This is a genomic window from Methylotuvimicrobium sp. (genome assembly GCF_050611805.1).
GTDB lineage: Bacteria > Pseudomonadota > Gammaproteobacteria > Methylococcales > Methylomonadaceae > Methylotuvimicrobium.
In genome coordinates this window covers 1-48,920 of record NZ_JBNGHF010000036.1, presented here as the reverse complement: position 1 = coordinate 48,920, position 48,920 = coordinate 1, and the positions used below count along the sequence as shown (strand labels likewise).

Annotated in this window: 38 protein-coding genes and 1 riboswitch; of the genes, 22 read left to right on the top strand and 16 right to left on the bottom strand. The window is 46.7% G+C overall.

Translation table 11 applies throughout. The features are described from left to right. The first annotated feature begins 125 nt into the window (after positions 1–125). The 3 genes from fliJ to ACRJJO_RS15920 all read left to right on the top strand — a co-directional run bounded on the left by fliJ (position 126) and on the right by ACRJJO_RS15920 (position 2,482). Positions 126–578, top strand: a complete 453-nt coding sequence (fliJ, locus tag ACRJJO_RS15930) for a flagellar export protein FliJ (protein ID WP_431066658.1) — start codon at positions 126–128, stop codon at positions 576–578. Between the two features lie 27 nt (positions 579–605). Continuing rightward, positions 606–1,943 (top strand): flagellar hook-length control protein FliK, encoded by a 1,338-nt coding sequence (locus ACRJJO_RS15925; protein ID WP_431066657.1) that lies wholly within the window; start codon positions 606–608, stop codon positions 1,941–1,943. A 338-nt stretch (positions 1,944–2,281) separates the two neighbouring features. Next, positions 2,282–2,482 (top strand): hypothetical protein, encoded by a 201-nt coding sequence (locus ACRJJO_RS15920; protein ID WP_431066656.1) that lies wholly within the window; start codon positions 2,282–2,284, stop codon positions 2,480–2,482. A 263-nt stretch (positions 2,483–2,745) separates the two neighbouring features. Here ACRJJO_RS15920 and ACRJJO_RS15915 read toward each other — a convergent pair whose 3' ends face one another. Together ACRJJO_RS15915 and ACRJJO_RS15910 are read right to left on the bottom strand one after the other, a co-directional pair. Then, positions 2,746–4,407 (bottom strand): ABC1 kinase family protein, encoded by a 1,662-nt coding sequence (locus ACRJJO_RS15915; protein ID WP_431066655.1) that lies wholly within the window; start codon positions 4,405–4,407, stop codon positions 2,746–2,748. 369 nt (positions 4,408–4,776) lie between these two features. Beyond that, positions 4,777–5,130 carry a cupin domain-containing protein gene (locus ACRJJO_RS15910; protein WP_431066654.1) on the bottom strand — a complete coding sequence of 118 codons (354 nt, stop codon included), beginning with the start codon at positions 5,128–5,130 and terminating at the stop codon, positions 4,777–4,779. A gap of 504 nt (positions 5,131–5,634) precedes the next feature. Here ACRJJO_RS15910 and ACRJJO_RS15905 point away from each other — a divergent pair. Together ACRJJO_RS15905 and msrP are read left to right on the top strand one after the other, a co-directional pair. After that, positions 5,635–6,273 (top strand): HvfX family Cu-binding RiPP maturation protein, encoded by a 639-nt coding sequence (locus ACRJJO_RS15905; RefSeq protein ID WP_431066653.1) that lies wholly within the window; start codon positions 5,635–5,637, stop codon positions 6,271–6,273. 4 nt (positions 6,274–6,277) lie between these two features. Further along, complete coding sequence (msrP, locus tag ACRJJO_RS15900) at positions 6,278–7,222, top strand: protein-methionine-sulfoxide reductase catalytic subunit MsrP (RefSeq protein ID WP_431066652.1); 945 nt, start codon at positions 6,278–6,280, stop codon at positions 7,220–7,222. A 115-nt stretch (positions 7,223–7,337) separates the two neighbouring features. On the opposite strand, the gene ACRJJO_RS15895 is transcribed toward msrP, so the two are convergent. Beyond that, a complete protein-coding gene (locus tag ACRJJO_RS15895; protein ID WP_431066651.1) occupies positions 7,338–7,856 on the bottom strand; it encodes a cytochrome P460 family protein in 519 nt (172 codons plus the stop codon). 95 nt (positions 7,857–7,951) lie between these two features. Next, complete coding sequence (locus ACRJJO_RS15890; protein ID WP_431066650.1) at positions 7,952–9,727, bottom strand: bacteriohemerythrin; 1,776 nt, start codon at positions 9,725–9,727, stop codon at positions 7,952–7,954. 852 nt (positions 9,728–10,579) lie between these two features. On the opposite strand from ACRJJO_RS15890, the gene ACRJJO_RS15885 reads away from it, so the two are divergent. The 5 genes from ACRJJO_RS15885 (at position 10,580) to ACRJJO_RS15865 (ending at position 17,970) form a co-directional block, all read left to right on the top strand. Then, positions 10,580–11,248: a GTP-binding protein gene (locus tag ACRJJO_RS15885; RefSeq protein ID WP_431066649.1), complete on the top strand. Its 669-nt coding sequence runs from the start codon at positions 10,580–10,582 to the stop codon at positions 11,246–11,248. Between the two features lie 4 nt (positions 11,249–11,252). Further along, positions 11,253–12,494 carry a sensor histidine kinase gene (locus tag ACRJJO_RS15880; protein WP_431066648.1) on the top strand — a complete coding sequence of 414 codons (1,242 nt, stop codon included), beginning with the start codon at positions 11,253–11,255 and terminating at the stop codon, positions 12,492–12,494. An 18-nt stretch (positions 12,495–12,512) separates the two neighbouring features. Further along, positions 12,513–14,759, top strand: coding sequence for an ATPase, T2SS/T4P/T4SS family (locus tag ACRJJO_RS15875; RefSeq protein WP_431066647.1), 2,247 nt, complete (start codon positions 12,513–12,515; stop codon positions 14,757–14,759). A gap of 234 nt (positions 14,760–14,993) precedes the next feature. Further along, positions 14,994–15,836, top strand: a complete 843-nt coding sequence (locus ACRJJO_RS15870; RefSeq protein WP_431066646.1) for a response regulator — start codon at positions 14,994–14,996, stop codon at positions 15,834–15,836. 307 nt (positions 15,837–16,143) lie between these two features. Beyond that, positions 16,144–17,970, top strand: coding sequence for an ATP-binding protein (locus ACRJJO_RS15865; protein WP_431066645.1), 1,827 nt, complete (start codon positions 16,144–16,146; stop codon positions 17,968–17,970). 770 nt (positions 17,971–18,740) lie between these two features. On the opposite strand, the gene ACRJJO_RS15860 is transcribed toward ACRJJO_RS15865, so the two are convergent. Genes ACRJJO_RS15860 through ACRJJO_RS15850 form a run of 3 tightly spaced genes read right to left on the bottom strand, consistent with a single transcriptional unit; the run spans position 18,741 to position 21,284 of the window. Beyond that, a complete protein-coding gene (locus ACRJJO_RS15860; protein WP_431066644.1) occupies positions 18,741–19,847 on the bottom strand; it encodes a protein-glutamate methylesterase/protein-glutamine glutaminase in 1,107 nt (368 codons plus the stop codon). A 50-nt stretch (positions 19,848–19,897) separates the two neighbouring features. Beyond that, positions 19,898–20,494 (bottom strand): chemotaxis protein CheD, encoded by a 597-nt coding sequence (locus ACRJJO_RS15855; RefSeq protein WP_431066643.1) that lies wholly within the window; start codon positions 20,492–20,494, stop codon positions 19,898–19,900. After that, positions 20,475–21,284, bottom strand: coding sequence for a CheR family methyltransferase (locus ACRJJO_RS15850; protein ID WP_431066659.1), 810 nt, complete (start codon positions 21,282–21,284; stop codon positions 20,475–20,477). Before ACRJJO_RS15850 ends, ACRJJO_RS15855 begins: the two co-directional genes overlap by 20 nt. Positions 21,285–21,424: 140 nt before the next feature. Between ACRJJO_RS15850 and ACRJJO_RS15845 the strand changes: the two genes are divergently transcribed. The 6 genes from ACRJJO_RS15845 to ACRJJO_RS15820 all read left to right on the top strand — a co-directional run bounded on the left by ACRJJO_RS15845 (position 21,425) and on the right by ACRJJO_RS15820 (position 28,326). After that, on the top strand, positions 21,425–22,636 hold the full coding sequence (locus ACRJJO_RS15845; RefSeq protein WP_431066642.1) for a methyl-accepting chemotaxis protein: 1,212 nt from the start codon (positions 21,425–21,427) through the stop codon (positions 22,634–22,636). A gap of 19 nt (positions 22,637–22,655) precedes the next feature. Then, entirely contained in the window at positions 22,656–23,024 is a 369-nt protein-coding gene (locus ACRJJO_RS15840; RefSeq protein WP_014149557.1) for a response regulator, read from the top strand. A gap of 101 nt (positions 23,025–23,125) precedes the next feature. After that, complete coding sequence (locus tag ACRJJO_RS15835) at positions 23,126–23,455, top strand: STAS domain-containing protein (protein ID WP_431066641.1); 330 nt, start codon at positions 23,126–23,128, stop codon at positions 23,453–23,455. Then, entirely contained in the window at positions 23,452–25,659 is a 2,208-nt protein-coding gene (locus ACRJJO_RS15830; RefSeq protein WP_431066640.1) for a chemotaxis protein CheA, read from the top strand. Before ACRJJO_RS15835 ends, ACRJJO_RS15830 begins: the two co-directional genes overlap by 4 nt. Before the next feature lie 42 nt (positions 25,660–25,701). Beyond that, positions 25,702–26,268, top strand: a complete 567-nt coding sequence (locus tag ACRJJO_RS15825) for a chemotaxis protein CheW (protein ID WP_431066639.1) — start codon at positions 25,702–25,704, stop codon at positions 26,266–26,268. A 24-nt stretch (positions 26,269–26,292) separates the two neighbouring features. Next, on the top strand, positions 26,293–28,326 hold the full coding sequence (locus ACRJJO_RS15820; RefSeq protein ID WP_431066638.1) for a methyl-accepting chemotaxis protein: 2,034 nt from the start codon (positions 26,293–26,295) through the stop codon (positions 28,324–28,326). Between the two features lie 1,051 nt (positions 28,327–29,377). Here the strand turns inward: ACRJJO_RS15820 and ACRJJO_RS15815 are convergent. Then, positions 29,378–30,514, bottom strand: a complete 1,137-nt coding sequence (locus tag ACRJJO_RS15815; RefSeq protein WP_431066637.1) for a GNAT family N-acetyltransferase — start codon at positions 30,512–30,514, stop codon at positions 29,378–29,380. 106 nt (positions 30,515–30,620) lie between these two features. Between ACRJJO_RS15815 and ACRJJO_RS15810 the strand changes: the two genes are divergently transcribed. Further along, positions 30,621–31,235, top strand: coding sequence for a hypothetical protein (locus tag ACRJJO_RS15810; RefSeq protein WP_431066636.1), 615 nt, complete (start codon positions 30,621–30,623; stop codon positions 31,233–31,235). 247 nt (positions 31,236–31,482) lie between these two features. Here ACRJJO_RS15810 and ACRJJO_RS15805 read toward each other — a convergent pair whose 3' ends face one another. Beyond that, a complete protein-coding gene (locus tag ACRJJO_RS15805; RefSeq protein WP_431066635.1) occupies positions 31,483–32,544 on the bottom strand; it encodes a glycosyltransferase family 10 domain-containing protein in 1,062 nt (353 codons plus the stop codon). 199 nt (positions 32,545–32,743) lie between these two features. Here ACRJJO_RS15805 and ACRJJO_RS15800 point away from each other — a divergent pair, with 199 nt between their 5' ends. Then, the gene (locus tag ACRJJO_RS15800; RefSeq protein ID WP_431066634.1) at positions 32,744–33,724 is read left to right on the top strand and encodes a mitochondrial fission ELM1 family protein; all 981 of its coding nucleotides are present in this window, start codon (positions 32,744–32,746) and stop codon (positions 33,722–33,724) included. Positions 33,725–34,098: 374 nt separating this feature from the next. Here ACRJJO_RS15800 and ACRJJO_RS15795 read toward each other — a convergent pair whose 3' ends face one another. The 7 genes from ACRJJO_RS15795 to ACRJJO_RS15765 all read right to left on the bottom strand — a co-directional run bounded on the left by ACRJJO_RS15795 (position 34,099) and on the right by ACRJJO_RS15765 (position 43,806). Continuing rightward, positions 34,099–34,770, bottom strand: coding sequence for a hypothetical protein (locus ACRJJO_RS15795; RefSeq protein ID WP_431066633.1), 672 nt, complete (start codon positions 34,768–34,770; stop codon positions 34,099–34,101). 2,037 nt (positions 34,771–36,807) lie between these two features. Then, complete coding sequence (locus tag ACRJJO_RS15790; protein ID WP_431066632.1) at positions 36,808–37,947, bottom strand: glycosyltransferase family 4 protein; 1,140 nt, start codon at positions 37,945–37,947, stop codon at positions 36,808–36,810. 129 nt (positions 37,948–38,076) lie between these two features. After that, entirely contained in the window at positions 38,077–38,937 is an 861-nt protein-coding gene (locus ACRJJO_RS15785; protein WP_431066631.1) for a hypothetical protein, read from the bottom strand. Between the two features lie 594 nt (positions 38,938–39,531). After that, positions 39,532–40,452 (bottom strand): hypothetical protein, encoded by a 921-nt coding sequence (locus tag ACRJJO_RS15780; protein WP_431066630.1) that lies wholly within the window; start codon positions 40,450–40,452, stop codon positions 39,532–39,534. A gap of 487 nt (positions 40,453–40,939) precedes the next feature. Continuing rightward, the gene (locus ACRJJO_RS15775) at positions 40,940–41,794 is read right to left on the bottom strand and encodes a hypothetical protein (protein WP_431066629.1); all 855 of its coding nucleotides are present in this window, start codon (positions 41,792–41,794) and stop codon (positions 40,940–40,942) included. Between the two features lie 221 nt (positions 41,795–42,015). Further along, positions 42,016–42,858, bottom strand: coding sequence for a hypothetical protein (locus ACRJJO_RS15770; protein ID WP_431066628.1), 843 nt, complete (start codon positions 42,856–42,858; stop codon positions 42,016–42,018). Positions 42,859–43,053: 195 nt separating this feature from the next. Then, positions 43,054–43,806 (bottom strand): hypothetical protein, encoded by a 753-nt coding sequence (locus ACRJJO_RS15765; protein WP_431066627.1) that lies wholly within the window; start codon positions 43,804–43,806, stop codon positions 43,054–43,056. Between the two features lie 25 nt (positions 43,807–43,831). Next, a riboswitch (cyclic di-GMP riboswitch) is annotated at positions 43,832–43,921 on the bottom strand. Positions 43,922–44,908: 987 nt separating this feature from the next. Between ACRJJO_RS15765 and gspE the strand changes: the two genes are divergently transcribed. The 4 genes from gspE to ACRJJO_RS15745 are packed head-to-tail and all read left to right on the top strand — an operon-like array spanning position 44,909 to position 48,773. Next, positions 44,909–46,621 (top strand): type II secretion system ATPase GspE, encoded by a 1,713-nt coding sequence (gspE, locus tag ACRJJO_RS15760; RefSeq protein WP_431066626.1) that lies wholly within the window; start codon positions 44,909–44,911, stop codon positions 46,619–46,621. Further along, positions 46,621–47,838: a type II secretion system F family protein gene (locus tag ACRJJO_RS15755; RefSeq protein WP_431066625.1), complete on the top strand. Its 1,218-nt coding sequence runs from the start codon at positions 46,621–46,623 to the stop codon at positions 47,836–47,838. The genes gspE and ACRJJO_RS15755 overlap by 1 nt, the downstream gene beginning before the upstream one ends. Before the next feature lie 8 nt (positions 47,839–47,846). Further along, entirely contained in the window at positions 47,847–48,272 is a 426-nt protein-coding gene (gene gspG / locus ACRJJO_RS15750) for a type II secretion system major pseudopilin GspG (RefSeq protein WP_431066624.1), read from the top strand. A 48-nt stretch (positions 48,273–48,320) separates the two neighbouring features. Beyond that, a complete protein-coding gene (locus ACRJJO_RS15745; RefSeq protein ID WP_431066623.1) occupies positions 48,321–48,773 on the top strand; it encodes a GspH/FimT family pseudopilin in 453 nt (150 codons plus the stop codon). Positions 48,774–48,920 lie beyond the last annotated feature (147 nt).

Below are 48,920 nucleotides of genomic sequence, written 5' to 3'. Positions count from 1 at the left end.
CTAACCGCTAACCGCTAACCGCTAACCGCTAACCGCTAACCGCTAACCGCTAACCACTCCCTTTATCAGGATAGTTGTTCAAGTTATTTGATGCGCGATTCTTAGCTACGGTAGTTATCAATAAAATGAAAAAATCCGAACGCCTGAAAACGATTGTCGAGTTAAATGTTGCCCAGGAAAAAAAAGCCTTGGAAACATTCGGGCAAGTGCAAAAAAAACAAGTTCAATTGCAAATGCAGCTCGATCATTTGATTAATTATCGTCAGGAATACCAGGAAAAATTCGACGCTTTCTGTAAAACCGGCGCTAGGGTCGGGCAATTGCTGGAGTTTAAGTCTTTTTTGGATAAACTCGATCAAGCGATTAACGGACAGGAGCAAGCGCTGCAGTCATTGGATACGGAACTAAGTCGGGTGCGCGGAAATTGGATAGGACTGCATAATCGAACTAAGAGCCTGTCGAAATTATTTGACGCGGCGCAAGCCGATGAAGTTAAGCAGTTAGATAGACGCGAGCAGAACGAACAGGATGATAGAGTCGCTTCAGGGCGGCGCGGCGGCACGAAAAATGCTGGATAAATCCGTAACAGTTAAGAGGAAAAGTATATGAGCGCTTTAAATTTATTGACGATGTTATCCGGTTCGATCGGCAAAGAAAATTTAAGCCGGCTTTTTCAGGGAGAAGATAAAACATCCGGTGACTTTGCCGAAACCTTGATGGCTCAGATCGGTTTGCTCGCACAACCCGAATCTCAGGAAAATTTAACGTTGCCAATAACTGATTTTGCGGAAATATCCGAACAATTAACGCAGTTGACAAGTTTTGATTCCGAACAAATGAGTTCGACTATGCAAGAAATTGCCGGTTTGTTGGGCAATAAATTGCCGTCCTCGGAGCATTTTGATCAAGAAATCGATCTAGAGAAAACGATGCAGAAGTTAAGCGAGGTACTCGCTCATATTGAGGCCGCGACCGAGTCGTTGACTAATTCGACTGGTATGTCCGGCAATGTCGAACGCGCCGTAACGGATGAAGCGAAGTTGCTCGATCATTCTGCTGAGGAAACCCCAGCTGCCATTCCGTTAACGACAATGCCTCTGAATATTATCGAAAACCCGGATAAGACGATACTGGCGGTCGATGCGAATACTAAGCTGCCGCTTGAGGATCAGAACGATACCGGGATTACCGATGGTGAGGGAAATATTCCTAAATTAATCAAAAATATATTACAAAACGGAGAGGAGCTGAGCAATGGCAAGTCGCTGATCGAAGAACAGCGTATTGCTGGGGAAAGCAAAGTATCGGCTGACGGAAAGGCTGTTGACCCGCATGCCAAGACCGATTCCAAAACCGCAAGTATTGAAAAAAAATTAGCGCCTTCTACGGCTGTTGAGAAACCGGTTCCGAAAATGGCGTTGGATATGGCTCAATTACACCGGCAAATTGCCGGTCAAACAAAAATCGAAGCACCGGCAATGAGCAAGCCGATGGCGCATCCCGAATGGGGCCAGGAGCTAGGCGAACGGATTGTTTGGATGAATAATCGGGCCATGCCGTTTGCCGAACTTAAACTAAATCCTCAGCATCTCGGGCCTATTTCAATTCGTATCGATATGAATCAAGATCAAACTACAATCGCATTTTCCGCTCAACAAGCTGCGGTAAAAGAAGCCATAGAAGCCGCGATCCCGAAGTTACGTGAAATGATGGGGGTTCAACAGTTGAATGTAGCTGAGATTAGCGTGACTCAAGCTTCGCTTAACGAACAAACTAAGTTACCGGGATTTGGTCAAACCGCTCAACATCAAAACGAAGGTGGACAAAAAAATAGCCGTGGAACCAGGCCTTTTGAAAACTCGGGCAGTGCGGCTAATGCTAGCGAAGATGTTGATAATGCAAATGCGGTAACCAGTTCAGGAATATTGAGTATTTTTGCATGATGGGAGTGTAATTTGTTAATCCTAAAGAGCACGGCGGCGTGTCTTTTAGTATGCCATGCTTCGACTTGGCTCGGCGCGAACGGTTATCTGTTTTTTTCCTAGAAATGATTCTGCCGTATCATGCTCCAGTTTTATTTGTAAAAGCTGTGGGAAATGGTCGTGGTTTTTAATTTATAATTCAACGCCTTATGTCAGTAGGCATTGCATTTGATAAGGCTGGATTAAGGAAATGAATAAATTTTCGATTTTTGCTTTCGATTGCTCGGAAATTATTTAAGAAATCGGGTAATGTTCTCTTCGGAGATAAAAAATTTATTCAATTTCAAGAGGATATTTATATGGATTCTCAGCTTCTAACACAACAGCGCGCACAATTTATTGACCGAGTGCATCAGGAATTTTTAGTTATGACAGGCTACGGTGCACATGTTCATGTCAATACACATGGCATTTTGATGTTATTCAATCAATTTTTAAACCAACAAAGACCGGAGAGAGAATTTATCAGAGCAGCGATTAGTTCTCTTAAGCGGACATAATTTCCAGTCTTATTCTTCGCGCGGTCAGGGCTACTTTTCGATGCTTACAAGGAAACCGTTGGTAGACTAGCACTCAGTCAATCTTGTCTTGACGGGTAAAGGTAAATCCGTTCGTCCTGAGCCTGTTGAAGGATGAATTGATTTACGCTGAGTTAAATAATTTTTATCCGAAATTGTAAAAATGACTGAGTATTAGTCATGTATTGGCAGTCGACGCTTACAGCGTAATCGGCACGGTTTCTGTGATTAGATAGGCTCAAGCTTTAACCGCTACGCCAAATAGAAAAGAGTAACCAAATTCCGCCCAATAATGCGCCGACGAAAGCGGTCAAACCGATCAACGATGAGGCACCACCTTCAACGGTCGAGACAATAGAGCTGCCGATAATCATTGCCGCAGTAACTAAGCTGACGGAAATTCGATTGACCACACGGTCGAGCTCCTTGCCCAGCCATTCCGGTCGCGTGATGTCCAATCGAACGCTCAACGCACCTCGTCGCAAATCCTCCATAATTCGGTGCATATCTTCCGGTAACTCGCTTAGCATTTCAACGAGTCCGGCCGCCGATTTAAAACCGCGACGCGCCATGGCTTCGGGATTGTACCGGAGTAGAAACGCCCTTTTGAGTAGCGGTGTTGCCGTCACGACCAAATTAAATGACGGATCGAGTTGTCGTCCCAAACTTTCCAATGTAATGAATGTTTTAATTAATAATGTCAGATCGGCCGGCAAATTGAGCTGATGGTCGCGTAGTAAATTCGTTAAATTAAATAGCAACTCTCCTATGTGCAGGTCTTTCAATGGGATATCGTGGTATTGGTCGATAAAATTGTCGATTTCCAGCGTCAATGCGTCTTTATTTGCCATCGACTTATCGGCCCATTTCAAAAGAATTTTGACGACGATATCCGGATCGCGCTCCACTAAACCGTGCAACAGATTGACGACTTGATTCCTCCGTTCGTCGGTGAGTCTGCCGACCATGCCGAAATCGATAAACGCGATGCGATTGCCGGAAAGAAAGAAGCAATTCCCGGGGTGAGGGTCGGCATGAAAAAAACCGTCTTCTAGAATCATTTTAAGCACCGCATCGGCACCGGTTTTAGCCAGTTTTTTCCGGTCTAAATTTGAGTCATCGATGCGATCGATATCATGACCCGAAATGCCGTCGATGTATTCCTGAACATTCACGCGCTCAGAAGTCCATTGCCAATATACTTTGGGAATAATGATAGTGCGGCTTTTTTTAAAGTTGACGCGCATGCGTTCGCTATTGCGCCCTTCGATAGCCAAATCCAACTCTCGACGCATTGATAATGTGAATTGGCGTACGATTTCCTGTGGATTATAACGACGCAGATCCTTGATTTCCCGGGCTGCAACCTCGGTCATTTGGTTGAGTAGGCGCAAATCCGCTTCGACGGTAGGCCGTATGCCGGGACGGCGGATTTTGACAATAACCTGAGTGCCATCCTCCAGCGAAGCTTTATGAACTTGGCCAATCGAAGCGGCTGCTATCGGCGTTTTGTCGAAAGTTGCAAAGACTTCGTGCGGCGGGGCCCCCAGGTCTTCCTCTAGCTGTGCCAAGATTTTATCGATCGGTGCCGGACGGGCTTGGTCCTGCAGTTTTTCGAACTCGGCAATCCAGGTAGGGCTGAACAAGTCGGGGCGAGTTGCGAAAATCTGGCCCAGTTTCACGAAAGTAGGGCCCATTTCTTCCAGAACTCGACGAATGCGTTCCGGTGGTTCCATACTGGTCAATTCGTCGATTTCATGCCAGTGCAAAACATGGCCGGCGCGCTCAACAAGACCAACAATGCCGAGTCGGCGGACAATATCGCCGAAACCATAGCGGATCAAAATCGAAGTGATTTCATGAACGCGTCCGAAATCTCTAGCGACGGAAAAGGTTTCCAATATCATTATGTTGGTATGCTGACGGTTAGGTGGCGGAAATGAATGTCAATATGGGAGAGGGATATCTCGGTAAGTCAATGGTTCATAATTTATATAGTTAGCAGTTAGCAGATCGTTAACTTTGGGTTGAAATTCATGTCTGCGTCAAGTTCATATATACCCGTAGTAGATCAAAATTCGGTGCCGGGATGTCCGCCAAAGGACGCCGTGAATACGTCCATGTAGACTCTATGCTAGCTCCATGCTGACCCCTCACCTAACGCTAGGTGAGGGCTCGGATACCCCGGCGCCTCCTCCGGCACTGCCGAAATTTGAAGTGCGAAAGGTATACAAAGAACATGAATAATCGGGAGATTCATATTTGTTATAAAAGTTTCATAAGCCATCGGTCGTAACTTTATCGGCCATATGAATAGCCAGCCAAATCGTGTCACTGTTTCGATCGGTCCATTCTACCCGATGTAAGGTATGTGCCGGGATTAATAAATAATCTCCGGGATTTAAAACAATATCTTCGGGGCGGTTTTTATAACGTAGTTTCGCTTGCCCTTGAAGGAGCAGTACCCACTCGTCCCAGTCTTGATCGTACCAATGGCCGGCTTTTGTCGATTGATTCCTAGAGACAATCCGCTCAATGCGGACATGATCGGTTTTTAGCACGGTTTCGAAGAGTTCTTCGGGTAATCGACTTGGAATGTTTGCGAAAATATTGGAATAGCTTATGGACATCGTTAATATGAATCCAGTCAAAAAGCGATAAATATAGCAAAGGTGAAAGGTGAAAGATGAAAGATTCGCTGTTTCCCAAGCTCCTGCTTGGGAAACACTTGCGCGAAGCTCTAGCTTCGCGGTGCAAAAGTTATTGTGGAGGCGGGGTAAGCAACTCCGATTTAAACGATCAAGTCTATAACTTTTCCTGATTAGCAAGTTTCTTCAGCTAAAGCCCAAAAACCAGCATATCCCTAGCAGGACGGGGTTTGCGACCCCGTCCCGCAGAAGTGGCTACGACTGACCACTGCTCGGACAGTTGGCTTCGGCAAGCTGAAGCATCTTGCTAATCAGGTAACTTTTTACCGAATGCCTCGAGGCCTCTCCATACGGTAATGCCAAACTTTGGAGTGCGAAAGGTGTATATTCTAGCCGTCGATACATTTTAGATGGAAGACTGAACGCTAATAATTGTTGCTGATTTGAAGTTACAATGATCGTCAACCAACACAGAGAGGTAGTATCATGAATTTAAAAGATATTGATTGGCAAGCGGGATTTGATAAGGGTGTTGTCGGAATGCGATGGGCTTTAAGGGGCCTGGATAAGCTTAAGTGTCTCGACTTTATAGCGCCTTTGTTGTTACGTCTTTATCTCGTTCCGGTACTCTGGATGGCCGGGTCGAAAAAATTCGCCAATTTTTCCGATACGGCGGCATGGTTTGGTGATGATCAGTGGGGATTGGGCTTGCCATTACCTTATTTGCTGGTATTCCTAGTAGCATTGATCGAAGTATTGGGATCGGTTTTTTTGTTGATCGGATTCGGAGTCAGATTGATTTCATTACCGTTGATGATCGTAATGGCGGTGGCGGGAGTTTTGGTGCATCTCAAGAACGGCTGGCTCGCGATTGCGACCGGTTCCGGATTATTGGCAACCGACCGTACGATCGGTGCGGTAGAGCGACTGGAACAGGCCAAATCGATCTTACAGCAATACGGCAATTACGACTGGCTGACTGAAAACGGGGCCTTCGTCGTATTGAATAACGGAGTCGAATTTGCCGCAACTTACTTTATTATGTTGTTAGTATTGTTTTTTATCGGCGCCGGACGTTATGTCAGCATCGATTATTGGCTGGCGGCAAAATACTCAGAGGAATAGCTATATGTTGATTAAATCCAAAGCGGTCGTCTCGGAAAACGACGTGACCGACCGGACAGTTTTCGAAGCCCGCAGAAGCATTATTAAAGCCGCACTGACGTTACCTTTGGCGGGAGCGCTACCGAGTATTTCGGAAGCCAAAAACAAAATATATACCGAGGTTCCGGTCGGCCCCTATTCGGCGGATCTAGAGCCGAACAAATTTGAAGATGTCGCCAACTATACTAATTACTATGAATTTTCGACCAATAAGACCGACTCGACAGTCCTGGCGCGGCCCTTGGTAACAAGGCCTTGGTCGGTCGCCGTCGAAGGCGAAGTCGAAGCGCCCGGCGTCTACGATTTGGAGGATATTCTCAAGGCCAATCCCTTGGAACAGCGTATTTACCGATTCAGATGTGTCGAGGCTTGGTCCATGGTTGTGCCGTGGATCGGCTTTCCGTTGGGGGCAATGCTGAAACAGTTCAAACCGACCTCGAAAGCTAAATATGTCGAATTTACGACATTATATAAACCGTCGATCATGGTCGGTCAGAAAAGTAGCGTATTGGAATGGCCTTATGTCGAGGGTTTGCGTATCGACGAAGCAATGCATCCCCTAGCGTTCATCGCAACCGGAATGTACGACGACGTTTTGCCGAATCAAAACGGCGCTCCGTTACGTCTGGTCGTCCCGTGGAAATACGGATTTAAGAGCATCAAGGCAATCGTCAAGATTCGCTTTCAAGAAGACATGCCAAAAACGGCCTGGAATAAAAGCGCACCGCATGAATATGGTTTTTTTGCCAACGTCAATCCAGACGTGTCGCACCCGCGTTGGAGTCAAAGCCGCGAACGCGTTCTCGGCGCAAGTATTTTTACACCAAAACGCAAAACCGAGTTATTCAACGGGTATGGTGAAGCCGTCGCGTCTTTATATGCGGGTATGGATTTGACGAAGAATTTTTAACCCTAAATTCGAGATGAAGGATTGCAAGCGGCATTACTGCTGCCAGCATCCTCGTTAGGTACTTTTCGTTCCTTGATGTTTTCCGTTAATAGGGCGGGCGTAGCTCTCAATGGAATCAAGGCATCTCGGCCGGGCGGGTAAACACGTAATCGGTTTTTTCGGCCTTGGCATGACAACCGGCGCATTCCTGCGCGAAATTGGCGTTATCACCGTAAGGTTTCAGTTCCTTGCCGACCCAGCGCGCATAGCCCCAGCCTTGAGTCGATAGGTATTTTTTGCTGTCTTTAATCATGAATTCGAAATGTTGCACATCGCCTGGAACGGTTGCGGCTTCCCACAACGGGTGCTGTCTGTCTTTCCAGACCAGTTTTGCCAGTATCGCGCCTTCCGGCCACGGATTGATATTGCCGCTGCGGGCGGCTTTGACTGCGATGCTATTGCCGAGAATTCCCCGCAGCGAATGGTTATCGGTCCGGTGCGCGACACCGATGAATTGCCAGTTTTGGTAATTTTTCGGCATTTCGATGCCGTTCGGCGTGGTTGCCGGTTGTTTAGTTTCGGCATAAGCGCTGAAAGATATCGACAGGCTGATGGCGATCGTTGAACACAGTCGTAATGGTAATGTGTATTTCATGGATTATTCCTCTTCACGTTGGTTGATATTTGATGATCTTAAAAAGCATTTCACCATGATGATCATGAAGAATAAGAAGCAAGTTCAGTAACTTCTTATTTGTTGGTAGTAAGCGGTAAGCTTATTCTAAATTTGCTGCCTTTGTTTACATGGGATTCTACCTCAATCTTACCGTTGTGGTTTTGGATGATTTTATAGGATAGCGATAAACCCAATCCGGTTCCTTGCCCAACCGGCTTCGTCGTAAAAAACGGGTCGAAAAGTTTAGAACGGATTTTTTCAGGAATACCTTTGCCGGTGTCTTCGATTTCAATCCAAATGCGGTCTTTTTCGGTCCCGGTTCTGATATAAATAGTACCGAATGTTTCGATGGCGTGAGCGGCGTTGACCAATAAGTTCATGAAGACCTGATTTAACTGTGCGCCAATGCATAGATAAGGTTCTAATCCGGTATATTCCTTGACGATTTTCGCTTTGTATTTGAGTTCGTTTTGAATGATATTCAAAGTAGCGTCGATGCCAGCCTCAATGTTGAATAGTTCCATTTCCTGCTTGTCGATCCGGGAGAAATCTCTAAGATCCTGAACAATCTTACGCGCGCGCGTCGCTCCTTCGATCGATTCATCGACCAGATCCGACAAGTCGGTTTTTAGATAATCGATATCGATTTTTTCCTTTAGCCGATGGTAAGCAAGAACTTCGAGGTTATCGGCGGGCAGTTCCTGGGCAAGCCTTTCGGCCGCCTCTGAAAACTTCAGGATATCGTTCAGATATTGTTTCAGGCTATTTAGGTTGGAAAAGATATAACCTAACGGATTGTTGATTTCATGAGCGACACCGGCGGCTAGTTGCCCGATAGAGGCCATTTTTTCGGATTGAATCAGATGGGCTTGGGTTTCTTTTAGGCGTGCATTCAGTCGGACTTGTTCGTTTTTTTCCGCTTCCAAGGTTTTGTTGGCATTGAGCAACTGCTGCGTCCGTTCCTCGACTTGTTCCATCAATAACTGATTGATGCGGGCGATTGTGATTTCGGCATTCTTTTGATTAGTAATATCCATGCCGCAGCCCATGAGTCCGGCAAAACTGCCGTTTCTTCTGATTCGCGGGACGCCTGTTTCCAGAATCCAGACAATACTTTCATCTTCTCGACGCAAGCGGTACTGAATCTTGAATTTTTTTAAGTCGGACGCGGCATGAGCATAGGTATCCGCAACTTTATCCCGATCGTCGGGATGAATCATGTCTAACCATTGAGAATGGTTGCCGGAGCCTAAGGGGATATTGAATTTTTTATAACGGTAACGATTGCAGAAGACGGGAATGTTTTTGGCATTGGAAATCCATATCAATGCCGGTAAATTATCGGCCATCTCCTTGAAGCGGTCTTCGCTTTCCCGTAAGGCCGAATAGAGATTGCTTTGCATGATAATGCCGGCTTGGTCGATCTTGGCCGCATCGGCAATCGGCTTGCCGAGCATGCAATCGGCCATTTTTTTATCGGTGCCTAGTATGTGCCGGTATAGCCAATCGAATAGAAAATCGAGTAAGTGATGCAGTAGAAAAGATGCGTTATCCGGCTTTTGATTGCGCGCTTCGACGATTGTTTCGACAAATTGTCGATGTTCGTTTTTGTGCGATATGAACAATGCTTCCTCGAAGTCCGATTGTTGCATCAATTTCTCTTCTTCATCGAAATGATAGCGTGTGTAATCGATCAAATCGTCGAGAAGTTCGGTGATTGTATCGGGGGCATGGCCTAAGGCTACGGCTTCGTCGAGACGATTGATCAGCTCTAAAAGTCGGCGGTGCTGATCGTCTACGCTGGCTATGCCTAATTTAAGACTATCGTTCCAAGTTAAAATAGAATCCATATTATTCGAATCGGTTAAGGATTTCGTGATAAATAAAGCCCTGGAGCTGTGAGTTTTGTTGAGACGGCGGCGACGGGTGCCCGGAGCCGAATTTTGATCTACATAAGGGTATCCGTTGAATAATCCCTTTTGATCGAAAAAAATCCGTCTTAGAACAAAAGGTATGGGATGTGTCTATCGAGGACCGCCGTGAACCATCCATGGGGGCTTGACGGCAGCGCTCGAACGCCAAGGATGGCGTGAATGCAGATTTTGCATGGAGCAAAAATCTGCCCTGCTGCCGACATCCTCGCTAGCCACACCTCATACCTTCATAAAGTTAGCCATTTTTTGAGTATAAAGGGAGTAGTTACGGATTAGAGTTCTGTCGGTTTAACAGCGCTATACGTATAATTTTGGCTATGTTCGCGTTAGCAGTTGAAACAGTTCTCTTTCCTACTAAATAAACTATTTAGGAAATAGCCAATGATTGCTTTCCCAAACACTGAGCGTGGAAGAGTGTACGATTACTCGCTCGACAGGACGCCGTAAATACCTCCATGTAGGCTTGACGGCGGCTTTTCCCTGCCGCCGACACCTGTCAATCGAGCAACCGTACCCTCCTTTCAACCATTAGAGCGATATTGAAAAAAGGAAAGTTTTTCAGAGTTGTATCCTTGGGTTTCAAGTTGGCTTTAAGTTCAAAAGTATCAACTATTAACGCGAACATAGCCATAAATTTCGTAGTATAGCCTAAAGTTGAATTGTTTCGTTCGTTTGGCGTAGACTGGCGTAAGTGTATGGGCAGCAATTCGTTTTGCGAATGGCGGCTATACTGGATGTTTTATTCATCGGTCGATTTTCCCTAAGGTCATGGCTCAATACGACGAAAGCAGTCAAAAACTGACGATCAAGCTGGTTTATTACGGCCCGGCCCTCAGCGGCAAGACGACTAATTTAATGCGTCTGCACGATATTTTAACGCCCGATATGAAAGGCGAGTTGATGATCATGGAAACCGCCGACGACCGAACCTTGTTTTTTGATTTATTGCCGTTGGGTTTTCGCGCACCGTCCGGATTATTGATCAAATTCAAGATTTACACGGTGCCGGGACAGGTGATACACGACAGTACGCGCAAGGCCGTGTTGTCCCGGGCCGACGGCGTCGTGTTCGTTGCCGATTCGCAACGGACGCAAAGCGTCAATAACGGCGAGTCGTTTGAAAATTTAGCCGCAAACGCCGCGCGCGTCGGGCTCGATTTTCAGCAATTGCCGTTGGTCGTGCAGTTCAACAAGCGCGACTTGCCGGCAATTCTGAGCGAACAGGAAATAATGGCGCGGTGGGAAAAGGCGCCGTGGCCGGTTTTGTTTAGTTCTGCATTGACCGGCGAGGGCATCATCGAGACCTTCAAGGCTTTGTTGGCGGCCGTTTATCGAACTTGCGATCGGCTGTACCGCTTGCAATCGGATCATGGTCTCGATTGCGATAGCTTTATCGCGCAAACGTTGGGCGGTTCATTATCATCGGCAAGAGGTTGAGACGATGTACGACTTTCAATCGGGGGGCGATTTCGAACGCGATTTGAACCTTGACGAACTCTTGACAGGTATCGACAAGAGCCGCTTGATTTCGGCATTGAATGTCTTATTGGACACTACGGTCGGCGTCGTGGACGATACAGGGGCAAGTGTAATCGGCGACAACAGCTCGAAGACGGTTGATCGGGTGCCCTTGCATGGCGAGCTGGAGCCTGTCGGCTTTTTGCAGACACGAACCGCCGTTCCATCCGAACGCTTGAGTGCCGCGGCCGATTTGATGCAGCTGATTTTGTGCTGCAATGCTCGCTATTTGTTGGCATCCGATATTCATCTACAAACCCAGCGCGACGATTTCGAGGAATTACAGCGCAGAAACGTGGCTTTGCAAGCGTCCGAAGCGCGCTACAAAAAACTTTCCGAAAGTTTGGAAATACGCGTCAAGGAGCAGGTTAAAACGATCGAAAAGGCGCATTTGAAGCTTTATAGAAATGAAAAGCAGGCTTCGGTAGGTCGGTTGGCGGCCGGTGTGGCGCATGAGATCAACAATCCGTTAGGCTTCATTCGTAGCAATGTCGCTACCGCCGCATCCTATCTGGAATCGTTTTACGAATTCAATGCTTTGATCGATAACGGGGCTTCATCGAAGGAATTATGCAAAGTCTGGGAAGAACGGGAATTGTCGTTATTGCTCGACGATTTCAAGGATTTGATGAAAGAAAGCCTCGAAGGGCTCGATCGTATCGCTAAGATCGTTATTGCATTGAAGGGTTTTTCGCGTATCGATCAAACCGAAACCGAACGAGCCGATATCGATACGATCGTTCGGCAAATCTGCCAGGTTGCCGAATCGCAATGGCAACAAAAAGCGAAACTCGTTTTGGAGCTGTCTTCGGAAAACCCGATTCAATGTCAATCCGCGCAATTAGGCCAAGTCGTATACGGGCTGCTGGGTAATGCGGTAGATGCGATCGAAACAAACGGCATTATTCGTATCCGCACCGCTGTTCGAAACGGGGTTGTCGTGCTCGAAGTTCAAGATAATGGACGCGGCATTCCGGAGGCGGTTTTGGCGCATGTGTTCGAACCGTTTTTCACGACTAAAGAGGTAGGGCAGGGGACGGGGCTGGGCTTGACCGTTTGTCACGATATAGTCAAAGAGCACGGCGGCACGATCGAAATCGTGAGCCAGGTAAGTAAGGGGACTCGGGTAACGGTTAACTTACCTGTGCAGAATGCTATTCAGTAATCTAATTGAGTCTTAATAATGTCGTTTTATGCCTCATTGTTTACCGGTGGCCAAAATACTGACGCCACGGACGAGCAAAACGATACGCAGCAAGCATCCAAGTCGTACGGTATCTTACTGGTCGACGACGAACCCAACGTACTTAGTGCGTTACGGCGCGTGTTCCGTCAGGAGAACTACCGCGTCGAAGTCGCCATGTCCGGCGACGAAGCTTTACACACGCTCGCGAACGGTCAATTTCAACTCGTTATTTCCGACTATAAAATGCCGGGGATGAACGGCGCCGAATTGCTACGGCGCGTCAAAATGCTTCATCCCGACATTATTCGAATCATGTTGACCGGCGAGGCCGATACCGGCGCGGTACTCGGTGCGATTAACGAAGGCGCGGTCTATAAGTTCATTCTCAAACCCTGGAATAACGACGATTTGCGTATTACGGTCGGCTTGGCGCTGGAACAGTACGACCTGATCGAAAAAAATAAAAAGCTCCAGCACGACAATGTCAATAAAACCAAGGAGATTAAGCGGCTCAGCAAACTGGCCGTGTCCGATAGCGCCCGAATCGCGATCATGCTGCATAAAAAACAATTGCTCAGCGATCGGCAGCTTCAAGAGTTATACAAAATCAAGCAGACTCGAAAGGATTCGATGCTCAAATTGATATTGGAGCGCGAATGGGTGGCCGAGAAAACGATTCGCAGCATTTTACGTAAGGAACTGCTCATCGAAGAAGTCTCGCTGCCGGAGTTTCAGGTCAATCCCGAAGCGGTCGAGCTGTTGCCTCGTTCGGTGTGCGAACAACATTGCGTATTGCCGTTGAAAGTCGATCAACGCCAATTGTTACTGGTCATGGCCGACCCGCTCGATATGGGCTTGCAGGCGGAATTACGGTTCATGACCGGCTTGACGATTGAAACCGTGATGGCCGATATCGCCGCGATCAAGAAAAAAATCAATGCCGTTTACGGCGACGAGCCTAGCTTCGGCGAAATCGAAACCATAGTTTCCGCTCTGGACCCGTTCGAGACGATCGAAGTCGTCATCGATCACGAAGACGATATTTCGCTTGAACAATTGCTGCAGGAAACGTCCGAACCGCCGGCAATACGATTGGTCAATTCGATCATCATCGAAGCGATACGCCTGAGAGCCAGCGATATTCATATTCAACCGCGAACGAAAAGCATCGTCGTTCGTTACCGAATCGACGGTATATTGTTCGATAAGATATACATCCCGAACCAACTGCACAATCAACTCGTTTCGCGCATCAAGGTCATGGCTGAAATGGATATAACCGAGCGGCGCAGGCCTCAGGACGGACGGATTACTGTCAAAACGCCGATGCGTATCGTCGACCTTAGAATTTCGACTCTGCCGGTCATCAACGGCGAAAAGGTCGTGATGCGAATTCTGGACAGGAATGCACAGATTCAAAGTATCGATAACCTTGACGTTGCGGAATCGGAACGAGAAAAGTTGCTGCACCTGATCAACAAACCGCAAGGTATCGTCCTCGCGACCGGGCCGACCGGCAGCGGCAAGACGACTACGCTTTATGCCTTACTGCAGCACGGCGTGACACCGACCAAAAACTATCTCACGATCGAAGAGCCGGTCGAATATTTTCTCGATTCGGCCGGCCAGGTCAATGTGCGCGAAAAGATCGGATTGACTTTTCCGATGATATTGCGCGCGATTTTACGGCAAGACCCCGATGTGATTCTGTTAGGTGAAATCCGCGATTTCGAAACCGCCGAAGTGGCGTTTCAGGCGGCCCTAACCGGGCACTTGGTGTTTTCTACGCTGCATACCAATTCCGCATTGGCAACGGTGGCAAGATTGATCGATTTAGGCTTGAAGCCGTTCATCGTCGCCAGCGGGCTTGAAGGTGTAATTTCTCAGCGCTTGGTGCGCAAGATTTGCACGCATTGCCGGGAAGTCTGCGCGCCCGATCCCGAAACGATGCGCATGCTCGGTCCGTTATTCAATACAAACGCGATCGAAGTATACCGGGGCAAAGGGTGCGAAAACTGCGGCAATACCGGCTATCAGGGCCGAGTGTGCTTGATGGAGATTTTGGCGCTCAACGAAGCCATGCGCGATCTGATAACCGCACAGGCCAGTTTCGGCGACCTGAGAACTTTGGCGGTTGAAAACGGCTATCGAACGCTGCTCGACGATGCGTTCGATAAGGCCGTTGCGGGTACGACGACTTGTGAGGAAATATTGCGCGTTCTGGGTCCGCAGAGTTGTTTCTGAGTCGCGCCTCGAAATAAAGGGCTACGATTACGATAATCATCAACCTAGAAAAACATTTCACTATGAAGATCATGAAGAATAACAAGTCAATTCAATAGCCCGCCATGCTTATGCAAAACAATTTTGCTCTCCTGAAAAGCTGCGAAAAGTTAATGAATATCCTATTGAAATACTCTAATAACTTCATGTACCTCAAGGTTAAATTGCCGAATTTAGGTTTATAGGAATTTATTTATGACTGACTTCGAGCCACCATCGGAGCGAGTGCTCTTACTCGTCGACGACGAAATCAATATCGTCAAAGCTTTGAAACGGTCCTTGCGTAGAGATGGCTATCAAATTTTGACAGCCAATAGCGGTGCTGAAGGACTGGAATTATTGGGTCGACAACGCGTAGGCGTTATCGTTTCCGACCAGCGCATGCCGCACATGACCGGCGCCGAGTTTTTAAGCGATGTCAAAGTACTGTACCCCGATACGATGCGCATCATGTTGTCCGGCTACACCGATTTGGAGTCGGTGACCAATGCGATAAATGAAGGAGCGATTTATAAATTTTTAACCAAGCCGTGGGAAGACGATTTGTTGCGGGACAATATCCGTATTGCGTTCGAACATTATGAAATGGCATTAGACAATCGGCGTCTGACCGCCGAGTTGCAACATGCCAACGAGGAACTCCAGCAATTCAACCGGGAATTGGAGAGCCAGGTCAAAGAAAAGACACGAGAAATTATACGCAATGTCAATCTGCTGCCGGTCTCGCAAGAGATCCTCGAGCATTTGCCGGTAGCTGTGGTCGGTATCGATGAACAAGGCATGATCGCCGTCGCGAACCGCGAATCCAACAGATTGCTTCGTGGTTCGTCCCTAGGCGGACTTGTCGGTTTGCAAGCAAGCGAGGTAATGCCGTCGGAAGTCATGGGCTGGGTAGGTCAATGTTTCGGCGGTGCTTTACTGGATAATAATGCCGCACGGATCTTAACTCTAGGAGGCGTCGAGACGACCGTTTCGGTGCGGGCGATGGGCTATTCCAGCGGCGCCAGAGGTGCCATTGTTGTGTTAACCAAGGCTTAATTTATGACCTCCAATGATTTCGGTTACCAGTCCGAAGATTGAGCCGATCTCGCCGGAAGAGCATTGCTACAAACCACGCTTGGTATGAAAACGCCTGCAAATTACAAGGGCGTAGGGTACGCTGCGCGTACCAAAGCCGTGCCCGGGCGGTTCGAATAGACAGCGAAGTTTGTAAGTGATCAAGAATGCATATTGGTTAAATAGCCCCCCACAGGGATATTTTGTTAAACCATTAAAATCAATAAATTCTTGTCAAAAGATGTAAAGAATTGAGGTATAAGAGGCTAAAGCAAGTTTTGGAGACGCTATGCTGTTCAATGAAAATAAGCAATTGCAATGGATTAACGAATTGTATCAATTGGGTCAATCCGATTCATTACAAGAAAATCCCGTTCAATTTTACCGAGATATTCTTCGCTTTATTTTGGAAGGGCTCGATGCCGATACCGGTTCGTTGATCATGCTTGACAATGAACGCTATGTCATCAAATCCGGAGTCGGATTGCCCGAAGCATGTATCGGACGGCCGATATCGGATCATAGTGCCGTCATTCGTTGGGTGTTGGATAACCGGCGCGCATTATTGCTCAAAGGTAAAATCGATCAAGATCCCCGCTTTAAGAATCATGGTCCGAGATCCGATTCGCGTATTCCGGCGGCGGCCCTCTGTTGGCCTCTGATTTTGGGACAACGCTCGATCGGTACGATTTGCGTAAATAAATTAAATGAACCATCGGCATATACCGAAGCGGATCTGGAAAGTGGCCAATTAATGGCCAATGCGATCGCGCTGGCGATTGACAATATGCTGCTGAACATCGACCGACGCAAGCACATTCAAGAACTGGCCGGTACTAACCGCCAGTTGCAGATTATCCGGCGACGCTATGAAGAGTCGGAAAAACGTTTGCTTGACATCCTAAATTCATTGGACAGTGTGGTTTGGTCGATGGAGCCCGGAACATTGAAACTCCTCTATTTGAACGATGCGGCCGAGGACATTTCCGGCAGACCGGTCCGGGATTTTTTCGAAAGTCCGGATTTATGGTTGTCCATCGTTGATCCTAAGGACAGACAAAACGTCGAAAACCGGTTAGCCGATTTACCCGCGACCGGTTCCCATAAGCTCGCTTACCGCATCATACGTCCCGACGGCGAACAGCGCTGGTTGTATCAATCGATGCGTTATGTTCGCGATGAAAACGGAGAGCCGCTCCGTATCGACGGTATCACGGCCGATATTACCGGGCATAAAAAGGCCGAGGACTTGCTAAAACAGCGTAATACGGAATTACAGCAAGCATTGACACAACTTCAAGAGCTGCAGCAGCAATTGATGCAATCGGAAAAAATGTCGTCAATCGGTCAGTTGGCGGCCGGCGTCGCTCATGAAATCAACAACCCGATCGGCTACATCAATTCCAATCTGACAGCTTTGAAAAACTATATAGAGGATTTACTCGAGCTGGTGGAAATGTATGAAAATCTCGATTCGGTTTGCAGCGATGCGGAACGGCTCGGTCCGTTACAGGCATTTAAACGGCAGATCGACTTGCCTTTCTTGAAAGAAGACGTGCTCGACTTGTTGAACGAATCGCGGGAAGGTGCGGATCGGGTCAAAAAAATCGTGCAGGATCTCAAGGATTTTTCTCATGTCGGCGGAGACGATGACTGGCAATGGGCGGATTTACAGGCTTGTTTGGATAGTACGTTGAATATCGTGCATAACGAGACCAAATACAAAGCGGACATTATAAAGGAATACGGCAATCTTCCTCGGGTCTGGTGTTTGCCGCATCAACTGAATCAGGTGTTCATGAATTTATTGGTTAACGCCGCGCATGCCATTGAAGACAAAGGCACCATCACGATTCGTAGCGGGACCGAAGACGGCGGACGGGTATGGATCGAGATTACGGATACCGGCAAAGGCATTGCGCAGGAGCACATTACTAAAATTTTCGATCCGTTTTTTACGACCAAACCGGTCGGAAAAGGAACCGGTTTAGGGCTTTCGGTTTCGTACAACATCATCAAAAAACATGACGGAGAAATTCGATTGGACAGCCGAGTAGGCGGAGGTACGACGTTTCGGATCGTGTTACCGGTTAAACATAATGAGCCGGGCAAATGAATGCCTGCCTACATTAGCCCTTTCCCGAGTTGCTATGAACCTAAAATGAGCAGTTGGCATGTGTTGTAGATCGTTTGTGCTGAGCCAAGTGGAAGCAGCATGAAGGGTTTACAATACTTTCGCTGTAAGTATTTTCAACCCTCTCTCTTAAAAACATGGGCTAGGGGAGTTTTTTTAAATAAACTCCCTTTTACAAAGGGGGGCAAAGTTCCTGATTGTTTTAAATGCATAGGTCTGAATAATTATTTTTCATCAACAGGCTCAGGGTGAACGATAGTTTGAGGCTGTCAACTGCTCTTTGTAGAATTAAGGCATGTAGCCCGTATGCAGCGTAGCGGAATACGGGAATGGCATGGCTCCGAACTTCCCTGATTGCGCTACGCTCCATCTGGGCTACGCTGCTTAGACTCGCAGGAAACGGTCGGTAGCGTTTTAGCAGCGAGGGCTGTGCTTAGCTTAATGCATATGGGTATTCAGCCCTTCCCGGAAAACAGTGGAGGAGATCTGAATACTTGCACTTCATGTGCTTCATGGTAAAACTGCCGAATTTCGGTTGAAAACTCCCACCACTACCGGGACACTTAAAAATTCAAAGTGAATTGTAGGGTACGCTGCGCGTACCTAATGTCGGCGCAGAGTACACATGAGGTCACGTTAATCTAAAAGCGAGCCACCTGCGGTACGCACAGCGTACCCTACATCGCTTGGCGTAGTATTAATTTCAACTGTTAACGCGAACATAGCTTAAATTAAGGCTGATTTGCCGAGCCTCATTCGGTCGTATTCGAAGCTTTGCCCAAAGGCGTTCCGGTTGAAGAATTAACGATGAGTTCAGGTATCGAATGTAAAGACAGAGTTTTGGAGACGCCGCCGAGTTTCACTGCTTCCTTGGGCATGCCGTATACGATGCAGGAGGCCTCGTCTTGCGCGACGGTGAACGCGCCGGCATCGAACATTTCTTTCATACCCTTCGCGCCGTCGTCTCCCATGCCGGTCATGATGATACCGACGGCGTTCGGGCCGGCTGATTGGGCGCAGGAGCGGAATAAAACGTCCACGGACGGCCGGTGCCTGCTGACCAACGGCCCGTCCTTGACTTCGACACGATATTGCGCGCCGCTACGGCGCATTAGCATGTGTTTGCCCCCCGGGGCGATCAGAACTTGTCCGGGAATGACCCGGTCGTTGGTTTCGGCTTCCTTGACGGAGACTTGGCAAAGGCCGTCAAGTCGCTTTGCGAAGGCAGCGGTAAATGCCTCGGGCATGTGCTGTACAACTACCAGTCCCGGCGAGGTTCGAGGGAGCTTGGTTAGTACAAACTCCAAGGCCTGAGTTCCACCCGTCGAAGTACCAATGGCAATCACCCTATCGGTCGTTTCCGATAGGGGCTTTAAATGCGAAGGGGCGATGACCGCATCGGCATTTTGTTTCGGTTTGGGCTCGGTACTTGACGGCATGCTTTTTATTTTACCAACCCGGGCATGGGCCGCGGCTTTCACTGCATCGATAATCAGCGTGTTGGATTCTTCAAGGAAGTGGCGTAGGTTGACCTTGGGCTTAGTGATGATGTCGACCGCTCCGGCACTCATCGCCTGCATGGTCACTTCGGCGCCTTTTTCGGTTAAGGTCGAGCAAATAACGACCGGAGTTGGGTGTTCGTGCATGATTTTCTTGAGAAAGGTTACGCCGTCCATACGCGGCATTTCGATATCCAACACGATCACGTCCGGCCATTCCTTTTCCATTTTTTGCAGGGCAAAAATCGGGTCAGGCGCCGATCCGATAACTCTGATGCCGGCAGTGCCTTCGAACAATTGTGTAAGGACCTGTCTAACAACCGCCGAGTCGTCTACGATGAAAACTTTGATGATATTCATGCTTTGTATTTTATATTTATAAGTGGTTAGGCAAAAACCAGTTGGTTGCCTTACCAAAACTCCACGTCGGATTTGAGTTTTTCTTGTGCATCGATGCGTTTTTTCCAAAAAGAGCGCTCTTGTTTTTCTAGCTGATGTGTGAGCGCGGTTTCGATGGTTTTGACGTATACCGAAAAATCCCTACTGACGAAATGAATGCTACGGCCTACTGTGCCTCCGAAGCTCGCCGCCAGTATCGGTATTTTTTCTTGTGCCAAGAATGTTTTGATGAATTCGATATTGACTTCACCGACGGAGAGTTTGTCAGTTTTGTCGCTACGTAAGTGTAGTACATTGCCGCCGCCGAAACATTTGGCTTTGATTTGCGATTTTTTTGCCCCCTTTTTCATCATATCGTTGATTAGCAGCTCCATGGCATAAAGTCCGTAACGGCCTTCCTCGGTTTCGATAATCGGACGGCTTCGGGAATGATGCTGATAGGCGAGTAAAAAGTGATTCATCCCCGCTATTTTGTTGACCGGATCGAAGAGACATGCAGCGACGCAAGAACCCAGCAAGGTCGATATTAACTCGCCGCTGGTACTGACATAGTACTCGCCGGGTTCGATAATCACGCGGCGAGTTTCTTTATAAGGTTGAACGATCATTTTTTCTGAAAATCGATGGTTTGATCATTTCTAGATCGCTGGTTATCCGATGCAGGCTTTCGGAGTGGCTGATGAAAAAATAGCCGCCCGGTTTCAGTGCTTTGATTATGCGCTCGACAACCGCTTTTTTGGTATTTTGATCGAAATAAATCAAAACATTGCGTAAAAAAATCACGTCGAAGTGTTTGATAAGCTTGTTAGGTAGCGATTGCATCAAGTTGATTTGTTCGAAGTGCGTTCGGTCGATCAACGACACGTCGACCCGGAAAAAACCTTCTTGCGAGCGCACGCCCCGTAAACAGTATTTTTTTAGTAAGGCGGGGTCCATTTGTTCCAAGCGGGCCATCGGGTAGATGCCATTTCGAGCAGTGTCGAGTACTCGTGTGCTCAAATCGGAACCCAGTATATCCCATTTCTTTCGACCCAATGTTTCCGCCAAAATCATCGCCAACGAGTAAGCCTCTTCCCCTGATGAGCAAGCCGCGCTCCAGGCGTTAAAGTGTTCTCCTTGCCAGGATTTTAAAAGAGTTGTTCGCAAAAATTCGAAGTGTTTGGGTTCGCGAAAAAAATAGGTTTCATTGGTGGTTAAAAAATTAACCATGATTTGAAATTCATCGGCAAATTCGGGTTTGCTCAGTAATCGAAAATATTCCCCGTAGTTACTCAGTCCATGAAAATGTAGGCGTTTGGCGAGCCTTCCGGCAACCATGACTTTTTTTTCAGGTGCTAAATAGATGCCGGCGTGTTCGTAAATCAAGCGCTGAAAGCAATCGAATTCTTTTTTAGTAATGGGTGAAATGCTAATCGTTGTATCCTTGATTCATACGCAAATCGCTCATATCTCGGCCAAGAAAGAACGTTGATTGTGTTGTGTGGCGTAAAACCTTACTATAATTGATAACTTAACAGTGCCAAAAAAGGAAATATTTAATGTCTTTTTCCGATAACACGCCAAAAATTGCCGCAAACGGAAAATTCGCCTTCTATAGCATGCCGACAGGTTTGGGGGTGCTCGGGGGTGGGGTGGCTGTCTGGCAAGGCGCATTTAATCTCGCCGGCTTTATCTCAATGGGAATACTTACGGTAATCGGTTTCATTATCGGGTTAACATTGTTTAGGCGTCAACAAGAGAGTTTGAATTGCTTGGATGCCCAGTGGAAAAACGATGAAAGCGCCAAGCTGAACGATGCAAATGCATATTCGATCGAGTTGGAAAAGCTAATTATGGAGGTTGTACCGATAGTTATCCGTCAAGTCGGGACCTCCCGTGCTCATACCGAGCAGGAAATTACCACGTTATCGGTTCAATTTTCAAACATGGTTTCGCAAATCGACGCGTTGAGCGGCCAGACGCAACAAGGCCATCAAGAAGATCATATCGATGCCTTGCTTAGCGGAAGCCGCACGACTTTGGAAGGCGTAATCCAAAACCTTAATCAGATCAATCAGGCCGAACGAGTTATGATCGATCAGGTTAGAGAGCTATCGACGTACACCAACAGTCTCGATATTATGGCGCAAGAAGTTCGTAAAGTCGCCGAGCAAATCAATTTGCTGGCTTTGAATGCGGCGATCGAAGCGGCCAGAGCCGGGGAGCATGGGCGCGGTTTTGCGGTCGTTGCCGACGAGGTCAGAAAACTGGCTGGCTTTTCATCGACGACCGGCGAAAGAATTAGTCGGACGGTCAATGAAATTATTGCAGCGATGAACACAACACTGAGAACGGCAGAGTCGTCGACGGAAAGTGACGAACAAAATATCGGTTCCGCAGATCACGCGATCAACCAAGTCATGTCCGATATCAAAGCGACTTTGACGGCTTTTAAAGATGATGCAGTCGAATTAATGGATAATAGCGAGCAAATCCGCGATCAAATTTATTCGGTTTTAACAGCGTTGCAATTCCAGGATCGAGTCACTCAGATGCTTGATCATGTCGAACATAATTTAGAACACCTGCAAAATGCTATCGAAAAAACGCAAGGAGCCGGACATATGCGTCATGCCGATATGATTAACGTCGAACAAACCTTATCGACAATGGAGCTCAGTTATACGATGCCCGAAGAGTTGATTAATCATGCTTCGGCTACAACTTCTCATGACCGGTCGAGCTATTCCGACGATCTTACTTTTTTCTAATTCAAGGAGAACCTCTAACATGGCTAAAACGATCATGATTGTCGATGATTCCGCTTCTATCCGGCAGGTCGTCAGCATTGCGTTGAAAGGCGGCGGTTACGACGTTTTAGAGGCGTGCGATGGTAAAGACGCGCTGAACAAACTGAAAGGCCAAAAAATTCATCTGATCATCACCGATGTCAACATGCCGAATATGGACGGCATTACCTTTGTGCAAGAAGTCAAAAAATTACCGGATTATAAGTTTACGCCGATGATGATGTTGACTACTGAGGCCGCCGAAGATAAAAAACAGGCAGGGAAAGCGGCCGGTGCTAAGGCGTGGTTGACTAAGCCGTTTCAGCCGCAGACCTTAATGACGGCGGTATCGAAATTGGTTTTACCTTAATCAGAGTATGGGTATGTTAAACAGTTTAATGACTGCTATCTTTATTATTGTTAGCCAATACAAATGTCCACTTTTCACTGCCAGCTACCGGGAGCAAGCCTTTGGCCATACAAGTCAGCGAAAAAAACGGTATAACGATTATCGCGATACAAGACGATATGACTATCTATACCGCGAGCGAACAAAAAGCCCGGCTCTCGAAATACTTACATTCGGGACGCGAGCTGCAGATTAACTTGGCCGGCGTTTCCGAAATGGACAGCGCAGGTTTGCAGCTTTTGTTATGGCTCAAGCAGGAAGCGGGCCGTAATGATATTAAATTGAGTCTGGTTAGGCATAGTCAGGCAGTTGTCGAAGTGTTGGAGTTGTTGAATTTGACAGGTCACTTCGGCGATCCGGTGGTTATTTCGGCGAATTGGAACGCATCATGAGCGAATTAGACGCGGCAATACAGACTTTCGTACAAGAAGCCGACGAACTGCTGGCCGAAATGGAATTGGCGTTACTTGGTCTGGAAGATAACCCGGACGATAGCGAAAGCATCAATAGCGTTTTCAGGGCGATGCATACAATCAAGGGCAGCTCGGGCTTGTTCGGATTCGATTCTATCGTCGCATTCGCTCACGAAGCCGAAACGGTCCTGGACCAAGTCAGACGAGGCCAACGCGAGATTGACGGCGCATTGATCTCGACATTACTGAATTGTAAGGACCATACATCCAAACTGATCGAGCATTGTTTAACGGAAGCGGAACAAGAGTTGTCGCAAGAATTGAAGCTGACGGGCGAGTCTTTAATCAAGCAATTAGGCGGGGCTACGATAAAGCAAGAAAGCATGCCGGTTGAAGCGGACTCGAAGCGCGGGAATTCCGAAACGTCTGAAACCGAGGACGATACGAACGGAAACGATTGGGTGATTCTTCTGGAATTCGGTTCCGATGCCTTGCGTAATGGCATGGATCCGTTATCCTTTATCCGGTACTTGAAAACGCTAGGAGACATCGTCGATATCTTGACTTCGACACCGGACTTACCGACCGGCGAGGCTATGGATCCGGAGAGCTGTTATCTGCATTTTAAAATCGTATTTCGAGGTAACACAGATAAACAAGGCATCGAAAGCGTTTTCGAGTTTGCCGAGGACGACTGCGAAATTAGAATTATTCCGCCACATTCGCAAATCGAGCATTACCTGAGTCTGTTGGCCGAACCGTCCGACGAAGACGACGCCCAGGTCGAACGCTTGGGAGAAATGTTGATAAACATCGGCGCATTAACACCGAAGGAAGTCGCCAAGGCTTTACAGCGGCAAAGCGAAGATAAAGCCGAATCGCCGGAACAAGCGAAACCGATTGGCGAGATTCTGGTCGAGCAGCAATCGGCAGAGCAGCCGGTTGTAGAGCAAGCGCTCAAAAAACAGCAAAGTGTCAAACAAAAAATAGCGGCCGAAGCCAACTATATTCGAGTCGATTCGGAAAAACTCGGTAAATTGATCAACTTGGTTGGCGAATTGGTGATTTCCGGCGCGGCAATGCGCATGATGGTCGACCGGCACGGCTTGAGCGATGTCGAAGAAGTCGCGGTCAGTATGAACGATCTGGTCAGCGAAATTCGCGATACCGCGCTCGAACTCAGAATGGTCGCGATCGGCGAAACGTTCTCACGATTTCGGCGCGTGGTACGCGATGTCAGCAACGAGCTGAATAAGCAAATTGAGCTCAAGATTACCGGGGGCGAAACCGAACTCGATAAAACCGTCGTCGAGAAGATCAATGACCCGTTGACTCATTTAATTCGCAATTCGCTCGATCACGGCATTGAAATGCCGGAACAGCGTAGGGCGGCCGGCAAGCCGGAACAAGGCACCGTCCATCTCAATGCCTATCACGATTCGGGACATATCGTCATCCAAATCGCCGATGACGGTGCCGGATTGAATGACGAAAAAATTAGAACTAAGGCCATTGCCAACGGTTTGATAACGGCAGATCAAGTATTGACCAAGCAAGAAGTTTTTGACTTGATTTTCGAGGCGGGTTTGAGCACGAAGGATGAGGCGAGTAATTTATCGGGACGCGGCGTCGGCATGGATGTCGTCCGCCGCAACATCGAGGCGCTAAGAGGCTCGGTGAGTCTTGATAGTGAACCGGGTCAGGGTACGACGGTCACTATTAATTTGCCGTTGACCTTGGCGATTATCGACGGTTTCATGGTTGAAGCCGAACAAGAATGTTACATCATCCCGCTCAGCATGGTTGAGGAATGCGTTGAAATGAGCCCCGAAGAGTGCGAAGTCGACGAGATTCAGCATTATGTCAATTTGCGAGGCGAAGTGATGCCTTATTTAAGGCTTGGCGATTATTTCAATAATCGCAAGCAACATAGCAATATTCACCGGGAAAGCATGGTCGTGGTACGTTTCGGCCAGACTAAAGTCGGATTCGTGGTCGATAAGCTGCATGGCGAGCATCAAACGGTCATCAAACCGCTAGGTAAGGTCTTCGAGCAACTAAAAGGCATCAGCGGCGCGACGGTATTGGGTAGCGGAGATGTGGCATTGATTTTGGACGTGCAAGGCTTGGTGCAGTTCGCGACAAGAGATAAGAGTCGTGCATCAATCGGTTTAGCCGGTTAAAGGATGTCTCGCCAATGTATTAGTCAGTAAAGGAGCTGATTTATGAGTAATTTAGTCGTCAAGGGAAAAAGCGGTCAGGAGTTAGCGGCGGGGTCGGCCGATCAATTTCAACAATATTTGACTTTTTTGGTCGGCAAGGACAATTTCGCGATCGGCATTTTGGACGTCAAGGAGATTATTGAAATCAGCAATATTACCCGCGTGCCAATGACGCCTGATTACATCAGAGGCGTGATCAATTTGCGCGGTAATGTCGTGCCGGTGATCGATTTATCAGCGCGTTTGGATCGACATCCGAGTGAAATTACCAAGCGCAGCTGTATTGTTTTGGTCGAGGTCGAAACGCATGGCGAATCCCAAGTCATCGGCATGTTGGTCGATCAGGTCAATGAAATTCTCGATATTCCGCAAGCCAATATTCAGCCGCCTCCCGATTTCGGCGCCGATATTAGAACCGAATTTATCCAGGCGATGGGCCGGGTAGACGATAATTTTATTATCTTGCTGGCCATTAACCGAATTCTCTCGATCGACGAACTGTCGCAATTACAGCATGTCGTTAAGTCGCAAAACAGCGCCTCGCAAACCGATTCCTCGGAATTGGCATAATTTTCACGAATAGGGACTCATCTCATGGCTATCAATGATCTAAAAGTAAAAACAAAAATCCTAAGCGGTGCCATGTTGTTAGTGGCGATAACGGTTGTTTTCGGAGGCTTGGCTCAGGTATATATGGGTCGTGTTTCCGGGGCATTGTTCGGCATAACCGATCATGATGCCAAAGCGGTTGAATATGCGACCGGTGTCGAACGAATGGCACTATTGACGATCATGGAGGAAAAAAATTATTTGTTGTTCGAACGAGACGAGATTCATCAACGCGCAGAAGACAATGTGAAGCAATTGTTCGGCTATCTGGACAAAGTGGATGAAGTTGCTAAACAGTTCAACAATAACCGTTTATTGGAGCAATCCCAAGTCGCTCGCCGGGATACGAGCCGCTATGCCGAGGAATATCGTAGAGGGGTGGCGGCGCTGAAAAATAATCGAGACCTAGTACGGCAGATGGTTGATCGAGGCGAAATCGTCATCAATTCCGCTGCCCAATTCATGGACATGCAACGCAACGCCTATACCGATGCGATGGAGCAAGGTGCCGATGATCGAACCTTGGATCAATACGTGCAGCGCTATATCCTCACTACAAATATTCGAATAGTGGCTAACCAAATCATTCGCTTTGAAAAAGAAGAGGTGAATTACAAGGATCGAAAAGGTTGGACTCAAATGACTGTGTTGTTGCCGAAATTGATGCGCTTATATGACGATTTGGAGCAAATCACTTCTTCGCAAGCAGCATTACGCTTGATTGAGGATGCCCGCCGGGCGACGACGGAATACCGGCAAGCTGCCGAAAGTTGGATCAAAAACGACGATGAATTGAAGCAAATTCTGCAGCGCATGGAAGAACTGGGGAGTACTGTGATACAACAAGCCCAGGATGCGGAAAATGCGGGTGTTGCGCAACTAGCAGTGGCTCGTGAGCAAGCGGAAACTTTAGTCAAGGAAGCGAATATGATCATCATTGGCACGATTATCATCGCGGTAATTTTAGGTGTGATGATTGCCTTGTTCCTTGCGTCGCTGATCACGAAACCGATCATTAAAGGGGTTACTTTTGCGCAATCGTTGGCGGAAGGCGACTTGACCACGACGCTCGATATCGACCAAAAAGATGAAATCGGAATCTTGGCGGATGCCTTGAAATCGATGAGTCGCCAATTCAAGGAGGTCGTGCAAGGGGTACGTTTGAATGCCGATGGTTTGGCCAGCGCTTCTCATGAAATTAGCGCGACCGCCCAAACCTTGAGCCAGTCGGCGATGGAGCAGGCTTCTAGCGTCGAGCAAACGACGTCATCGGTCGAGCAACTCAATGCATCGGTTCAGCAGAACGTCGAAAACGCCAAGGTGACCAATGACATGGCAAATTCTTCGGCGCGCGATGCCGCATCCGGCGGTGAAGCGGTCAAGCGGACCGTTTCCGCTATGAAGGAGATAGCCAGCAAAATCGGTTTGATCGAGGATATTGCTTACAAGACCAACTTACTGTCGTTAAACGCGGCAATCGAAGCCGCGCGAGCTGGGGAGCACGGTAAAGGTTTTACTGTCGTTGCGGCCGAGGTGCGTAAACTAGCCGAGAACAGCCGAGTGACCGCACTTGAAATCAACGAGCTGGCGACCAAGAGTGTGAGTATCGCGGAAGAAGCCGGTAAATCGCTTGAAGACGTCGTGCCGAATATTCAAAAAACGGCGGATTTGGTCGAGGAAATTACAGCATCATCGGAAGAGCAAGCGCAAGGCATCAGCCAAATCAACGATGCGATGAGCCAGTTGGATCAAGCCACGCAACAAAACGCTTCCTCTTCGGAAGAATTGGCCGCGACGGCGGAGGAAATGAGCGGTCAAGCGGAACAGTTACAGCAAGCCGTAGCGTTCTTCAAGGTCGATAATGTGGCGACGAATAACGTTCTTGTCAGAAAAGCTTCAATGCAGAATAAACCTTCGGCATCGAGGCCTGTCGCAAAAGCCAATACAGCAACTTCGTCTCGGTCTTCGGGAGGAGTATCGAACGCCGATCCCGATTTCAAGGATTTCGAAAAGTTTTAGCTTGTTTGTTACCATGAAGGTCATGAAGAATAAGAAATTAATTCAATAACTTGTTATGAGTTTATATGGGGGCTGATGCCGCATAATGTTTATAGTTTGTTTTTATTACCATGAAGATAATGAAGGAAAGAGTATTGAGCGCTTTATGAACTGTTCAGATATCACGGATGAACTCATTAAATAAATTCAATGTAGTCACACAGCGTTTTCAAAACCAGTTAATGACTAAAAAATATCAAAACGATGGCGGGACTGGAGTGCAGGCTTCGCCTGCACTCCAGTGGTGTAATTATTTACACCCCCTATCGTTCCCACGCTCCGGCGCTCATCGTTATTCATAAATTGTAGGGTACGCTGCGCGTACCAAAGCCGGGCCCTGACGGCTCGGTTGGCACATGAACATTGCGGGGTTACCATGGTACGCACAGCGTACCCTACGCGGATCGCTCAGCGCTAGGTGATCCGCGAGTGTTAAGTGACAGTAAATGGTATCGAGGTCTCATTGGCTAAGATTGCAAAAGGGTAATTTTTGACTTATGTATAACGATGAGCGCAGAGCGTGGGAACGATAATTGCCGGGGGACTGAATAGTTACCCAGTGGTAATATTGATGACACAGGCTGTTAATGGTTGGTCACTCAATTAAATTAAAAACATTGTATCTTCAAGTCCTTCATGCTCTTCATGGTAAAAAATAAGTGACATTTTTTGGAATCAGCACCCGTTTATATAGCTTTTGTTCACCCGAGAGTTTAGCGGGGAAATTTGGGTAATCTCTTGAAATACTTCATGAGCTTTATGGTTAAACTGCCAAATTTAGGCTCATGCTTTTTGGGTGAATATCGTTTTAACCTGAAAAGAGCAGTTGGCATGTGTTGTAGACCGTTCGTGCTGAGCCAAGTCGAAGCATGAACGGTCTACAACACTTTCACCGGCCTGGTGAAGCCTCAAACTACCGTTCACCCTTCGACAGGGCTCTCCTGAGCGTAGCCGAAGGGCTCAGGGCGAACGGTAGTTTGAGGCTCTCAACTGCTCTTTTTAGATTTAACGCTTAGGTTTGCTGCTTAAACGGCAGATGCTTTTCGGCCTGCAAGCGGTATTTTTGGATTTCAGCGGTTTCCCATTCAAGAAAATCGTCGATGGCAGCGGCAAAGCGCCGGTCTTTGATCCAGTGTGCCGAATAGGTGTAAACCGGCTCGAAACCGCGAGCGATTTTATGCTCGCCTTGCGCGCCGGAATCGAAGCGTTTTAGATTATTAGTCAGACAATAGTCCAGTCCTTGGTAGTAGCAAGCTTCAAAATGCAAGCTATGGTATTCCTCGTTACATCCCCAATAGCGTCCGTAAAGCGTATCGCTTCCGATAAAACTGAGCGCTGCGCCTATATAGTCGCCGTCTTTGACGGCAACGATCAGTAGTAAATTTTGCGGCATCGTTTCGGCGATTTCCAGAAAAAAGCCGAGATTGAGATAAGGCTGCATGCCGCGCTTGAAATAGGTCATTTGATAGAAGCGATAAAAAACCTCCCAATCTTGCGCCGATATATCTTTTCCGAAAATTTGCCGAAATTGAACGGATTGTTCTGCAATGCGCCGGCGTTCGCGTTTGACTTGTTTGCGCTTGCCTGCCGAAAAGCCATCGAGGTAGTCGTTAAAATCCCTATAGCCTTTATTAAACCATTGGAATTGAATGCCGGTTCTAAGACTCAAGCCCTCGGACACAAGTTGTTCGGCCGAGGTTAAATCGGGAAACAGACAATGCCAGGAAGAAGCGCCGGTATCGGCGATCGTTTCTTTTATGTAAGAAGCAATGAATGAGACGATGCGCCGTTGGTCCGCGCCGGTTTTGATCGCGATACGCGGTCCTTGACAGGGTGTGAATGGGATAGCGGTTAGCAACTTCGGGTAATAAGCCAAGTGGTGGTTATGATAGGCTTCGGCCCACTGATAGTCGAAGACGTACTCTCCTCGCGAATGAAATTTAAGGTACAAAGGCATTAATGCGACCGGCTCGTTTTGTTCGTAAATCAACAAATGCCGGGGCTGCCAGCCGGTTTCAGGGCTAGTCGAATGGCTGCGTTCCAAAGCCGATAAAAATTCATGGCGCAAAAAAGGGTAGTTTGGACCGGCCAAACTATTCCATTGGTCTCGGTCGATTTGAGTAAGGCTGTCGAGCTGAATCGCTTTCATGAGGCAAAAAATAGCATGAAGTATGTCGAATAGTGGAGTTCATTTGTCATTCAGCCATTCCGATGCATGATTAACTCACCATTTAGGCGATAGGGAAAGGTGCGATATGAACTTTATTAAAAGATTATTTATTTTGTCGGTTTTCTTGAGTGTTTCGGCTTGCGCGCGACAAGGTTTTTATCGGCAGTATGACGGGCCGGTGGTTGTCGAAAGAGGACGGTCTGTCAGTTATGTTGTCGAGCGTCCTTATCCGGTTTATGTACAACCAAGAAGGACGGTCGTCAAGACGATCGATTATCGACCGGCACACAATTCGGGAAAATATGTTTCAAGTCACAGGTCTGCGCCTAAAGCGTATCAAAAAAAACCGCAGGCAAGGCCACGACAAGCTATTCGTGCGCGTTCTGCCACGCCTCGTCCCGCCCTTCCGGATTATAAAGCAGGAAATAGATCAAGACCGGAAAGAGTGGTTAACTATAAACCAAAAACCGAACCAACGAGGCGGGGATCTTACGGTCGACCGGAGGAACCTCGGCGTTCGCGTCAAGCTTTCAGGTCAGAGCAAGTTTCCGGCGAGAGAGGCAAAAGAAGAAAAGCCGATAGAGATTTCAATAGCCGAGACGAGCGTTCGAAAGACAGTCAAAGATCACGCGACTATACCGAAATGCGGCAGCGGGAGCCGGCACGAAATACCGGTGCGAATGACCGGGTACGGCGATAGCGACCTGTCGGGCCGTTCTCAGAATAACGAGACAATAGCGGATTTCGTAAGTCAAACCGAATTATCTGATTATCCTACCCAATCAGGATGCATGATTAAGGGGTAATGCTTGAGTCATTGCCATAAAAGCCGAAAACATGACCTCGCAAATTATAATATACCCGTAGATCAAAACTCGGCACAGGGGGGCTCGTCAATGGACCAGCACCCCGAGGCCGAATTTTCATCTACAATGAGTATACTATCGCTAAGAAGACTTTTTTAAATGCCGTTTACGGTAGCGGTTGACGCGATATTTTTCATGAAAATAGCGAACAGAGCTGAGCAGCGATTGTTTATTGATCGCTTTACGGGAGCGGATCATGCTGTCATGCGGTAATGACTTTACCAGTACATGATGCCGTTCGATGTGCTGGCTGAGAACAGAAAATAAATTATAGTCTTCCAAAACCCGGCGACGGGCTTCAATAATGTAGGGTAAACGTTTTTCGTATTCGTTGTTTTCGATGGCGTTCTTAATGATGCGGTAGGATTTTTCTACATCGAAAATATCGATATAAAAGAAACTTTCCTTTGGAAAATAATCCTCGACATTGGTACAGCCGTAGTAAAAGGGGAGCGTAAAGCCCAAAAACGCATCGGCCAGTTTTTCGGTCCAGTGATGGTCTCCGACGAAATTTTCAATTGCGATATGATAGCGGTAAGCATCTAGCGCAACGGCTTTGTCATCCATATCGCGAACGCCGTGACCGAATATCTCCAGTTCGGGGAGCCGCTCTTTGAGTGCCTGAGTGAATCGATAGCGTTGGTTATGCAGTGTATGTTTTTGTTGTTTGCTGGAGCAGACCGTTGAAATGGTTTGGCTTTTGTCAGGCTGCATGGACAAGAGTCGGTCATAAGGTATTTCGCTGTTTTTGCCTATTCCGTAGAACCAAATCAACGCCGGTTGCGAATATATTCTATTGCGATGCGGTAAAGCGAATTCCTCCTGGCTCGTCAAAACATAATTGAATTGGGATGTATAAGGACTTCCATATACTTTAATTGTGGAGGGCTCGGTTGTAATTAGTAGCGTGTGTTGTTTAGGGCAATGCAGCTTTTTAACGCACGAAGAAAATCGCTCTCCGCCGACTTTAGGCAAGTCGTCATAAACGACAAGCCAGTCATAATCTTGCAAATCAGGGTCGAAATTAAACTGGCAACGTCCCCAAAAAAATGAGTTCCCAGGTAATTGCCTGATAAACATGCGGTGTTCTGCCTTGGTTAAAAATTTAACGACAATGGGGGATTGCGGGATAGATGGTTTCATGATCGTTAGATTTTATTGAATTGAAAGGTTGGCTTTTAAAAAATGGCATTGACTAGAGGTCATGTAGGGATATTACTCTATAAATTATGGAATTAAAAAATGATCAATTATACTTATTCTCCACGAAATTCGAATCTATTGCCTTATAAAGATAATTAATCTCAATAGGTTTAATTTAGAACGATTAGGAATAACGAATTTGAACAAAAAGGTTAAAACTTGTTGGGTATTGACGCTGGGAATACCCGGAATGGACAACCAATCTCTCGGCTTAGCCCAAGCATTAGGTTTGGAAGTCGAACAAAAGCGGATTTGTTTGACCTGGCTATGGTGGCATTTGCCGTCGCGTTTTTGTTTTTCGCCATTGCGTTTTTTGGGGCCGGGTAGCTCGGACTTCAGCCCTCCCTGGCCCGATGTCGTGATCGGGACCGGACGACGCACGGTAGCCGTGGCTTTGGCAATAAAAAAAGCCAGTGGCGGCAAAACCTTCAATATTCGCATACAAGATCCTTACTACGCCTACGATAAGTTTGATGTCATTGTTGCGCCGAGACATGACGGCTTGTCGGGTCCCAATATCCTGAACAGCATCGGCGGACTCCATACGATTACACCGGCTCGTCTCAAGCTTGCAGCCGAGCATTTTGCGCAGCAATTTGCCGACCTCCCTCGTCCTTTAGTTGCCGTAATGGTGGGCGGTTCCAATAAATGTTATCGAATGACGGCCCAAATTGGTAGGCAGCTCGGTGCTAGGCTAGCGGCATTGTCAAAAGAAACCGGAGCGGGCATTTTATTGACGACTTCCCGGCGTACCGACGCCGAAGTCGAAGCCGTGTTGCGTGAAGAGCTGAGCGATACGCCTTCGTTTATTTGGGACGGTTCCGGTGAGAATCCGTATTTGGGTTTTCTAAGCTTGGCGGATGCAATTTTGGTAACCGCCGATTCGGTCAATATGGTTTCCGAAGCGTGCACGACCGGAAAACCGGTTTATGTCATAGAACTTGACGGTGGCTCGGATAAATTCAATCGATTTCATCAAATCATGCAATCGGAAGGCTATACAAGGCCTTTTAGAGGAAAGCTGGAAAACTGGACTTACACGCCGCTCGACGATGTCGGCAATGCAGCGAGGGAAATCGGTCGGCGGTTGAACTTGAAAGCCAACTCAAAAATTGACTAACCTTAATCTAAAAAGATCATTTGAGACTTCATCAAGCCGGTGAAAGTGTTGTAGACCCTTCATGCTTCGACTTAGCTCAGCACGAACGGTCTACAACACATGCCAACTGCTCTTTCTAGGTTTAATGAAGATATGGGGTGTATCTAGCGAGGATGTCGTTAGAAGGCAGCTGCCGTTAAGACCCGTAGATGGGGGCATCCAGCCCTATGTTCTAAATGTTTTAGTTGCCGGAACGAATTGCGATTATTTGGGGCTGGATTCCTCGACAGGCATACTTCTCACCCTAAATCCGACGGTAAATGCTCTAACTGGGTATTACTGACAAGTTAATGTTATTTTTCATGACTCTAGTCTTTTTTGATTGAGTGCTTGCTTTAAGTTTCGCGAGAGTTCCGTCGCGTAAAACAGAGCAAACCGATCAGCCCGCTAACAAAAAGCCAGCTTGCTGCGGGAATGGGTACGGGGTGAACGATAATATTCGAAGATTGATAACTATAAGCAATTTCGTTAATGCCTATGCTATATCCATCCGGCCCGAATAAAATTAGAAATCCGACAGACGATACGGCATTGACAAAAATGTCCAACCCATCGTTTCCAGTAACTAGCGGTGTTCCGGCCAAAATGTTGGTATCGGTTTCTAAATCGAACACGCTAAATTCAACATTGCCTTCGCCGCTCCCGTAAAATCCAAGAAAAAAACTATCCAGCATTAGGGTAGTGTTCTCTTCGGTTACCGAAAGTTTCAAAGCACAGTTTTCACCGTGCCAACAAAACGCGGCGCCTTTTCCGGAATAGCCATCATTAAAAACGATAAGCTCTTTAAACCAATCATTGTATGGATCCCAGTCTAATGATACAGGCCCATTGCTGCCGAAACCCGGTGCCTCTTTCTCAATAATCGTCCAATCGGCAAGTCCCATATCTTCAACTTTTACGATGGTGGATGTCGCGTTAGCAACATTGATAGGGATCAAAAAAATCAGCAATACCAGGCTTTTCCACAAACTGGAAAATGAGTTACTTAAGAATATTGAAAATTTCATAAAATACTCAACTTGATTTCATTTAGGCGAAGACCAAAAACCTAACTAAGAAAAAGGCAATTATCAGGCCTAAAAAATTACGTGTTTGATATGTAGTGTGTCCATCTTTCTCAAACTCTGCGTCATTGCCATTAAATTAAGCCGTCATCTTTAGGCTCTTACTCGTTTCTACCGCTCCAGCGCAGGAATGCATAACGATCTTGCCCCGGCAGCCAAGGTTTGGTTCTCACGGAGGACCGTGGGAACCAGAAACGGCTTTTATCCGGCAGTTGGATTCGATTCCGGAAGTCCCTGCCGAAATGGTGTGTTTCCGTACACTAACATAATGGCAGCACTCCTCTACGTGGGAATGCTCCCTAAAACGCTTTGCGGTTCGGGGACCCAGTTTGGAGAAATTATTTTTTACCGTATCTTTAGGTAACGGCCTAAAGATCTTCTCATAACTAAATAAGGCAATTTTTAGGCCTAAAAAAATAAGTACTTGATATGTAGGCGTATGTTTTACCATGAGAATTGGATATTCGTGAGGGTGTAAAAAATCCTGACAGAATGAAGGGGCGTTATTGAAATCCAAAGAGTCAAATCCGAGAAAAGGTGTGTTTAAAACCCATAAAAATCAAACTAAGTCACTGGTTGAGAGTTGAGAGGCATATGGAGAGTAAATATTCAGTCCCCTCAACTCCCCGAGAACTTTCATCATCCGGGGTGATTGCCAGTCCTTCATGAACGTTAGACGGTTTTTTCATTCAAAAGGGAGTAAAAAAGAATATGTAAAATATTTCGACAAATTTTTTATATATTTTGAAAGCAGTAATGATTTTCCTGATTAGCAAGATGCTTCAGCTTGCCGAAGCCAAGTGTCCGAGCAGGGGGGCAGTGGTAGTCGCAAAAACTAAAATATGCTGTTACCCAAGCTCCAGCTCTCATCGTTATACATAAACTGTAGGGTACGCTGCGCGTACCAAAACCGTGCCCTGGCGGTTCGGTTGGCACATGAACATTGCGGGGTTACCATGGTACGCACAGCGTACCCTACGCGGATCGCCTAGCGCTAGGTGAGGGAAAGCCGAGTGTGTCAAGTGACAATAAATGGTGTTGAGGTCTCATTGGCTAAGCTTGCAAAAGGGTAATTTTTTTCTGGTTCCCACGGTCCTCCGTGGGAACCCATACCTTGTCAGCCGAGGCAAGATCGGTATGCATTCCCACGCTGGAGCGGTGGGAACGAGGAAAACGGTAATTTTTGACTTATGTATAACGATGAGAGCTCCAGCTTGGGTAACCTGTTCAGGAAGCTGGAGCTTCCGGGGTGTCTTTCCCAAGCTGGAGCTTGGGAAAGAGCGTGATGTGGGTTGGCCGTTTTTAGCTTGACGCGCATGGCTTACGAACCCCGTCGTGCTAGGGGCATGCTGATCTTTGGGCTTTAGCTGAAGAAACTTGCTAATCAGGATGATTTTTATCGGTGGATAGACTCAGTGGCATACTTAGGGTTTGGTGATAAATAACGCCCTGGAACTATGCGCTTTGTTGAGGGGGCGGTAACTCGCTTGGCAGGACGTGGTAAATCCAGCGACTAAATTCCATAGCCTATTGGCCATGATTGATTACATAGATAATCTAGGTGCTGGGTAAATGTAATTATTCAGTCCCCCGGCAATTATCATTCCCACGCTGCAGCACTCGCCGTTATACACAAGTATCGGTAAACTTGCTAAACACAGTTCGTCATATACCTGGAAACGGTGCTGTTTGATAAATCTGGCGGATATTGAACTTCAGTGGCTTTCCCTCACCTAACGCTAGGTGAGGGAAAGTCGGGAACGTTGGGCGACAAAAAATGGTATCGAAGCCTCATTAGCTAAGATTGCAAAACAGTAATTTTTGACTTATGTATAACGATGAGCGCTGTAGCATGGGAACGTAAGGGAGTGTAAATCATTACGGGTAAATAAGTCCTGTCGGGCGAGTGACCGCACCCACCATAGCTCGCATTTTCATTTGCCGGGGCGATGACCTGGCCTTCATGAGCGTTACTATAAGTTACTGCGATATCACGAATCCCGGATCCAATAGTTCTTGATACACCTTCAGTGTTTCCGAACACATTTTATCCAGCGTGAAGAGAGAATTAGGCTGAATCGTAGGCGGTCCGTCGTGGAGCCATTTTTTTGTGGTGTCGGTGGCTTGTTGAATATTCCCTACTTCAATATTGCCTTGCGGAAATAAAAGATCCAGTTGCTCTTTGACGCCCCCATGGCTATAAGCAATAACAGGAACGCCGAGACTTAAAGCTTCAGTAACGGTGCGACCGAAGGATTCCGCTTCTTTCGATAGAGAAAAAACGGCTTTTGAGATGGCAATGATGTTTTGTAAATCGCTACGATGACCGGTAAGCGTGATGTCATCGCCCAGTTGCTCTTCGTGGATCAATTGCTCGAGTGTTTGCCTGTATTCAGTTTTCTTTGGACCGGTTTCGCCGACGATCAATCCGTGAAAGCGTAAGTTCATTTGCTTTAATTCGGAAAGGATGGCAATGAAGTCTTCGATGCCTTTGCGGCTTGATAATCGTCCCGCGAACGTTAATAGAGGCTTCACTTCGGTTTGCGGATAAGCGCTAAACCATTCTTTTAGCCAAGACTCATTCGGTCGGTAATCCGGATTATAAAGGGATGTATCGACACCGCGATAAATTACCGTGATCTTGCCAGGATCGACATCGGGATAGGAATGCAAAATATAATCGCGCATCATGTTAGAAACCGTAATGATGCGCTCGCTCTTAGTCATGATTGCGCTATAACGGTTAACCGAATGTTGCCCATGAAAGGTCGAGACCAGTTTCGGTCTTTCATGGGCCGGCAAACTTTTCCAAGCTAGATAGACCACCCAAGCAGGTAGCCTCGATCGAACATGAACGATGTCCGGCCGGATTTCGCGCATGAGTTTTTTGAGCCATGGGATATATTTTAGCGTCAATAGCCTTTTCGCGCCGATATCGGCTTCGATATGCCGACTGCCCTCGTCGATGAGTTGTGGGACCATGCGTCCGCCAGCAGAAACGACGATCGATTCGTGGCCTTGTTTTACCAAATAATGGCCTATTTCGAGCGTGCCTTTTTCGACGCCGCCGCTGTTTAATGCGGGTAAAACTTGGATTACCGTGATTTTTTTATTCGACATGAAGGGGCTAATTATAATTATCGAACGCCATTATCGTTTCGATCGGCAGTTTTTGCTCGAAGTGTACTGTGGCTGCCGTTAATGCTCAAGTATAAGGTGCGTCGGTCAGCCGGAAACTAATTGTGAATTCTAAATTTGGTTAGCTTTGGGAAGGTTTTCGTTGGGTTGCGATTTCGAAATTGTCATCGTTCCTTTGAAAGCAAAACTTTTCTGTTTTTCTTGTTCATCGGTCTTCTTTTTTATATCGGTGGCGCTATCGATAACGATACGGCACGCGGAGAATCCAATTAACAGATCTTCCTGTAAAACGACTCGCTTAAGCTGCCCGTCGGTTTTCAATGCTTTTGAACGGACCCAGAATTTATTTACAGGGAAGCCTTCTTTTGATAATGACGCGAATCCCCAGCCCGATAGATACTGTCTGTTATCTGATTTCGGTTCTTCATAGAAGTGCTTTAATCGTAAGTTTAGATAGGGGCTAGAGATGTTGTTTTGCCCTAAGACAATTGCACTGCTTTGTATCGATAAAAGAGTTAATTCGCGGTTGATATGGGCAGACCCGGAGAATTCCGATATGAGAGTTTCTTTTAGTTTGCTGCTTTTTGCTTGATTAATAGTGAAGACTTGTCCATGAAAGGAATCGGGTTCTTCCGCTATCGCATTTAAAATAAGCGGTTCCGTTTTTCCGGGTGAAACGATTTTGATAACATTGGTTTTCGGTTTGTTGTTTACACCTTCGACAGTAACCTCTACCGAATAGTCTCCCTCGACTGATTCGCAGCCAGTGGCGAGAGCTGCGGATTTGGCAAGATCAAGTGCGCTATCTAAAAGTATTAGGCTTATTTGTTCCTCGTTATTCAGGTTTATCGCAGTCATTGCTGCAGGGCCTTTGTCAAACATACTCGGTGCTTTTAGAGGCACCAAGTCTGCTTGAGCTATTAAGCTGTAGCCTAAGGTTGTTGCGAATAAGATGGGGAGTGAAATCTTCATGGTTGGGGCCTGTCAATTACTATTTATATACTCATCGTAGATGAAAATTCGGCCTCGAGGTGCCCGTCAAAGGACGCCGTAAACCCAGCACCTAAATTATCCAAGACAATTAACCATGTCCAATGGGCTATGGAATTTAGGTGCTGGGTAAATACGTCCATGTAGGCTCTATGCTAGCTAGCTCCATGCTGGCAAAGCCTTTGCGAGCGCCATGGATGGCGTGAATGTCGATTTTGCAGGAGCAAAATCGACCTAGCGCCCCGAGGCCTCCTCCGGCACTGCCGAAATTTGAAGTGCGGAAGGCATAAAGAAGAGTTGGAATGAAATAAATCATCAATTCTCGTCCTTCAGCTTTTTTCCACAGGGAGAAGTTAGAGCTTTATTGAGTTTCATTATGGAGGTGTTTAGTAAAAGCCCGCTTCACATCAGCTTATTTGTAAATCTAATCAGATAGCCAAAAAAAGGTAAGCGTTCAATTTCCCGCTTAAATCTACATTTTGTAGAGTAGGACTTTGGTGGGTTAGGAAGGTTTCTTGGTTAACAATCTTATTATGCCCTCTTTCTTTTCAAAGAGGGCATAAGCTCACGAAAAAGCTATGGATTAAGCTCATCGACCGGATCGCCGGGGATTGCTGATTCGACGGTAATATGGCCTTGTTGTGAAATAAAATCCGTATTGTTATAGCCGGTTGTATCGATTGTAATTCGGCATGAAGTGGGGAGAGTCAATAAATCCCTAACTAAGATTGTTCGTCCTTGATCATTACTATGGCGTTGAAATTTAATGCGTTCCCAGTATTTTGAATGGGGAAATTTCTGATAGGAAAGCGAGCTCATCCCCCAGCCGATGTTAGTGACGTACTCCTCTTGTATTTCATTAGAAGAGATGTTGCTAAAATTGGTTATGGCTAGTGTGCTAAATCGATGAGTTACCGAAATGAAATCTCTTAACTCCAAATTTCCGGTCATTGACATCGTTTCACCAGCTCCGTCAAATGTATATATAGCCCGGTAAATATCGATTGGAGTGAATTCATACGAGGTTGGGCCTCGGGTGCTAACTACATAAACACCTGATGCATCGGGCATATTTTCATAGTTTGCGCCAGCTAATAGATAGGTCGTATTGCCGGGAAGTTTGGCTGATACCATGTTGTTTTGCTTTCGTTGGTCGTCAGCTCCAGTCGCAAATAAGCTAATTTGATATTTGCCCCTCATGATAAAACAACTGCTTGCATTTATTTTGGCGTTCACGATGTCCATAATGCCTTCATACAAAGAAACAGCGGTTTTTTCTTGTGGCGATAGTACCACCGGCGTTGTTACATCGGAATCGTCGGTAATATTGTCTTCGGAAGCAGGTTCGGACTCATCGGCAGTAGCTTCGCCAGGCATTAAGTTATGCTCAGTTACAATTTTGTCGTCGGCAGTTGGGTCAAGCTCCTCCGTATAGGCAAGGTTAGATAAGCCAAGTAAAAAAGCAAAGCTAGCCAGGAGAATAGCGTAACGTTTCATAAATTTCCCAAAATATTATTGTTTTAGTCAATCTATAAAATTTCTGGTTTTATAAATTGCACGGGTCCTAGGGCAATCTCATTCTCGGTATTAACAACCGATATACCGATAGGAAAAACAGTGTTAAGTCAATAAATAGTGCTAGTTTATCCAGTAAGAGAATTACAATTATTTTATAGAAAAAAGTATTAAATTATTCTTGCTTATTGGCTAAGTTCCAGTGCCTGGAACTCAAATAGATCCATGGCTGAATAGCGTACTATGACCTCAATATTCCAATGTCCAATACCGATATTTTATGTGTGAAAGGTGTATATATACTGAAACGATTTTAAAAATAAATATAAAATTACAAGCCTATTCGATCGGTTATAGTTAAGTGTGCAATTTAATATTTATGCTAGTAGATATAGCTATTGATGCTTGTCTTTATTAAAACCACCCGGTTCAGTACCGAGTGGTTTTAATTCAGTCGTTAAGTTAATAATTAATTGCCATTGCCAGCAGTAGTGACCAAGCTGCAGCTATTCAGTTCGGTATCAGGTGCGCTTGGAGTGACCTGAGAAACGGTCAAATTGCCGTCTTGCCAGAACAAACCGGGTTGGCTGTAGCCTACAGTTGACAGCGTGATTCGGCATGCACCAACACCCACTAAACGGTCTTTTTGGAATACGGTACAACCTTGTTGGCCGTTGTCGCGAACCGCTTTGGATTTTTGCCACCATTTGTTGACCGGATAGCCGGATTTTGACAGGACTTGCAAGCCATAATCATAGATTTCATAAAATTCACCCGGACCGTAAGTGTTGCCGTGGTAAAAGTCTTTGATGGCAGCGCTATAGAATGTGTCGGGTCTTCCGTTTTGGCCGGCAACTCTTAAAGAGGTTCTTTCGTTGACCATCAAGTTATTAAGATGGTTGTAAGTGTATCTTCCGCGCAGGCTATCTACTGCAACGTTGTTTAAAATGCCGGAGATTGGAGATTGAGTAACGTCGATGTTTTGGCCAAAACCGGCAACCGGTGCTTGTAGGGCTGCTTCAAGTCTTACGCCGTTAAAAGAATTGACTTCGAGTTGATTGAAAGTGTGGCCGTCGACATAGGCGCTGACCGGCACCGAAAAAGGCGTACATCCTTTTACATAAACAAGTGCTTCGGTGGCTTGCATGAGGCCTTCGTAAAGAGCGAAAGCCGCTCTTTCAGTGTCTCTCATATTGGTCATATTCAACAGAGGAGCTGCAGGTCCATTGTTGTATATGGCAGGAGCACCTGGAGGGTTGGCGCTGGCCAGGGTTGAAATGCCGAGCAATACGGCAGCTGCTGTGGTGGTGATTTTAGTTTTCATAAAAAACTCCTTTATTTTTTAAAGTATTGTTTTGCCATGGTTGTTAAAATAATTATTATATATATGGCAATTGTTTTGGTTGTAACGAACACGAGCTCTATTCAATAAATGAATATTAAATAACAACTATCGATCAATTATTTTGTAATTTAATACCCATAAAGCTCGATTAAGGTAGAAAATACCGCCCGGTATTTAATCGGGCGGTATATAGAGCTTGGTTATGGCACCTGAATCAAGCTGCAGCCATTCAGTTCGGTATCAGGTGCGCTTGGAGTCACCTGAGAAACGGTCAAATTGCCGTCTTGCCAGAACAAACCGGGTTGGCTGTAGCCTACAGTTGACAGCGTGATTCGGCATGCACCAACACCCACTAAACGGTCTTTTTGGAATACGGTACAGCCTTGTTGGCCGTTGTCGCGAACCGCTTTCGATTTTTGCCACCATTTATTCACAGGGTAGCCGGATTTCGATAGGGTTTGTAAGCCGTAATCATAGATTTCATAGAATTGGCCCGGGCCGTAAGTGTTGCCATGGTAAAAGTCTTTGATGGCAGCGCTATAGAATGTGTCAGGTCTTCCGTTTTGGCCGGCAACTCTTAGAGAGGTTCTTTCGTTGACCATCAAGTTATTAAGATGGTTGTAAGTGTATCTACCGCGCAGGTTATCTACGGCAACGTTGTTCAAGATCCCAGCAATTGGAGCTTGTGTGACGTCGATGTTTTGACCAAAACCGGGAACCGGTGCTTGCAGGGCTGCTTCAAGCCTAACGCCATTGAATGTTTGAACTTCGAGTTGATTAATGCCGTTGCCGTCAGAGTAGGCCGATACGGGCACCGAAAAAGGCGTACATCCTTTTACATAAACAAGCGCCTCGGTGGCTTGCATGAGGCCTTCGTAAAGAGCGAAAGCCGCTCTTTCAGTGTCTCTCATATTGGTCATATTCAACAGAGGAGCTGCAGGTCCATTGTTGTATATGGCAGGAGCACCTGGAGGGTTGGCGCTGGCCAGGGTTGAAATGCCGAGCAATACGGCTGCTGCTGTGGTGGTGATTTTAGTTTTCATAAGAAACTCCTTTACTTTAAATTTAAAGTATGGTTGCCATGATTGTTATGGTAATCGCCGCATCCATGGCAAATGCGGTGATTAAAAGAGCTAAGTGCTCAATTTTATTAATTTATTTTTTCTCAGATTAATTACCTGCTGATGCAGGCTGATAATCTGTATTACGCTTGAATGTCTTCGATTTCATCGTTTACATTAAGCAAGCTTTCTGCGCCAGGAAGTCACCAGTCCGATCATTGCTGTGCCCATCAGCCAAATAGCCCCTGGAACAGGTACATTGCTAACTGGTGCCGAACATGTAGTGCAACTAGTGCCCATTACTTCAAAAAGATATGGCGATCCGTGTGCTCCGAGTGGATTCCAATAAGCGGCATAATACTGACCGTCATGGCCGGCACCGTTATAAGACCATTCAATGGGAAACGACAGGCTTTCATTGGTGAGAAAGAGCCAATAGGCTGTGTTTGGTTGTAAAAGCGCCGCTTCATTGGGATCTTGCGACGGTGCGTCGAACCAAACGTCATTGCCGCCAAAATGTTCCAGCTGCACAAAGCTGTCGGGTATCGATAAGTCGAACAGTTTGTCTCCAGGAATGTGGGTATCCCCTCCCAAAAAGTTATTGCTATAAACAGCTAGCGATATACCGTAGTTTCCGGATGAATCCTTAAGAGAGACGAGGTCGCCTGAAAAGTGACCGCCGGACGCTAAAGATAGACGGACGCTGTCTAATAAGCAGCCATTAGGGCAATTAAAAGGATCTACCGTAAATCGGCCGGCTGCCCAATCAGGTTCGCCGTCCTCAAAAAAGGGCGCTACAAGCGATTCGCCGCCGGAATATCCAAAAGGGAAGGTGTCGTAGATAGAAACTGATGCGGAAGCGGTACCGGCAAAAAGGCCCAGTGCAACGGCAGCGCTTAATTTTTTTAACGGTGCTTTAATTTTCAACATAATTACCTCTAATATGTTTGAAATTAAGTGCGGCCAGACTATCTGATGCAAAATGGAAGGTATCAGATTCTTGGCTTTCCGCCCCCGCCTCGCGACGGGTAAGGCTTTTAACTTAATAGAGCTAAAAAATCCCTATTGTTTCAAGTTATCTGGCCCGGGCAGTTAAATAGATCTGTCGAGCCGTCATAATCCAGGCATTATCCCAAATGCCTCATAAATTATTCGTTAGTTTCGTTAAAAAGCGCTTAAGGTAGAAAGTAATTCATACGTTAAATGCGCTTCAGCTTGCCATATAGTTGGTGCTTGTAATTGGCAAGGTATTTTTTTGTTTTCGCATAAAGCACTTGCATAGAGCGTGCCATCAGTCGATTTTGTTCCTTTAAGGCATTGAATTGTCAATTAAATAAAATGTATTTTGTGACGGAGGGCGCGTTTATTTTGGTAGCTGCATTTCGTGATGTAAAAATTATTGACAGTTTTATGTCTTAACAAAAGCTTAAAACGATTAAATCCGCCAAACGTCAAGAAAAGAAAATATGCATTGTTAATGAGAAGTAGCAGCGTTTGCAGGGAAAATTTTGTAAACAACTGAAAGACAAGGAAAGTATGGGGCGTCATTACAGGCTGTTTTGTTCTTTGGGGCGCTTAGGCTTGCCGAAGGGCTGGGGGAAAAGGATGATGTAAAAAATTTTGACGAATGATGCAATAAATTGGTCCAACTTAAAAACTGGATCTGATTTTGCTTGCAAAAGAATAAAGGCGGATGTTAGTTGGCTTGTTTTTTTGCTTAATCGTTAATAAATTAATGTACGGAAAAACAGTTACATATGAATGTCTGGGTATTTTTGGGAGTCTTGAAAGGCTAAATGATTTGCTTTGAGATAAGTGTTAAATATTCTGACATAAGGCCGGATAAGAGAAGCTTATCTCGATACGGATAAAATATTTTGACTCGTAAGGGCTTGGTTATTTCATAGTATTGAAATAGGTTATTATTGGTCTTGGGGCTTATCGAAGCATTGTTCTCAAGTTTTATTAACCTCAGCTTTAATTGCACCCATGGTTTATAATCTGCCCGAATCTATATAGCCAGGACTGTTCAATGGATTACTCAATTGCCAAGTACGCGCCTGAATACCACCCCTTTCTTAGTTATTTACAGCACCAAGATAAATTGACCGATGCCGAGTTAAAAAAGGTCGATCGAGTCATGCAGTCGACCGTGGCCGAAACCTTGCCGCACTTATTGATTAAACTCGGTATTTGTTCGGAAAGCGATATCGCGGAAGCTTTTATTGTAACGCATGACATAGAAAAAGTCGGGGTCGAGGATTACCCGCTTGAAACGCCTTTGTCTAATGATGTGTCCCTGCGATTTCTGAAACAATTTCATGTAATCGGTTTACGCGATACCGATGATGCAATTCACGTTGCGGTAATGGATCCGGAAAATCGCTTTGTGTTGGATGCGTTGAAACTGGCAACCGGCAAGCCGATTATTGCGAAAGTCGGACTGATGTCGGAAATCGATGCCGCGCTCGAACTGCAATATGGCGAAGGTAAATCCCAAATGGATAAGCTATTTGCCAATCTCGAGACAGACGAGATTGGCGAAGAGGATCTGGAACACCTTAAAGATATGGCGAGTGAAGCGCCGGTTATCAAAATGGTTAATCTGATCATGCAGCGCGCGATTGAGAGCCGAGCTTCGGATATCCATATCGAGCCGTTCGAGCAGCGCTTGAAAGTCCGCTTGCGCGTCGACGGCGTGCTGCAAAATATCGATGCGCCGCCGGTAACATCGACCGCGGCCGTGCTTTCGCGCATAAAAATCATGGCCAAACTCAATATCGCCGAGCGCCGCTTGCCGCAAGACGGCCGAATCAAGCTGCAAATGCTGGGTAAGGAATTGGATTTGCGGGTCTCGACGATTCCAACTTTATACGGCGAGAGTGTCGTAATGCGCCTATTGGATAAAGAGGCGACAGTATTGGATTTTAAAGCCCTCGGGTTTGCGGGTAGGCAATACGAAAAATTTATCGAGGTATTGAGTCAACCGCACGGCATTATTCTGATTACCGGGCCGACCGGCAGCGGTAAATCGACTACCTTATATACAGCGCTTAAACAACTGAACACGGCCGAGCGTAAAATCATTACCGTCGAGGATCCGATCGAATATCAATTGGAAGGCATCAATCAAATTCAAGCCAAGCCGCAGATAGGATTAAATTTTGCCGCGGCGCTCCGGTCCATCGTCAGACAAGACCCCGATGTCATCATGATCGGCGAAATGCGCGATATCGAAACCGCACGAATAGCCGTGCAATCGGCGTTGACCGGACATTTGGTATTGTCTACTCTGCATACCAACGATGCGGCGGGCGGTGTGACGCGTTTATTGGATATGGGCTTGGAAGAATACCTGCTGAGTTCGACGGTGAACGGAATTTTAGCGCAGCGCTTGGTCAGAAAACTTTGTCCTCATTGTAAAACCGCTTATTCGGTCGATTCTGCATTGGCCGAAGAATTGAAGTTGAGACATTTTCAATCGGACGGCGATTTGGTCCTCTATAAAGCAACCGGCTGTCAGGCCTGCAACGGCCTAGGATATAAAGGGCGGATGTCGATCATCGAATTTTTGGTAATGACCGACCCCATTCGACGGTTGATCATGGCGCATGCGGAAGCTGGGGAAATTCACCGGTTGGCAATTGGCGAGGGAATGCTTACCATGTATGAAGACGGGTTGGTCAAAGCCTTGCAGGGCTTAACCACTCTGGAAGAAATTTTACGCGTGACGACGGAATCCTGATGGCACTCTATGCGTATAAAGCCGTAAACAATAACGGCGAAGTTGAAGAAGGTTTGCGTGAAGTCGCCGACGAAGGGGCTTTGATCGCCGAATTGCAAACGGAAGGTTTTATCCCGCTTCACGTTTCTTTATCGAAGGGCAGAACATTTCTCGGATTAAGACTGGGTGCTAAACAGCTTAGGCTGTCGCAAAAAGAGGTATTAATGTTGACCGGCGAGTTGGCCACCTTGCTGGATTCGGGCCTACCTCTCGACAAATCGCTTTCGGTGTTAATTGATTTGACCGAGGAAAATGAAAAATTGAGCAAATTGCTCGCGCGCGTATTGGAAAAAGTCAAAGGCGGGACGTCTCTTGCCGATGCCTTGCAGAGTCAAGCCGGCGTATTCTCCAAATTTTATCTGAATATGATCCGAGCCGGAGAAGCGGGCGGCAATCTGGGCGGCGTCTTGGTGCGCTTGGCGGACTATCTCGAGCGTTCGCGGGAGCTTAGGGATACGGTTAGCACCGCGCTGATATACCCGATCATTTTAATGGTCATGTCGTTTGCGTCGTTGTTTGTGATGCTAACTTTTGTCGTGCCTCAATTTACCGAGATGTTCGAAAGCGCCGGCCAGGCATTGCCGGTGCCGACTCAGGTTGTCGTGGGCCTGGCCAATTGGCTACAAAACTACTGGTGGTTATTGTTGGCGATAATAGTATCGGCCTACATTTATATGAATCATCAACTGGCGGAGCCGGCGTCTCGCAAAGAATGGGATGCCCGATTTCTCAAAATGCCGTTGGTGGGCAACATTTTACTCGCGATGGAAACCGCCAACATTACACGTACACTCGGCACGCTTTTAGGAAACGGCGTATCGATCATCAGTGCATTGACGATCGTCCGCGAGACCGTGTCGAACTTAACGCTGGTAGACGCGGTCAGAGATGCCGAAGAGCAGCTCAAACAAGGTCGTCATATGTCCGACGCTTTACTCGACAAGGGGGTATTACCTAAAATGGCGATGCAAATGATCCGGATGGGAGAGGAAACAGGTCGTTTGGAAGAGATGCTGTTGCGTGTCGCGACGATTTACGACAAACAGCTCAAAGTATCGATTCAGCGTATGTTGGCGTTATTGGAGCCGGTGTTGATCATAACCTTAGGGCTCATGATTGCCGGTATCATTATTTCAATCTTGTTGGCAATTTTGAGTGTAAACGATTTGGCTTTTTAGGAAAAAACATGAAACGACTGAGAATTAAAAACAGCGGTTTTACCTTGCTCGAATTACTCGTGGTATTGGGCATTATTGCGATGTTGGCCGGTGTTGTCGGTCCGCAGGTCATGAAGCATATGGGGGCGTCGAAAACCAAGACCGCCATCGTTCAAATCGCCGATCTTTCAGCCTCGCTCGATATGTACAAGCTCGATGTCGGGCGTTATCCGACCACCGAACACGGCTTGCAGGCGCTGATCGAAAAACCTAATGATGTGGATCGTTGGAACGGTCCGTATTTACGGAAAAACCGGATTCCTTTGGATCCTTGGCAACAACCTTATTTTTATAAATCGCCTGGCGAGCATGGCAAATTCGATTTGTATACGCTCGGTGCCGATCAAAAAGAAGGGGGAGAAGGCGAGGATCAAGATATTGTCAGTTGGCAATAACGTTACCCGGTGAGTATTTATTCGAGGTTTCCGGCGTCCTTTACTAAGATGGGATCGTACCCAGCCAATCGCGGGTTCACGATGATCGAATTGGCCGTAGTGCTGTTTATCATGGTGCTGGCCTTCGGCGCGGTCGGTATATCGATTTCATCCGGCAACGATGCATCGACGATTAAAACGGCGGCACGAGATATGATTTCGGCCCTGCGTTATGCGAGAGGGCAAGCCTTGATGCTCGGCGAAGAGACGACCGTGACGATCGATTTCGGCGACAACACCTATTATATTAGTACGCGCGATAAGGTTTACCAGATTCCGCAAAATATCCAAGTCAGGCTTGTGACGGCGGAAAGCGAGTACAGCCAGGACGGTCGAGCCAGTGTCCGCTTCTTTGGCGACGGTTCTTCAACCGGCGGACGGCTGACGATGGAATTGGATCAATGGGTGTGGCGCATCGAAATCAATTGGTTAACCGGATTAATCGACCTGACCGATGCCTAAGGAATATGTACAAAATAACTTCCCGAAACAGTAAGCTTTGTGGAGATTCTGCAGCAATTCCCAATTTGGGGATCAAACAGGGTGTGGGGTATGCTTGAAACCTAAATAAGGCTTTGTGTCGCTATCGCGACGCTTATGTGTAGTCGG

Bases quoted from the DNA above. Each gene is read 5' to 3' on its own strand.
- fliJ (WP_431066658.1), top strand. From the start codon at position 126: ATGAAAAAATCCGAACGCCTGAAAACGATTGTCGAGTTAAATGTTGCC.
- ACRJJO_RS15925 (WP_431066657.1), top strand. From the start codon at position 606: ATGAGCGCTTTAAATTTATTGACGATGTTATCCGGTTCGATCGGCAAA.
- ACRJJO_RS15920 (WP_431066656.1), top strand. From the start codon at position 2,282: ATGGATTCTCAGCTTCTAACACAACAGCGCGCACAATTTATTGACCGA.
- ACRJJO_RS15915 (WP_431066655.1), bottom strand. From the start codon at position 4,407: ATGATATTGGAAACCTTTTCCGTCGCTAGAGATTTCGGACGCGTTCAT.
- ACRJJO_RS15910 (WP_431066654.1), bottom strand. From the start codon at position 5,130: ATGTCCATAAGCTATTCCAATATTTTCGCAAACATTCCAAGTCGATTA.
- ACRJJO_RS15905 (WP_431066653.1), top strand. From the start codon at position 5,635: ATGAATTTAAAAGATATTGATTGGCAAGCGGGATTTGATAAGGGTGTT.
- msrP (WP_431066652.1), top strand. From the start codon at position 6,278: ATGTTGATTAAATCCAAAGCGGTCGTCTCGGAAAACGACGTGACCGAC.
- ACRJJO_RS15895 (WP_431066651.1), bottom strand. From the start codon at position 7,856: ATGAAATACACATTACCATTACGACTGTGTTCAACGATCGCCATCAGC.
- ACRJJO_RS15890 (WP_431066650.1), bottom strand. From the start codon at position 9,727: ATGGATTCTATTTTAACTTGGAACGATAGTCTTAAATTAGGCATAGCC.
- ACRJJO_RS15885 (WP_431066649.1), top strand. From the start codon at position 10,580: ATGGCTCAATACGACGAAAGCAGTCAAAAACTGACGATCAAGCTGGTT.
- ACRJJO_RS15880 (WP_431066648.1), top strand. From the start codon at position 11,253: ATGTACGACTTTCAATCGGGGGGCGATTTCGAACGCGATTTGAACCTT.
- ACRJJO_RS15875 (WP_431066647.1), top strand. From the start codon at position 12,513: ATGTCGTTTTATGCCTCATTGTTTACCGGTGGCCAAAATACTGACGCC.
- ACRJJO_RS15870 (WP_431066646.1), top strand. From the start codon at position 14,994: ATGACTGACTTCGAGCCACCATCGGAGCGAGTGCTCTTACTCGTCGAC.
- ACRJJO_RS15865 (WP_431066645.1), top strand. From the start codon at position 16,144: ATGCTGTTCAATGAAAATAAGCAATTGCAATGGATTAACGAATTGTAT.
- ACRJJO_RS15860 (WP_431066644.1), bottom strand. From the start codon at position 19,847: ATGAATATCATCAAAGTTTTCATCGTAGACGACTCGGCGGTTGTTAGA.
- ACRJJO_RS15855 (WP_431066643.1), bottom strand. From the start codon at position 20,494: ATGATCGTTCAACCTTATAAAGAAACTCGCCGCGTGATTATCGAACCC.
- ACRJJO_RS15845 (WP_431066642.1), top strand. From the start codon at position 21,425: ATGTCTTTTTCCGATAACACGCCAAAAATTGCCGCAAACGGAAAATTC.
- ACRJJO_RS15840 (WP_014149557.1), top strand. From the start codon at position 22,656: ATGGCTAAAACGATCATGATTGTCGATGATTCCGCTTCTATCCGGCAG.
- ACRJJO_RS15830 (WP_431066640.1), top strand. From the start codon at position 23,452: ATGAGCGAATTAGACGCGGCAATACAGACTTTCGTACAAGAAGCCGAC.
- ACRJJO_RS15825 (WP_431066639.1), top strand. From the start codon at position 25,702: ATGAGTAATTTAGTCGTCAAGGGAAAAAGCGGTCAGGAGTTAGCGGCG.
- ACRJJO_RS15820 (WP_431066638.1), top strand. From the start codon at position 26,293: ATGGCTATCAATGATCTAAAAGTAAAAACAAAAATCCTAAGCGGTGCC.
- ACRJJO_RS15815 (WP_431066637.1), bottom strand. From the start codon at position 30,514: ATGAAAGCGATTCAGCTCGACAGCCTTACTCAAATCGACCGAGACCAA.
- ACRJJO_RS15810 (WP_431066636.1), top strand. From the start codon at position 30,621: ATGAACTTTATTAAAAGATTATTTATTTTGTCGGTTTTCTTGAGTGTT.
- ACRJJO_RS15805 (WP_431066635.1), bottom strand. From the start codon at position 32,544: ATGAAACCATCTATCCCGCAATCCCCCATTGTCGTTAAATTTTTAACC.
- ACRJJO_RS15795 (WP_431066633.1), bottom strand. From the start codon at position 34,770: ATGAAATTTTCAATATTCTTAAGTAACTCATTTTCCAGTTTGTGGAAA.
- ACRJJO_RS15790 (WP_431066632.1), bottom strand. From the start codon at position 37,947: ATGTCGAATAAAAAAATCACGGTAATCCAAGTTTTACCCGCATTAAAC.
- ACRJJO_RS15785 (WP_431066631.1), bottom strand. From the start codon at position 38,937: ATGAAGATTTCACTCCCCATCTTATTCGCAACAACCTTAGGCTACAGC.
- ACRJJO_RS15780 (WP_431066630.1), bottom strand. From the start codon at position 40,452: ATGAAACGTTACGCTATTCTCCTGGCTAGCTTTGCTTTTTTACTTGGC.
- ACRJJO_RS15775 (WP_431066629.1), bottom strand. From the start codon at position 41,794: ATGAAAACTAAAATCACCACCACAGCAGCTGCCGTATTGCTCGGCATT.
- ACRJJO_RS15770 (WP_431066628.1), bottom strand. From the start codon at position 42,858: ATGAAAACTAAAATCACCACCACAGCAGCAGCCGTATTGCTCGGCATT.
- ACRJJO_RS15765 (WP_431066627.1), bottom strand. From the start codon at position 43,806: ATGTTGAAAATTAAAGCACCGTTAAAAAAATTAAGCGCTGCCGTTGCA.
- gspE (WP_431066626.1), top strand. From the start codon at position 44,909: ATGGATTACTCAATTGCCAAGTACGCGCCTGAATACCACCCCTTTCTT.
- ACRJJO_RS15755 (WP_431066625.1), top strand. From the start codon at position 46,621: ATGGCACTCTATGCGTATAAAGCCGTAAACAATAACGGCGAAGTTGAA.
- gspG (WP_431066624.1), top strand. From the start codon at position 47,847: ATGAAACGACTGAGAATTAAAAACAGCGGTTTTACCTTGCTCGAATTA.
- ACRJJO_RS15745 (WP_431066623.1), top strand. From the start codon at position 48,321: ATGGGATCGTACCCAGCCAATCGCGGGTTCACGATGATCGAATTGGCC.